Here is a 55,969-nt window from a genome sequence, read left to right as displayed (position 1 = left end):
AAATTAACCCATTAAAACTTAAAATACAGGAGAACATAGACAAAAAGAACGATTGCATACCTGCGGGTGAAGCAAGGCAGAAACAGGCTTACTGTTAATCGTCATCTAAATGACGTCACCGGAGGGTGTGTACTTACGTCTAATATGTGAAAAAGTCTAATAAGACTTTTTCATGGCTTTAAATAACGTTCAGTTATTTCTGGTCTAAAATGACCTAGTTCTTGACTTATAATAGTTTTAGCCATTTCGTATGAATCAGCTTTAATGTTGTTATCCATTCTTTCTTGAGCATATGTAAATCTTGAACCATGAGCTCCCATTGACCAACCTAAAGCTTTCATGCTTGCTTTTGAAAATGATCTAGAGAACTTATGGCCTCCAGATATGTCATAAAACTGCAGAACTTTTTTTGCATATCGGTCCTCAACAACTCTTGGTTCATCAAGTCGTCGTTGTTCTAATGTATTAGACAGTTCCGTGGATAAAATAACTGTCCTACTCAATCCTCCTTTGCCTGTAACAATATAAGCAACTCCCTCATCTCGCCCTTTAAATAGATCACTGCGCCAATTTCTATGAGGCGAAGGAGATGCTTCATTTGAACGCTGAATTGTTAACAGTTCAAAAGCCCTTAGTCCAGCATTAAACGCAATCTGCGTGGAAAGCTGAGTATAAGGAGATTGTCTAGCAAGTATTAATAATGTCTGTTGCTTTGTATACGCTCGATTGGAGAGCGCCTTTGGTTTTGAAATTCTCTTAGACTCAATCACGGGATTTAATTTCGTGATGGGTGTGAATATTGAAATAATGCGTTCAAGCATTTTCTTTTCAAAAGCTAAGCTTTTTTGACATATGCCATTAATTCTTCTATTTTCAAGATATTCTTGCGCCAATTCTGGGGTAATATGCTTTAATCGTTTAACACCCATATTTTCTGCGGCAAAGGCTGCTTGTTCTACATGCTTGTAAAATGAAGTATGACTTCTAAGTTTATCAGGTTCGTCCGATTTGTTTTTTCCAATGCCATTGTAATGAGCATTGAAAAAACGAAAAGATTGACTTTTTAAATTCTTACGTAACTTATCATCGTTCATCCTCTAGGCTCCATTTCTTAATTCGTGCGCTGATAGCTTCCGGTGTAATTGTAATCTTCTGCCGAGTCAGTAGCCAATATGAAATGCCTTGGTAAGGAATGTTTGCAGCGCGCAATGTAAGAATTTGCTGTCGATATGGGTCAAGTCTTGACTTGTATCGACGGGATTTCTTACGAATTGATAATTCATGTTTAAGGGAATCAATATCGTTCTGATGCAGAATGAATTTATTACCTGTTAAACTGAGATTATTATGAGCCAAAAAATTCACCAAAAATGTAAGTTACGAAGCGTAAGGCATTATATCGCGACGAAACACCTGCCGCAACAGCTCTCCCTCTGGGTTCGCTTTGGTGGACCCAGAGGGAGAGCTGTTGTTTCTGCATCAAAATTGAGCGCCCCTATCTTTTCAAAATGAATAAACATGGCGCAAATTGGCTATTGCTTTTAATAATGGTGATGTTGTGCATCAAAATGATGAAGAAAATGGCTGCAATGTGTTCTAGCTTATAGCGGTTGTCGGTATAATACGTCGTGAATGCATTTATTAATAAAGGGGATGAATGAGGACTGGACTTAAAAAGAACCATGCAGTGATAAAAGCAATGCCCTGGAGCAAAAACGAAGATGGCAGTGAATATGTGTTGATTAAAGAAGGCGTTCTGACGTTAAGGACGATTACAGCAAAGCAGTTAGAGTCAATGGCCACTTTTGTTATGCGTTTTGATTATACACAGACTCGAAAGCGTTTTAGTGGAGCTGATATTATGCAAATTAAAAAAGAAGCGCTGGAATGGGCAATGCAATATATTAATGAAAATAACATACCAGGTGCGATATGACCGTTAAGCTAACATATTATCAAATGGTTTCCTCGGTGGTGACCAATGCATTGATCCATCTTTATTTAACGGTAGCTGATACTCCAGGGCATGTCACCATTGCCAAGAGAAATGAAATATTGGTCAAGTTCATCAAACCAATTCACAAGGATCATAGGTTTAAGTTTATTAGAAATGAAACACGGAGAATACTCAACATTGGGCGTCAAAAGGGCGTTAGCCTTGAGCTTAAACTAATAGAAATAGGCGGTTTAATAACAAAGAATACTGAAGATGTTACTGATGCACAGAAGTTATTTGATTTACTGGAACTTGTGCGAGTAAAACATGATATTGAGTCACGGTTTATTCTTGATGGTGAAGCCCGTAAGTCTAAGTTTATTTACTTGCTGCGTTCTCATGTTGAGTATGGTTTTGCAGAGGCCGGTGAACAAATTGCTCCTGTATCAGTTTTTTATGAATCGCCAGAGTTTGATAAATTGGAAGCGATACTAAAGGGTGAAGCGTTATTTAACGTGGAAGTTGCTCAAGTGAATCCTGATTGCCAGCAAATCCACCTAATATTGCACCCTTTATAACGGCGTTGTTATGGGAGAAAAAGAACGGCTGCTTAAGTTCGCGTTGTCGCAAGCGCCAACACTCATTAAGCAGCATCATTTTATTTTGATGTAAGCATTAACGTTTGTTGTTAGCTTCGGATATCAATCTAAGGGTAGTTCTGTTTTTTGCAATAATACTGAGTGACGCTGCAATAAATAAGAAGTCTTTTAATAGAAAGAAATTTGCTATCAATACGCCATCTGAGAATTTCCATGTATTAGGCGTAGTGATGAGGAACGTTAATGTCGTTGCAAAAATAACAGCAGAGACAATCCCTGAAACATACCCAATTTTTGCATTTTTAAAACCTGCGATTAATCCCACCGCAACGACGATTTCTGTTGCGCCGATAATGTTCGAAACAACTTGTACAGACAGAAATGAATAAAGCCATCCCATCAGAGGGTGGTTTGCAACTAATGGCTCTATTAGTGCGGCTTCTGTTGGGGTGAATTTGTATATCCCAATCCAAGCCAGAATAAGCGCCATTCCTACCACGCTAAGTATGTAGCCAGTATTTTCGAGTTTGCTTTCTAGATTTCGATGTTGCATTTGCATCTCCTTCAATGTGTGCACATATGACCGGAGAGCAGATGTTTTTATTTCAAACCCTTAATGATATCAAAAATATTCTCGAAAATACGTTTTTCAGAATCTTTTTTCAATGGGATTCTAATCAGTACTTTTCAAATTTTTTTCTGTACCGTTTTCCTATGTGCGTCATTTAGGGAGTGGTCATGGGAAATCAAATTGCAAAAAATGTTAGTACAGTTGATTTAACGGCATTTAAAACAGCTTTATTCGGCGAACAATGGCAAAGCCAGCAAACGCATTTTGAGCAAATTCATTGTCAATTTTTGCGGATTGTCTTGGGCGCAATGGGTGAGCTAAAAGAACCTATGTCGTTAAGCAGCGTGTCATTCCGATTAGAAAATGATGAGCGATTGTTTGATAATTTTTGTACCCATTTGGTCGCAACAGTGTCGTTACAGCCTGCACTAGACCAGTCTAAAATTGAACAAATCCACAATTCTCTGGGGGATGCCCCAGTCCATAGAGCTCATTTAAATAAGCGCACTCAGGCGCTCATTTTTTTTTTGGAACATCAATCTTGCACTAACACCATTTTTCTCGTGTTAGTGCACTTCTTAGAACTTGATCCACGTTATCGCCGGCTTCTGTGTATTGATGCCCAGAAGGAGGCGAAACGTTACTTACAACAACGCTGTTAAATACTGAAAGTCATTAATCCATCCATTAAACCAGCAAGGAACATGATTATGTATAGAGGAACAATAACTTTAGAAGGCAATATTGGTCAGGCACCGGCAATTACTTTTCTAGAAGGTAATGAGCGCAGTCGAGGCGAGAAACGACCAATATTAAAATTGAATGTCAAATACGATCGCTTGGTGAATGGCCCTAATAATGAAGGGCTGATTGATAAGGGTGGTTTTTGGATCACTGTTGATTATTGGAAAAAAGATGGACCCGCGTTAGCACAACTGCTGCAAAAAGGTATGCGAATTTTGCTGATTGGTGAGCCTCGTGCTGAGCCGTGGGAAAATGACCAAGGTGTGATGGAACCTGGCTTTTGTATTACGGCTGAATCCATTTCGATATTACCGCGACGTATTGCATCGATAACGTTGGAGGAGAAAGCCCCTTACCAACCTCATGCCGCGCAAGTGCCTTATCAAGATGACAGTTCATATGAGCCGAGGTATTAACAATGGAGAAGCTGAGTACCAAGCCAAGACGAAGTTTAACGAACGCGATCGCAGCGCTCAGAACCCGCGCCTGGGCGATGCATCAAAAAGATGCTTCTTTATTAATTCAGGCAAGGCGTGATGTTGATTTACAACAACCTTATGTTGCCCAAGTGCAACAAGCATTAATGGGCAACACAGAGGGGAAAACGATCGCTAATGTGACTCCCACATGGGTTAATCAACGTTTAAAGGCGCTAGGTGCTGTTGTGAGCGCCGTTGAGCAAACGTCGTCTTCCGTATTAACTAATATATGCCCGTGCATCAATATATAGGCGGTTATTATGAGACTTTTTTTATGCGAAAAACCGTCACAGGCAAAAGATATTGCGAGTGTCCTTGGTTGTAAGCGTGGAGATGGTATTTTTACTGGTGACGGTATTGCGGTGACGTTTTGTGTTGGTCATGTTTTACAACAAGCAGAACCTGAAAACTATAACCCTGATTTTGAGACGTGGAATATCGTTGATTTACCCATTATCCCAACGGTTTGGAAAATGTTAGTCAGTCCAAAGACGAAAGCGCAATTTGCGATTGTAAAAAAGCAATTGGCCAAGGCCACTGAGGTTATTATTGCAACGGATGCAGACCGCGAAGGTGAAGTTATCGCCCGTGAGGTGCTTGAATACGTTAACTATAAAGGGCCCATTCAACGGTTGTGGCTAAGTGCGTTGGATGACGCCAGCATTAAGAAAGCGTTGGCGTCTTTGCGACCGAACCATGAAACGGCCAAGCTTTACGATGCAGGGTTAGGCCGAAGTCGGGGAGACTGGCTTATTGGAATGAATATGACGCGATTATGCACCTTACTGAGCCGTGAATACGGTTATCAAGGTGCATTCTCAATCGGAAGAGTGCAAACGCCAACATTACGGCTTGTTGTCGATAGAGATAGGCAAGTTGAGCAGTTTGTACCGCAGTCGTATTATGATATCACTGGCTTATTTGATGCAACGATCCTGTTTAAAGCCAAATGGCAAGTGCCTGATAATCTTGGGGATGAACAAGGCCGCTGTTTACAAGTGGCTGTTGTTGATCATGTCTTGTCTCAATGTCGTGGCCAACCTGGTACAGTCACGCATTTCGATACCAAGCGGCAAAAATCTAAACACCCACCGTTATTTTTCTTAGGTTCTTTGCAAAAGGCCATGTCTGCTAAGTTTGGCTATGGCGCTAAAGAAGTACTCGATATTGCGCAATCTTTATATGAGAAATATAAGGTCACAACTTACCCCCGAACAGATTGTCCTTATTTACCCTTATCTCAGAAGAAGGAGGTTGGCTCAATACTCGATAAACTCAAGGTTGTACCTACATTTGCTGCATGGTGTAGCGCTGCAGATGTAAATGAAACAAGTGCCTGTTGGAATGATAAGAAAATTACGGCTCACCACGGGATTATTCCATTACCAGTGACACCGAAATTGCATGAAATGAACGAAAAGGAGCTGAATCTTTATCATGCTATTGTGCAGCGATATCTCGCTCAGTTTTACCCAGTAGCGGAAGACGATGCCACAACAATTGAACTGATGGTTGGAAGCCAAAGTTTTAAAGCGACGGGCAAGGTTGAGCGAGTGAAAGGCTGGCGCTTGGTGACAGGTAAAGACAGTGAGGATGAAACTGCCGATGACAGTGCTAATTTGCCGCTGTTGAGCATCGGACAAACCTTAACTGCACAGTTTCAGCGAGAAGATAAGCGAACAAAGCCACCTGGACGTTTTACGGAAGGAACGCTGATTGATGCAATGTCAAATATCGCTAAATTTGAAAGTGATCCCAAACTCAAATCCATTTTAAAAGAAACCTCAGGCATTGGTACTGAAGCAACCCGAGCAAACATTATCGATACGCTCAAAGCGCGGGGATTTGTCACTGTTACTGGGAAGCAGTTGATAAGCTCTGAAGCCGGAAGATCACTCATCGATGCGTTGCCAGATGTGCTCACCAGACCCGCTATGACAGCATTGTGGGAACAAGCACTCGATGAGATTGCATTGGGTAATGGTTCACTGGATGATTTCATGGCAAGGCAAAGTACATTTATCACGCAATTAGTCTCTATGTTCAAACAAGGGCAATACACATTAAAGCTGCCAAAGGTTTTGGCTGTGACACTCCCGTGCCCAGTATGTCAAAAATCGATGAAACAATTGTCGGGGAAAAGCGGTAAGTTCTGGGTATGCGAGGACAAAGAACAATGTGGTCTATTGCTTAATGATGAGCGCGGGAAATTGCCTAAAACAACACCTTGTACATGTAAGAAAGGGGTGCTTGTTAGAAAAAAAGCCAAAACGAAAGGTAAGTTCTGGTGGGGATGCTCGGCATATCAATCAGGTTGCCAGCGACGATTGGTTGATAATGAGGGTAAGCCTGGTAAGGAGATGGAGAGCAATAACCAAACATAGATTTGTTGATGTAAAAATTATAGAGAAGAGGCTTTATTTCGTAAAATCTCTCTGTTACTCTGAAAGAGTTTTATAGTTGCTCACTGACTTACAGTGTGAAGCACACGGCAATACGCCTTAAATGGCTCCATGAGATGTGTCGCGTTCAGCTTAGGCTGATTGGGGTATCCTAAACTTAGCTTCTCTTTGATAGAAGCACCAGTGTGTATTCACTGGCCTTAACGTTTGTTGTTATCTACCTAATGGGATAAATCATCTCCCATTAGGGTCGTGATTTTTCTCGCCTATTATTTGGAGAATTATCATGACTCAGACTACACAAAATACACATTTTGACTTACATATCACTGGCTTCGGTTTCTTTAACCGTATCCGTAAAGTCGAGTTACGCAAAGGTCAGCCTTATTGGGCCGTCACTATTGCTGCTTGTCGTGGTGATGAAGGTCAAAGAACTTACTTCGATTGTTCTGTTGTTGGCACTGAAGCCAAAGCGTTGTTTGATACCCATCTTTCTTCTGTGAATAAAGATGATACGGTAACAGCAAGCTTTAAACTTGGTGATCTGTACCCAGAGACATTCGTTCACGGCAGTGGAGAAAAACAAGGCCAAACTGGCGTTTGTTTGAAAGCACGATTGTTGAAAATCACTTACCTTAAGGTAAATGGTAACATCGTCTTCCAATCTTCACCGCAAGCAGCAGATGTACCGGCACAGCCGGTACAAACCGCTGCGTAATAAACTGAGCCCTTTTACTTTCGAGTGATAGGGCTTTTTACTAAGGACCTTTGTGGCACTTTGTTTTTGTTTTATAAGTGATTTATATCTAGCTTATAAAATCAAGGTGAGTGTTAACGCAAGGACAATTAAAATGTTAAATGAAACAAAGAAATACGGTGTAAACATAGTAGAGCGTCCACATGTGAAAGCCAATAAAAAGCTTGATTTGACTGGTGGTTGCGGTAAGCAAATTGTGCATAGCGAAACAAAACTTGTTTTACGAACGCATAAAAATACTTTTCGCAAACTGGCTGATATGTAATGAATTTCATTCAGTTTCCTGCTGAACGAGTCGTTGAAATCAATCAGGCCATTATGTTGAATGTGGCGATCAATGTAACCATTTAACATTTTTAACTAACCCACCGGGGACACGTCCCCGAGTGGCGTTCCTCTTTGTGGTTTTGAGAGGAATGAGTATGAAAACGTCAACCGAGATGTTAATTGCATTAAGTGAAATAGAACTCACACTTGCCGTTGCAAAAGCAAAGTTTGCCTTGATAGATTGTGAGGATGACGAAGATATTGCAAATACGGCATGGAGTGATTCGTTTTATGCAGGTATGAAATTCGACAATGTGTTGAGTGATTTTGCGTGTTACTTTGAATTTAATCACAAAAAGTTGCTCACTATTATCGATGACATAACCCATCAGCTATCGGCAATGCCGAAATATTTACGAACTGCGTTTAATTATGGTCAATGTGATGTACGCATTTTTGAATTAGGGCTTGATTAACAGTTAACTTTTCAATGGCAGGAGCTATCCTGCCATTTGGTTTGGGTTCCTGCTTTTATTTGATACAATGAAAGTAAGGAATGACGAGGTGAATATGACTATGATCCCATTAGATACCCATAAAGCAATTAAAGATCTCATTGATTCAGGTTTAAACGAGAAACAAGCCGAAACCTTTATCGGTGTGATCAATGATATTTATGCGAATGAGGCTGTGTCTAAAGCTGAATTAAAGCTAGTTCACAATGATTTGAAGCTAGATATCAATGCGGTCAAATCAGAGGTTAGTTCAATTAGAAGTGATTTGAATTGGATTAAAACGCTATTACTTGGTATCGGAGCTGCTGTGTTTGTCGCTTCGTTAAAGTATATCTTCTCGTAACTTAACCAATACTCAAACAACGAAAGCCTTTGCCATTGCGGTGAAGGCTTTTTTTATGCTTTTTTACCCTCGGGGATATTAATCCCTTAAGGGGTTAAGTCCTTAATTTAACATGAGGACTTAACGATGAATACTCTCCCAAATCAACCTTTGTTTTCGCTTGGCCAAGTGGTGGTTACGCAAGGTATTAGTGCTTTGTTGGCCATACCAGGCAATACAACAGATCTAAGGCTGTTAATCGCTCAACATATTAAGGGCCAGTGGGGCGGTGTATCTGATGGCGATAAACAATCGAATGAGCAAGCGCTAATGCAAGGTGGGCGTTTAATGTCTGCATATCAGTTAGCAGATGAACGCATTTGGGTCATTACAGAAGCAGATAGAAGTGCAACAACTGTGTTACTTCCTTCTGAATATTAACGTTAACTCCCGCAGGGCAAATGGTTGCCTTTGCGGGAGCCATTTGCCTTTGGGTTAACAAAGGTCAAGTGGGTGGCAAAATGCAAAAAAATAACGTGACTGAAAAAGACGCTAAAAAACTCATTTCCGTAGTGAACACTCAGCTGGCAGATTATCACGCCAGGGTGGCCATTTATGGAATGCCGATAACTATTCTTAAGTTCTTTGAGGCGAACGCAGAGCAAGTGAACGGCGATGTTGTCATTGTCAGAGATACAAATGATGAAGGATGGGCGGCTATGAAAAGAAATGAGTGCCCAAAGGTTCTCTTTGTTTTCAGTGAGGATTATTGCGTCCCCAGTTATTTTTCAAGTGTGTGTAAAAAAATCGTCTTGCCTAAAGCGCTGATCAAACGGGTTAACGCAAACGATAGGGAGTAAAGCGTTTAATGAAGCCGCGAATGCGGCCTTCATTATTTCTTTAAAACCCTTAATTATATCAAATTAAAATATAAAAATACGGTTTTCAGAATTTTTTTCCAGTGGGATTCTAATCAGTACTTTTCAAAATCTTTTCTGTACCGTTTCCTCACATTTTAAAACTGAGGAAATCGTCTATGCGAACCCCCATTGTGGCCACGGTCGCGGCACTTGTGATTACGGGTTGTGTTAACGCGCCGCCAGCGCCACCCCGTGTGGAGCTGGCACCGCTAAATATCAGAGTTGCACCGGATGTGACCGAAATAGGTGCGACTATTTATAGCTCGCGCTACGTCACTGAATCGTCCGTGCCGGCAAGGCAAGTGCGGGATGTGTTATCCAATGAAATGAACGTGAATATTCCGCAACTGCCCAATGCGACTGTCGGGCAAGGGTTGGACTTTCTTCTGGGTCAAACCGGTTACCGTGTTCGCCCGCCTCTGGGTTATGCCGAAGAGCAGCTCTATCAGCAGCCGCTGCCCATCGTACATATGAACATGGGTTACATGTCTGTTCGTCAAGCGCTGCAGGTGATGGGCGGGGAGCCTTGGGCCCTAGAAGAAGACGTGGTTAAGCGCGAGGTGGGCTTTAAATTACGTGAGGGTTATGTCTGGAGTAATCCTTCTTCACAAAACAGCAATGCATTGACCGCGAGCGTCAACACTCTGCCCGTTGAAATATTCACCATGAATGAAGATGTTAGCTCACATGTAGCTGACCCTACGAGAAATGCTGAATTTGAATCAATGTTTAGCTCAGCCCCGAGTAGCGTGAATGTTGGAGCAGAAAGTCTCCCTCTACAGGAGGTTGCTGCCTCTGTCTTTCAACAGCCAGATTTGGCTCAACGTTATTATGTCGTTGCACCTGGTAGCAATTATTTGTCCTCATTACGCCAATGGATGCAGGATGACAATCTTGCCAAGGTTGCCTGGCATCTTCCTCCCAAAACACAACAAGCACTCAGTCAAGTCGTCGTCAATGGTCAAACATTGACGGGCACCTCTTTGGATGACGTGGTTGCAAAGCTCAGTAAAGAAATCAATGAACCCCTTTATTTATCGCATTACCGCGATATGTCTGCCGTCCATTCTTACCCTGGCATTGTTGACATTGTTTGGGTGTCAGGTGACTCCCTCAAGCAAGCAGTGGCGAGTGTGATTACGACGTTTGGTTGGCAATGGCAAGACGCTAATTGGTTAGCGGTTGATGATTATCAGTTTTTATCTAGCTATCCGATTGTTGCCCCAAGGGGGGATATCGCCCATGCACTTGAGCAAGTGCTGACGGAATACCCTGTTCAAGCTCAGTTGCTCTACGGCACACAGCAAGCGTTTATTTCGGAGAAACAATAATGTCCCTATTTCGCAAAGCTTCTCCATTTATTGTGCCGTTCTTGTTACTTGGTATGGCAGGGTGTGTATCTCAATCCTATACAGACTCAAAAAAAGAGGCTGAATCAATGCAATCACGCATTGAGCAACTCACGCCTTCGAATGCCCTAAACAATGTCAGTGTTATCACTCGGCCGCCAGTAATCGTCACGCCTTTGGTCAAAACTCAAAATATTCCTTGGTTATCAGAAACCATTAAAGTCCATGTGACACGCTTACCGTTGTCACAAGTGCTCAGTGATGTGATGCGCGGCGTGCCGACTAACATTTGGTTTGATAATGATGTGAATGCGTCGACAACGGTGACGTTAAGTGCCAATACAACACGCCAAAATATTCTTAATTTGCTCGCCAGCCAAACTAGCTATGGTTTTGTGCTCACTCAAGACAAAGTTGAGGTTCGTCGGTATTTATCAGAAACCTTCACCCTTAGCATACCCATTGGCACCGTTTCCGCACAACAAGGCTCAACAGGTTCAACTGGAGGAGGTGAAAACCCTCAAGTCGAAGGGCAATTTATCAGTACCACGTTGAGCAATGTGGACATGATTCAAGAGGTGACGACTGCGATCAAGGCAGTGCTCAAATCTAACGAAGAAAGCAATGAGCTTATTGGGGGCGTTGAAGCCGTTCCGTCATTATCGTCTTTCATCGTGCGCACTACGCCTGATCGTATGCGCCAGGTTCAGCAGGTCGTAGAACGATACAAGCAAGAACTTGAAAAGCAGGTGATATTGAATATTCAAGTCCTTGAATTTCGTTCTAATCTTGGAAAAGACCAAGGTGTTGATTGGAATATTCTGAAAGACATTGGGGATGGTTCGTTGCAATTTGTTATTCCAGGGACAACGACGGCAGCATCCAATAATGGCTTTGGTATGGCATTTCAAGGCACAGGTAAATGGGATGGGACGACGGCTTTTATTAAAGCTCTGGAACAGCAAGGCAGTGTGTCGACAGAAACCCCGATTAATATCCAGACCTTAAGCAATCAACCCGCGCGGTTGTCGCAAACGTTAGAAACGCCGTTTTTGGCTGATATCAAAGTTAACACCTCAGAAAACTCTTCTGATACAGAGACGCGCCGTGAAAGTGTGTCTGAAGGGGTAGATATGTTTGTGACAGCCAATGTTCAGCAAGACCATGTGTCGTTACGCATTGCAGGCTCATTAACAAAAATAGCCAGTGATGAAACTGAAACAGTCAAAGACACTAAATTGCGATTTATCGCTATGCGTAAAGTCGATTTGGGTTTTGCCAACAATCTTCGTTATGGGCAATCGGTCGTCATTGGTTCTATTAAGCAACAAACCACAGGTGCAAACAAAAGTGCCAGCTTTGGCATCGATGGCTTAGGTTCACAAGCGACAAATAGTGAAACCGTCGAAACGTTAATTTTATTAACGCCGAGGCGAGTGCGATGAGCTCATCAATCCCTGCCTATCGTTTGGGGGCATTGAAAACCATCTCAAAACGCGAGATGGCCAAACGATTTCCCGCAATGTTTAGCTTTACAGTTGAGCGTAACGGCTGGATTGGCCGCTACACCAGTGACGTTCCTGCATTTGCCTCTGCAGAAGCATGGGTTGATCGCATTTCAAAGCAAAATGAACCACCGCAATCTTGGTGCGTGCTAGAGCCGCATGCCGACAATGAGATTTACATGGTCGCGGTTTATCAGCAAGTCGTACAAAAAGCGGTCATTTGTTCGCTGGCGACACTGCTTGCAGATGTGACGCTACAGCGTTGTGAGCAGGTGTTTGTCACCGATGAAGTGTTGATTGGTCATTTAACCGATGATCGCACATACCAGGTCGTTCGAGCGCTAAGCACTGCGGAGTTAGCTCCGTTTGCCTTAAAGAAGCACGTTTCAATATTGCCTTGGATTATCGCCGGCGTTACCACCATTACCGTCGCAACCGGTATAGGGTTTTGGCAAACGCCTAAGCCGCTTCCTGCTCCTGAGCCTGAGATGGAAGTCGTTGTTGATCCGTATTTAGTGTATCGAACATCGCTCAGTCAAAGCGCTGATGCGGGCAAGGTATTAAATCAAGCCGTGGGGTTAGGTGCCTATGGCGCGTTGCTCCCAGACCAATGGCCATTGCAATCGATTGAGTTTGTCAGTGGCCAGTTACGGCTTAGCGCAACTCGGCAGCCATTGGGACAGCACAGTGTGATGCAGACATGGCTCAACGGCCATTCTGTATTAGAAACTGCTGGTTGTCACAGTGTACTAGATGTTCCGTCTTTCACTTTGTTATGCCCAACGCCTATCACATTAGCGCGTTGGCAAGGCAGCATAGCATCCACTTCGGCAATCACATTGCCACTTCGCGATGCTCTCATTGGTTTGGAGTGGATGATCGATACGAGTGATAACTCTTATCCCCAACCCTATGTCACTCCGCTGTCATTCAGTAAAGCGAATGCGTCTTTATCTGAGCTCAAGTATGTGTCTCAGCTACTCGCTGAAACGCCTGTCGGTATTCACACCTTTACGATGAAACCAACTGCGCATGGTCATTACACCATTAGGCTCGTACTTAACGTGTTCGGCCAGCAATAAAGAGGAGTTAATCATGATTAAACAAAATGCCAAATGGATTGGTCTAGCGATAGTAGCCATTCCGGTACTGATATTTTCTGTCGGTCCAATGTTGTCGGGTAGCGATATTCCCACGCCATACATTTCAGAAGCTGACTCAGCAGAAATGGCACCCACCTCAACAGGGGCTCTTGCTGTAGCCGTTGAAGCCCCGCCACAACAGGTGGTTGTGACTCCCCCTATTGATATGAGCATTACGCTTGATAGAAATGCCTTGGACGTCATTAGTAAAACCACTGAGCTTAGTCTTAAAAACTTAGATGTGGCGCTGGAAGAGGCAAAGGCGAAAGAGCGTGAAGCCAAATCTAAACATCTTAATGCTCTTGACGTTGACATGCTTGGGCTTGGGAACTCAATGCCTGCCGGTGCGGCAAATGCCAATATGCCTCTTCACTCTGTCGATATCTTGTCTCAGGTGATGCTCAATTCATTGATCACCAGTGGCGGGGAAACGAGTGCCTATCTCTCAATTGATGGCATTGCGCCGGTGCGCGTCAGTAAAGGCAGTGACGTGGGGGGCGTGAAGGTGGTTTCGGTGACAGATAAAGGTGTCACCGTGTCGTTCGATAAAAAGACCCGCTTTTTAGCCGGGGGCAGTTATGAATAATTCGTCGACGAACCCCGCTATTTTACTGGATGCTGAACTTATCCGGTTATGCCTTGATGACGGAACAACGTATGTGACGCGTGAAGGTGAAATCATGAGCGCTGCACCTAAAACCGCTCCGAAACTTGATGAAATTGTGCAGTACGTCAAAGCGTTACCCTTGATGACAGGCAAAGACATCAAAGTCATTCAGGTGACACAGGAGCAGGTTGAAGTTGTGATTGAAATCATGTCACAAACCACCTCAAAAAATTATGAACAGAATCAAGATTCCGAATTAGCCAAGTTTTTCACCTCGCTGTGTCAGGCTGCGGTCAATGCTTCGGCAAGTGACATTCATATCGAGGTCAATAAAGAGTCTACACGCTTCTTAATGAGGGTGGATGGGAAACGTGAAGTATTAAAACGTCTCAGTAATGGACAAAGTGCTTTACACCAAACCCGCAAGATAGGCGTTGCCTTAGCCAGCTATATCTTCTCAACACTAGGCAAGCAGGATATTAAGCTGCGTGACCCTGCCAACGATCGATTTGAAATTTTATTAGAAACGCGCGATGGCCATGAAAAGCCTTTCGAATGGCGGGTAGGGCTTATTCCGCTTAATCACGGGGTGAAAATGACGTTGCGCTGCGTCACCTCTGGAACTGCTGCGCTGTCATTAGCGGATATGGACTTACCCGCACCTTATATCGATGTGTTAAACAGCATGATCCACAAACGAGGTGGAGCCATTGTGGTGAGTGGCCCTATGGGCAGCGGCAAATCAACATTAATCACCGCATTAATTGAATTAATCGATCGCATTGCTCGCTGTGTTCACGCCTTAGAAGACCCAGTGGAATTTGAGCAAGAGGGTGTCTGTAAAACCACGGTAGAGCCCAAAAAAGAAATAAAAATAGGTGAGGGGCGTTATCGTGATTACGCCTATTACGCAGTTGAAACGCTTCGACATGATGTGGATGTCTCTGCGTTGGGAGAGGTTCGTGAGCATGCAGCCGCCAAAGAATTCTGCCGTAAAGCTGAAACCGGAGGGCTGGCGATCACTACATTACATACCAATTCGGCTATCGGTATACCGCAAACATTTATCCAACAACTTAACATCCCTGCGGCGATTGTAGGGGCCCCAGGGCTAATGTTGATGTTTGTACATCAAAAGCTCGTGCGCAAGCTGTGCCAATGCGCACTTCCTCTGGATGAAGCTCACGCTATTTATGAAGATATGGGGCTATCAAGTGTGTTCGATAGCAAGCGTAATCAATTGAACACCTTACTAAAAGAGAAAACCTCCCTCGCCAGAGTGATCAACCCTAATGGATGTGAATGTTGTCAGGGTAGAGGTGAAAAAGGTCGATTGGTCGTGATGGAAATCATTGTGCTCAACGATTTAGACCGCGGATTTATCGCCAGAGAGGATGATCATGGTTGGAAATTGCATCTGCAACAGCAAGGTTGGCCAGATATTCAGGCGCATACCTTATCTCGTATAGGTCGAGGTCAAGTTGATATTGCGTCTGCAGCGGAGCAAGTCGATGGGTTGATGCCGGTTAACGTGAATGAAACCTACAGAGCAATGCAGGAGGCACTATGAACATTTTAGGCAAAAGTCTGACGCAATGGGCATTTACGACTAAAGACCAAATTGCATTACTTGAACAATGGCAAAGCAGTGATGAATACGGATTAACGACTCGTCAGTTTTGTGAATCGTTAATCGAAAACGGCACCAGTGCAACCAAGCACATTGGGACTGCAGGGCTTGATGCGCCAGCGAGAGGAGAGCAGTTCACCGATGTATTACAGGGCTGGCTTCCACCGCTGGTGATTTCAGCCATTACAGTATCAACGCTTGCCGGTGATCGCCAGAAAGGACTTAAAGCGGCCATTCGTCAGCTTGAGGGCGGCCAGAATATCGTGGGGAAAATCGCTGCACTATTAGCCATTCCTTTTTTAATCACTATTGGCGTGGGTGGATTAGGGGTTTACGTATCCAATCAAGTGCTCGCCGCCGCGCCAAAGCTTAACCCTTTTGGATTAGGCCAACTGGTTAATGATATAGCGGTGTTATGGGGCCCAGTCGTCGCAGTGTTTTGTGTGGTGTTCTTAATGATCCTAGCGTTTGCGCTCCCCCGCGTCACAGGTCAGTTGCGAGAAGGTTTGGACAACTTACCGATTTTCTCACTGTTCAAAACCGCGACGACGGCATCATTAATGGAAAGTGTCGCCAACTTACTTTCCTGCGGCATGAAGCTTGATGACGCCTTAGCCTCAATTGGAACTCATGGCCAACCCTTTATAACCTCGCATGTCAGTCAAATGCGCCAGCGCAGTATCGGCCAAGAAAACCTCGGGGAAATCATGGATACCGGATTATTGCTTCCCTTTGAGCGTTCTGCGCTCAAAGTGCTCGGAGGCTATGCAGATAACAGTGTGTTGCTGTTTAAAAGTGCGAAAGCGCATCAAAAAGTGGTTGAACGTCGCATCGCGTTAATGTCAGCCATATTACCCAAAGTCGGATTATTAGTGGCGATTGCTGTACTGGCTACCCTCATTGGTACGTCGGTGATGCAACTCTTAGAAGCTACTGCGTAATTTTTACCCCCTTAACTTTAATGAAAATAATAGGAATATAGATATGAAAAACAACGAGTTTCACTCACAAGATGTGATTAATCAGAACCAAGCGGCAGACGAAACTACACCCACAAAAATCACGCCAACGGTTAAAGGGCAGGGGCGGCAAAATGGTTTCACACTGCAAGATTTTATCTTTTGGATGATTGTGGCTTCTATCGCATTTTTGGCGATTTTAAGTTTGTACAACGTCGCAAATGGCATGATCAAAGTGTCAACAACGTCGTCAGATGTTGTGCAAATGAAAGCAGCGGTGGTTGATTGGCAAGGTGCTAAAACCGACGTTGCCGGTGTGAGTATCAGTGAGCTCTGCAAAGACGGAAACGGCAACAAAGGGGCGACCTGGTGCGGTCAAAATAAAGACGGAAAAAAAGCGAACCCTTATGGCGGTGATTACAGTATTGCAGTGGCCACTAATGCTTCTCGAGTCGATATCTCGATGACTAACGTTGACGCCAACAATTTAAATCGTCAAGCAACAAAGCTTGCACCAGTGAGTGCTGACCGTTGTCCATCGATGCCTTGTACATCTGTGACGGCGAGCGGCACAACCATTAAGGTCACGATGTAATGAAGGCGCGGGGATTTTCATTGTTAGGGTTTATTTTGGCTCTGGTTGTTACTGCGTCAGCACTCGCAATGACCGTCCCCGCTCTCATGCGCTGGGGAGAATATGTAGAACAACAAAAACGGCTTATCCATGTCGTAGATGAAACGATGTTGGCCATGACAGATTTAATGGCTCCGCATCACTCTGAACCTAATTGCAAAGGGATCATAATCACCCCAACGTTAGCGAGCTTGGGGGTGCAAGCATTAGTGGACAGCAGTGGTTGGCACATCGTCCCCAGTTACCGAAATAAGCAGCAATACGTTCTAGGTATTACGGCTGCGACACCAGAACTACGTCATTTTTTGATTAAGACGTTTGCGCAAACCGACTATTTAACGGAGGAAAGCGGCAATGTCATTAATGTTGTCCTTAATTTGCCCTTGATAACCAGTGAATACCAACAGGTTAATTTTAATCCTCAAGACGAATGTTTTGAATAAAGCCCAAGCACGGTTAAGGGGGTTCCCTTAGCCGCTTATTTGAGTGGAAAAGATCATGAAAACAAGCAATATCAGGCAAAAAGGTTTCGGCCTAGTCGAGACATTACTCTCGCTAATAGTATTAAGTATTGTCGCGCTGTTTATCATGCAAGGCGCATTACTGCTTGCTGAAAAGAGCAAAGCTCAAGCATTTGCAAAACACGTTGAAAAAGTGATTACCAGCGTTCAGGGGTATCACTACTTTCGAGACAGCAACCGTATCACCACTGACCCAGTACAAATGTGGCCAGCATCGTTAGACGCGCTAGTAACAGATTACAACAGTCGTTACTGGATAGCCTGCTCTATCGCAGAGGCGCAAGCAGGTAAGTGTAAGCGCCCTGAATACACTCCTTTTATAAGTAAAATCAGTTATGCCGTGATTGATGCAAACACCGCACGATTATTTATACCCACGATTCGGCTTGGTGAGCAGCAAAAACGCTGGAATTCGTATCTGTTGCAAATCCCCTTCGCGAAGCAAAACGCCAGTGGAGATATTGAAATCAGTATTTACCCGCCAATGAACAGTTCCGCTTATAACGAGTTTCTACGTAAAGACGGCTCGACGAAATTAACGGGTACCTGGGATGTGGGTAATCAAGCAATCACCAACATAGCAGGTTTATCGATGAATAATACCGACAGTTCTCAATCCGTAGTCAGTCAGGTGATGTCAGTCGAAACCGTCCAACATGGGGCAACTATCGGTAAACCCGAGTGCCCGAAACTATTAAAACCCGCAATTCAAGCCACACCACAAGGCATGTACAAGGTCGATGATGTGTATTCATTAATAGGTAATAGCAGAGTGTCTATTAGTGAAAAAATGACGTATTGGAATGTTTATCTTCAGTATGCTGCGAAGAAGAAAACTGCCGATGAATTTGAAATAAAAACTGATGGCGATATCAGCGTTGTCACTTATTGCCTGCCCATAAAATAAAGGAAGTCAAAATGAGAACATTATTCAAAAACGCACTAATGGCATCAGTCGCAATTTTATTGGCGTCTCCAGTTATTGCAGAAGAAAAGCGATGGACACTTGAAGAAGCCGTTAAATCTCATCAACAAAATGTGGGCGAACGAGCATCAAGAGGCGTCGACCACAATAAAGGCTTGGCAGATTGGAATAGCATAAATCGAGTTCCAGAGCCTTTAAGATCTGGAGGAAATAATAAAGTTGAGCGCCAATACACGTTACTTTGGCAAGCACCAACAACCGCAGGACTTACTGCTGGCAATATCACCTTAACCAAATCATTTCGTGAATTTGATGAGATTGTCAGTATCGGCAGCATGGATGATGGCCGCTATGTCCAACATTATCGCTTTACCCCCGCCGAATATGACGCAGCTGTTGTACTGCGGAATGGTTATGCGACTCTATTCGAGCGCGATTCCGTCTCATGGTGGGGGCGGTTCACTACCGATACATATTTCACAACAATGGGCGAAAATAGTCGTTTATATGAAATCTACGGAGTGAAATTTGGCTCAGGTGATACACAGAAAGTATGTACACCTGGACAAACCCAGTCGAAATATACCTACTGCACTGGTGCGAACCAGCAAACCTGTGAGCAAGGCGAGGAACGGCAAACTTGTTCAACATTAGGTTTTTGGGGCGCTGGGCAAACAATTACGCTACCAAGTTGCATCACTGGCACGCAGCAATGCCGCTAAGGCATTGTAATTTTTTGGAGAAATCGCATGTTTGTTGAAAAGAATGTTGTGAGCACAAAAAATGATTTAATGAAAACAACCTCTTGTAAAGATGCTAAAAATGACTCACAATATCATCATTATTGATTCTTGGAGGTTTTCATGAGAACAACGGTAACGATTGATGATGTGCTGTATGCACAGGCACTGGAAATGGCTGATCCGGAGATGGACAAAGCTGACCTCTTTCGGGAAGCCATAAAAACATTTGTCAGAGTACAAGCAGCAAAACGACTCGCGTTGCTTGGCGGCAGTTCTGAGGAAATGCAATCTGCACCTCGTCGCCGTGAGGAGCCATTGACCTAATGGTTATTTTGGTTGATACATCAGTCTGGGTTGATCATTTCAGAAATAGGAATAGCACCTTGATTCAACTGCTCCATTGTGACTTGGTGCTTATGCATCCCATGGTTCTTGCTGAAATTGCTTGTGGGACACCCCCTGCACCAAGGCAGCAAACACTCAAGGATTTAGGGTTGTTACCACAAAGTCATCAAGCAAGCATGACAGAGGTGCTCGCCTTTCTTGAAAATGAAAGATTGTATGGGCTTGGCTGTGGTCTAGTTGATATCACCTTACTGGCGTCAACACTTATTACACCAAGTGCGAAAATCTGGACCTTAGATAAACGACTTGCTTACATGGCGCAGCGCCTTGGTGTGGATTATCGCCCGATACATTAATTAATTTCAAAAGAGGTAAAGAATAATGAAAAGAACCTTACTCAGCATGATGTTAATGGCAATGTCAGCGCCAACATTTGCCATCCAAAATGGTATCCCTGAATCAGCTGCTGAATTTCCATCACTAGTTGAAATGAACTGTACTGGCACGATCATTGCCGGCAACTGGGTAATGACGGCAGGGCACTGCCTTAAGCAAGATGTGCAATTAGTTGGAGCAACAGCAGAAAGCGGTGGCAATATTGCAGTTGATGAGATTATTCAGCACTCAGATGATACTGATTTTGCATTGTGGAGGCTCAAAGATAAACCTTTGTTAAATAAAAGCCTGTTCTTATCGACGCAATTTGTCGAAAATGACTATGACAAAGTTTACACCGGCTATGGCTTTGGGCAAACGGGGCTTTCTTTGAATAGTGCGACCTTCAAGGTTCGTGGTGCGTTCACTGGTACTAAAGAATTATCAATGGAGGCATTAACAGAAGCGAAGATTGTTTCTGGCGATTCAGGCTCACCGGTGGTTGGTGAGAAGGAGAGGATAATAGGTATTCATATTAGCTCGGCATCGGGGAATTCTACGGCAACAAGAATATCCTATGCTGCTCCTTTCATTCTTTCTACCATTAACGCCTGGCATCATCAAACGATTGGCAGCGTTGCCGCAGGGCAATCAACCACCATTGAAGTGCAGTCGCTACATGCTAATCCGGTAACAGACACCGCATTTCGTACGGGTGATATTGAAATCGATGTAGCCAATAGCTCTTGTATGGCTGGGCAAGTTCAACCTTTTGATATTTGTACTTACACGGTATCAAGCAAAAACGGCTATGAGGGTGTGCTAACGCTAGAAGATGGCCACACAGTAACCTTCAACAAAGGCAAGAGTGAGGTTATCACGCCTCCAACGCCTGAGCCGGCGCCAGACTCAAGCGGTGGCGGTGCATTAGGTTTCTTGGGATTACTTGGTCTAGGCTTAGTCACGCTGCGTCGCCAGTTCGCTAGATAGTAAAGCAGTTGCCTGAAAGACCCTTTGCGGAGTTAATAGCTCCGCTTTTTTATGCCTTTAACTTAGCCATAGAAAGATGAAAAACCTTCAATAGTATCAAATTAAAATCTATAAATACGTTTTTCAGAATTTATTTTCAATGGGATTCTAATCAGTACTTTTTAAATTTTTTTCTATACCGTCTTTCGTAATTTGCTTTTAAAAATAACGAGCGGTGAAGATGTTAGCAAAACTCAAAAAATGCGTGGTGTTATTCCTTAAAGTTCTAGGTATTGGCGTTATCTCGGCAGCTATTTGCATCGGAAGCCTATACACGCAGCTTCCTCATATTCACGATAAAATTAATACCCTGACTGTAGAGCAAAGCAAAATGAGCGCCTTTACAGAGCAACTGACCGGCTTTGAGGCGCAACTAAAGTCAGTTTCCAATGCGGTAGTCGCCTTACAGCTATTGAATGATGAAGTTGAAAACAATAAACAGTCCACCGATGAGAAGCTGGCAGGTATCAATCAGTCTACTTCGCAATGGCAAAGCCACTATCAAGACCGCTTAACAGCACTCACCAATCAGCTCGAACAATTATCGACACAACTCAACCTAGTTAAGCGGTCGGCTGACAGCAAACCCAGTGTTCCACCCAAAAACACCGCACAACCTCAGCAAATTCCACCCAAAAAACTTCTGCAATCAGTTAGCGCACCATTCACGCTTCACGATATCCAACGTCGAGGGACGCTGTTGCTCGCTGTCGTATCACCGCTTAATGCGAGCTCTCTCTCAGATGTTGCGTTGATTAAGCGCAACGACACCTATTCAGGTTGGCGCGTTACGTCCATCGAACCTGATTTCATTGATATTCAACAATTACATTCCGCACAAACACTCACTCTAAGGAGTAGCAAATGAACGTGAACGCTATCATCGGCTCCATTTTATTGTTACTGACACTGAGTTGTCCGCTCTATGCGGCCACGGTGAGTCAGGCACAAACCGAAACGCAAATTGTCAGTGACGAACGACATTCAGTTCAAAACAAAGAACAACAGGCCACCCGCTTTGGATTATCCCTTACGGAATGGAATGAATATGAACGCGTCATGGCAAGCAGTCAGGGTTGGGAAATGAAAGATAGCCACCCACTTGCTGTACTGGGCCGCAGCGCGACAACAGAAGCCGAACGAGAAAAATACGCGAGATTGTTAGTCAAGCATGAATATCAACTGGCCGAAGGGTTGCTTGCATTTGATAGAGCAAGAACTGCAGCTTGGAAAGCTGCGTACCCAAATCTTCCTCTTGTCAGAAATAACACCCCTGAACGAGTCGCACTCTATGTCAACGCTCAGTGTGACACCTGCTCTCAATTACTACAGCAATGGCGGAGCAAAGGTAGCAAAGTCGATATTTATTTTGTCGGCAAAGGTGATGACACCGCATTGCGTGAATGGGCTATGCGTGCGGGTATCCGTAAGCTCGATGTAGATGAAAAGCAAATAACGCTCAACCATGATGATGGTTCATGGCTAACTGTCGCAAAAGCAAAGCCTATTCCGGTTTCTCTCGCCAAAAATAAGGAGGGAGCATGGTCTTTCGTCACCCCTTAATCCTTTGCATGTTATGGGTTAGCTTCCCTCTCGCATCATATGCCGCGCCGGCTATCCCCGCGCTTTATATCCAAGTGGCGCATGAACACGGTATTCCTGCAAAAGTGCTGTACGGCGTAGCCTTAACCGAAAGTAGAAAAAAACTCACGAATGGGAATGTCAGACCTTGGCCATGGACATTGAACGTCCAAGGAAAAGCCTATTTTTATAACTCGAATGAACAGGCTTGCAGGGCATTAACGCGATTTTTGACAACAACCTCCATTGTCGATATTGGCCTCACGCAGCAGAACTGGCGATACCAAGGGGAGCATTTTGTATCCCCCTGCAGTGTACTTGAGCCACGGACCAATCTTAATCACGCAGCGAAACTCTTAAAGCAAGGATACCAGGTACATGGTTCATGGCTTGATGCTGCCGGTTGGTTTCATCGTCCTGCAGGAGGGGCACTTGCAGAGAAATACAAATCCAGCTTTTTTACAAACTACCGGAGTGTTTCCTATGAATAAGCCTATTTTCAAAATGCTGCTTATCACCTCTATTTTCTTTTGTGAGCAAGCCATTGCAGCGAACCCATACGCTCAAATGCTCCCCGTTGAAACACCACAGTTAACACCTGGGAAAATTAACGTCACCACCACGACCCAGACAACATCAGCCACCCTCCCTCAGCCTCTGTTTATAGTCGGAGATGATCCTCTTTCTCATAAGTGGCTTACACATCACGAACAACGACTTAAATCGCTCAATGCCATTGGCATCATTGTAAATGTCAAAACGGAGCAAGGGCTTAATCGCTTTAAACAATACGACCTGACTATCTACCCCGTTCAAGGACACGATTTTGCGAAATTGTTTTTAATCAACCATTACCCCGCATTGATTAGCGACGGGAAAATATCTCAGTAGCGTTTAAACAATAAATGTCCATGAACGCTGGAATTTTTATAGCGTAAAGGGGCATTTGAGCAACCAACGAACGTTGGGCGGTAGTAAAAAGGAGAAACCATGTACTCACCAGAATGGCGCTCATTCAATGACAACTTCAAATCCCCGCGCCCAAAAAAAGAAACCATAAAAACCACCACTGAAAGCCAGCGGCGTTTGCGTATTCGCCGAGAAATCGAGTGGCGTCAAGAATGCAAAGTAATGGAGTTAGATATCCATGACCCGAAAAAATAAGTTACCAAGTAAGTCTATCAATGACTTACACAATTATCTGCTATCACTTGATGTGACACGACAAGCGTTAGCGACCAGTACAGCTACTGAGACTGTGCTGACAATCTGCGGAATGTGGCGCATAAGCAAATGCCATAATGACAAAAAACTGACTTTTGAGCGCCTGAAAGTTAATTTCATCGACTCAACACTGACTTCGGAATGGGTTAGAACAGATAAGCTTTTTTCACTGCCACTGCTGTGTTTTAAAGACCATTACTATATTTTTGAAAATGTTAATTGCTGGTGCCTAACAAATATAATGCGTGACTTACATGTCACCAATCCGACTCGCCACATTAAAACGATAACCGATAAGCTTTACGCCTCGGTGCCACACTATCACAAATTCAATGCGTTGAAATTAGTGGTAAAAAAGTCATGGGAGTTTGTTGAATGTAGGCCAATGTACGGCATTTTTCGGCATATTTACCTTTACCAGAATAGAGAGTCATCAAACAGCATATGTTTAAAGGACATTGGTTTAAAAGAGGTGAATAATTTTACAGAGTTAAAATTGAACCCTGAGCATGCGCTCAATAATAAATCACTTTTACCCTTACTAAACTTCATCGATGATTCGCATTTTGCTCATCCCGAATTGTTTTCAAACAGCGTTTTCTTACCTTTGGTAAATCAAAACTGCAAATTTGAACTAACGAAAGCGGATGTCCGCATATTAAGAGCGCAGCCAATCACATTCACGGCCGCGTTCTGCGCAACCCTTAACAGCGTGATAAGTCATATCAATGACCCCTACTACAATGACCCAATCTACTACGATGAGCAAAATGACACACATAGAATAGACCCAGTGGTGAGTGAACAACAGATACACAACCTACTGTATAGTTCCAAATGGCTGATTAGAAATAAACAGATCATGCAATATCCTATCTGGGTTCGCAGCCGTTTATTGAGGATATTACTCAACTTGCCTCTGCGACTGCATGAACAACCGGCTCAAGTCCTTTCGTTGTTTGCACAATGGGCTATCTATCACAAGCAGATGATAGGCAAAGTGAAGCCTATTAAGCACAAAGACCAATGGGATCGCGTGCTTAATCAACTAGAGCATGTCATTGATTGGTTTTTATTTGATCAACCGTTGCTACATAAAAATCAAACCTGGGTGTCATTTAGTAACCTTGCCGATGGCTGGACGAAACAACAACAAGAGTTACAAAACCAAGAGATTGCACAGATAAAATGGGACAAACAATTAGTAGAAGATAGGGTGTACAGCACCAATTTCGGTGACATTCGCATTTCAGAAATAAGCAACGCCCAGGATTTACATCAAGAGGGGTGCGATCTCGACCATTGTGTTTTCAGTTATCGATTTGATTGTTTTAACAATCAATATCGCGTTTTTTCACTACGTCACATTCTCAATAATAAAGAGCTCGAACGAGCCACCCTCGGCGTTCACGTCCATCCCCGCACTGGTGACTTAGTGTTTGATCAATTACGCACACTTACTAATGGTGTGGCGAGCAAAACACTACAGAAATATGCCAATTCGACTATCAAATTACTTAATCTGGGGGATATCCAACATGCCGCATAAGAAAACAGGATTATTGAACCTTATTCAACATAAAAACTAAATCCATACCGCCCCAACGTTAATTTTAGACCCTCATGGAGAAACTACTATGCTCAAACTTATATCTGCCGATAATGCGAGTTCAGCCTTTAATCAGTTTGCTTGTCGATTTGTAAACATTATTGCTCAGGCACAAAATGCGCTCAATACCCATCAAGATATTCACTCGACTCTTAAGCATGTCGACGCCATCGACAAACTGTATATCGATTACTGTGAAGAAACACTTCTTGACCACGACAAAAATGCCATGGTCAAGGTGCGTGATCTTACATTTAATATCAACCCTGAAACCATTCCCAAGCATTTGCGAGGGCGGTCTAACGTAGTGATCGCCCTTGAGGAATACTTCAATGATCATCCCTGTACCGATGATATATTGCTGGGCCTTCGCAGTGCCGTCCAATATGACAGATCACATTTAGACAAGATTGTGGCTTCCTTACTACCACTAGTAAAAATAATGGGTAACGGAAAGACTCCAGAAATCATCAGCCCTGATTACGTTCCAGTTGCTTCTAGTGTTGACGAGTGACGCCAATGAAACACATGGAAGGGCTACTTCGCCCCGCAGAAGAACTGGCCAGCGCCACCATGTTTATACTGTGCGCGTTACTACTGTACTTGAGACCAGATATTTTCCTAATACCTCAAACCCTGCGACTTTACGTGATACTCGCTTTATTGGTGCCCGCATTTATTCGTCTTTGGCAAGGGCTTGAAGTTTTAGCATATCGTCGTAACTTGATGCGGCTCCCGCCATGGGTAGCCGCGAGTAAAGACATTCCTGTTTATGCTGACAAACTCTTTCTTGGTAAGGGGTTCTTGTTCTTACCGCGCCATGCGCAGCGACTGTATGATTCAAGGCAACAATGGGCAGAACAATACGTTAGCCTGTCTTCATTTTATAAAATGATCAGATTAATTGAGGCATATAATGAGAAAAATGCCCTTGGTCGCTGGTTAGCCGGCAAGATGCCGTTTAAACCTGATGATCCGATGGCGGTATTCAATACGGTGATGAAGCGGCTTAATCCTGCCCCACCTATGCCTCCCGTCGGAGGCGATCCTAAAATGCACGGTGTGGGTGTCAGTGAAGAAACAGATTGCCTATTACCTATGTCAGCTCGCGCTGGGCATACGCTTGTACTGGGGACCACTGGTGTTGGTAAAACAAGGCTTGCTGAGATTTTAGTTACTCAAGATATTCGCCGCGGGGATGTCGTGTTTATGTTTGATCCCAAAGGCGATGCTGACATGCTCAAACGGATGTACGCCGAATGCGAACGCAGCGGACGATTAGACCAATTCTATGTTATTCACCTCGGTTATCCTGATAAGAGTGCGCGTTATAGCCCAGTGGCGCGATTTGGGCGGATCACAGAAGTGGCGACCCGAGTCTCTGGCCAGCTTGAAGGTGGCGGCAATAGTGCTGCGTTTAAACAGTTCGCATGGCGATTTGTCAATATCATTGCACGAGCTCAAAACGCGCTCAATACCCGTCCTGACATGCGCTCTATTCAGAAATATGTCACCGCCATTGACAGTCTATACATCGATTACTGTCAAAAAACGCTACCTGAACATGATAAGAATGCGATGGCCAAGGTGGTTGAAATTGAAAATAACATCAATCCTAAAAATATTCCCAGACACCTGCAGGGGCGACCTAACCGAGTGGTCGCGCTCGAGGAATACTTCAATGATCACCCCAGTACCGATGATGTATTGCTGGGCCTTCGCAGTGCAATCCAATATGACAAAACTTATTTCGACAAGATTGTGGCCTCCTTACTACCACTCCTAGAAAAGCTGGGCACCGGAAAAACCGCTGAAATCATCAGTCCTGATTACGTTCCGGCGGATGACAGGCCCGTGATTGATTGGCGTGAAGTGATCCAAAGTGGTGGCGTTGTGTATGTGGGACTTGATGCGCTTTCAGATACTACAGTTGCTGCGGCATTTGGTAATAGTATGTTTGCAGATCTCTGTAGTCTCGCCGGCGAAATCTATAAGTTTGGCAACTCACCGGGTATGGTTCTTCCTAATGCTAAACCTCGCAATATCATGATCCACGCTGACGAGTTTAACGAACTGATCGGGGATGAATTTATTCCTATCTTGAACAAAGCGAGGGGAGCAAAATTTGTGGTTACGGCTTACACGCAAACAGAAGCAGATATTGAAGCCAGACTGGGCTCTGCGGCAAAGGCGAATCAAACAAAAGGTAACTTTAATAGTTTAATTTGTATGCGCGTAAGAGATCTCGCCACGGCAAAAATCATGACGGACCGAATGGCCAAGGTCAATGTGTTTGATGTTACCCCTGATTCCGGTGCAACTGACTCTCCAGGCTCTGAAAGTGGTTACAGCTCAACGAATAAAGACACTAAAACCGCCAAAGAGATTTTACTGGTCAACGATAATGACATTACCAATTTACCGATAGGACAAGCATTTGCAGAGCTTGAGGGTTCGCGGGTTTGGAAGCTCCGCTTTCCTTTACCAAGCAGCGTTGGCGACGAAATGATCCCCGATGATGTACAAGACATTATCGATTATATGGATAACACCACTAAAACGGTGATTGATCACGATAAATGGTTGCAGGAAAGCTCGGCATTTAATGAATGTATCAGTCATTCATTTGAAGATGAGGCTGAATATAATGCCGCCTAAACAAGAGCGAAAAAACACAAAGCAACAAAATGAAGATACCGTAACCCCTTGGTATTTATTACCATTTCAATGCATTGAATACCTTTTCTATGCTTGGCTGTTACTCGTATTATTAGAGAGTCTAGGGGATTTATGGGGATGGACCGTCGGTGAACATGCAAAGACCGTTTTTTTTGCGCAATTGACGTTATTACAAGGTGACTTCCCCGAACTAACACAGCAAATCATAAACCAGGTACTTGCTATTTTTGATTACGCCCAAATTCTGACATCTATTGAGTTTATTGGCATTTTTACTTCATTTAAGCCTTACTGGAATGGTGTGGTGTTTGCGACAATCGCTCTGCTAGTGAGAGTGATCATGTTAGGCAGTTTTTACCCTATATTTTTACTGGCTTTGTTTGTGGGGTTATTCGATGGACTGGTTGTAAGGCAGCGGCGTATAGCTCATTTAGACCGTGAGCATGTCACAATTCATTATCACAGCAAGCGGTTGTTACAAAAATTCATGCTGTACACAGGGTTAGCTTGGCTAGTATTACCAGGCTTATGGCCCATCCATCCTATTTGGCTTTTGTTACCCTGCGCCGTCATTGTTGGGATGATCACCCGTTTGATGGTATCGAGTTACAAGAAGTACCTATAAGATTTCTTTGGAGTTTCGATGAAAGTTTTTAAGTTTGTTAATAATCAGTCGCTTAAAGAATTTAAATGTTTACCTGAAAAAGTTCAGTTGCGTTTTGCTAACGATTTAAACGCTATATGTCAAAATAAAGAGCCTTTTAGCAAATACAAACATTTAAAAGACACTGTTGGTCTCGGCGCAATAGAGCTAATAGAGAATGGACGTCCAGCATTTAGAACTATCTATGTCGCAAAATTTAATGATGTTGTGTACATCTTGCATTCGTTTACCAAAACGACCAACGGTGTTGATAGGCAGGCCATGAAAACCGCGTCTGAACGATATAAATTAATGATAGATAATTTAAATAAATAATATATATCACCACTTGTATATATACATGTGGTGATATATATTGGTTTCAGATTGAACAATTCAGAGGTGAGTATGCAATTAGAATATCCAAACATTTTTGATGTCGTCGTTGAGGACAAGGCAGTCGCATCTGATCTTCAAACCCGATCAGACTTAATGATTGCTATCAGGGACATTATAGCGACAAAGCAGTGGTCACAAACAGAGGCAGCAAAGCATATGGGGCTTACTCAGCCGAGAGTGAGTGACTTAGTCAATGGCCGTATTGATAAATTCAGTATAGATAAATTAATGAATTGCCTTTACTTAATTGGTTTTCGATTTAAACCTATTTTTGAAAACAATCAATTAACGATGATAGTTGAACCAGTCCAAATTAACGTTTGATTTGAAGGGGTATCATGCAGGATAGATATAAAAGCGCAATCAAGTACACGACTGATGATGGTCTTTTGACTATCGAGGATTTTCAACATGTTGACAATAGCTTTAGGCTTTTTGCATGTGGGGAGCGCATTGTTATTGCATTTGACGCTAGTCAGGTAACTGTCATCGATGACTCGAAGAATGGCACCGATATCATTGAATTGAAAATTAGGCAGAATTCGCCAATTTTTTTAAAAAACTCACAAGAAGCATCGGCCATAGCCGAATTTATTGGCGTTGAAGTATTTTGTTTTGATGAATGCGGTAACGACTTAGTGCCAGTTTAATTGACAATATGATCAGAGGGCACATGAGTAAAGTCACTTCGCAACGAGCAATAGACATCCAAAAAATCTCTGATCTGAAAGAATGTATCGAAAGTACAACAGAGCGAACTGTTTGGATGATTGATGGTGAAGAATTTGTTTACTACAAAGGTGACGAATTTTTGAAAAGCCGTGCTGGTCTGTCTGCAGATTGGCAAATTTGGCCACTTGAAGCCGTTGGTAAAAGAGCGGCTAAAGCAAAGGTTTTTAAAATCATCAAATAAACGTGATTCAGTCAAAAGATAGGGTCAGCACCCTCTTTCCATCAACACGCATTAAATGTAGGAGAGTAATAAAGTCTCATACAATGACAGCGATCGCAGTCGATACTGCTGCCATTTCTAAATCGGAAATGCCCCAAAGTAAGTTATGACCGACAGAAGGTACATTAATAGAGACCTGGTTTTGGAATACTTTACCTAATGAAGGAAAGCGTAAAACCAGATCCTATTGTTTTTAGATACCCTCTTCAATATAGCCAACTGATCCGTATGAACATCGCGGACACTCAGCACTGCTGTTTTGCCATGGGCTGCTTTTACAAAGCATCTTTCGCCAATAGCTGCATGTTGAGTGAGCTTGTTTTCAAGCCTGCTCTTTCAAACCGGTAGCGCATATAGGCAGAGATATCGTCCTCATGGGAGGATACAATCAACTGACAATGCTTGAGTTCGCAACGGAGTAGATCGGTCAAGGAAGCAACGTTGATTTCATCCAGAGATTGCGACGGATCATCAATCAAGATGAGAGGTACCTTAGCATAGACCTTGTTGAGTGAGAGAAAGAAGGCAAGGCTAAGAGCGGACACCTGACCAGAACTCATGGACATGACTGCGTCGTGTTCAGACTTCTCGGCAGTCAGAAATCTCAGCTGTGTACCGTCTCGGCTCTCGATAAATAGACCCAGACCACGCTGGTAGTTTTGGATCAGTCGGCCACTGTAGATATGGAATATGAGTTCAATAGCCGAAATTGTCTGGTCGGTATACCTTTGCTCTGTCTCCTTCAGTGTGTCGCGGAGTGTTTTGATTTTAATTTGTGCTTTTTGGGCCGCTAGGGTTTCTTTTTCGATAAGTTTAAGATCGGAAATACAGGTTTGGAGACGAGCATTTTGAGCCTCGTTGGCTTTAATCGATATGTACAGCTCTTTGTCCTTTAGGTCTTCGGCCGTGATTATGTAGAAGTCCTGCAAGTCTTTAAAGGCGCTATTTGTTGTTTCTCGCCAGTCCTCTGGCAGCGCTAATGCATCAGCTTCAACCTGTTTTTTATTCCTTAGAATCGCTTTGAGCTTTTCAAGTCGCTCATTTACTACCTCATTAATTTCAGTAAATGAGTCAGTAAATTGAATCTTGTCGCTTTGCAGCTTTTCCATTAGCTGGGTTATTGCCGGGAGCCGAAGCTTAAGTTTGGTCAGCTCTGCATGAAGATTGGGTTCAAATGTTGGCTTGAGAAGTTTCAAACTGTCTTGGATATGGATGTCGATGAGCTTCAGCTCAGCGCCCATAGTAGCGATAAGGTTAACTAAGTCCTTACCGTCTTTGCTTAGTGATTCAGAGATCTGCTTGGTTCTTGCGTCAATGGCATCCACCATTGATTTGTGATCTTCCCAGTCTGCGCCACAGAGAGGGCACAACTGATCATCGGGATAGGACTTCTTATGTTCATCAATCAGCTGTCTTTTCAGACGTTCCAATTCGGCTACGACGTTCGCATTGGTGCTGCTTTTTTCGTGGAGGCTATTTCGGGATTCAATTTGTAACTCAAACCACTCAAGGCGTCCATCCGCCCAGTTTGGTAATGATCGGGCTTCTTCGAGTTTGATTGCCGTAGCCCCGCGCTTGATGATTTTTGCTGAACTCTCTAACTCATCAATCATCTTCTTGATAGCATCAAGCACATCAAGCTTGTTTAAGTCTTTACCAAACTGAGCCAAGCTTCTCAGGGATTCCTCATTGAGATCAATTTCGGCATCGATTGTCTCGTTGTGAACCCTGGTTTTTATCGTGGCTTTGAGCGGTAGAAGAGCAATAATTTTGCGAACTGATTCCTGATAGGCAGCATGATCTGCCGCTGAATACGTTGAGAATAGGATCTCCCTGTCCCATATTGGTTGGACATCAGTCGTGGAGAGTTTTTTGTACTCAAGGTTACTTGTCTCTGCCTGCAATGTGCCTTTTAAGCTGGCTATCTCTTCTTTAAGTGATAAAGCTTTTCCCGTGCGTTCAGGATTGTTGATGTACCTTGTGAATTTATTGTATATGGTGTTGCAGTTTTCAATCTCGGTTTCGATATCGCTGGTGTTAAAGAGGTTTCCAAGTTTATCCTTGCGTTCGTCTACCCGAGTGTGTAACAGTCGGTTTTGTCCTTGCTCCAGATAGTTAAGGAAGGAGAAGTTTTCCCTGAAGTTTTTACCGAAAACTTCGTCAAGGAAGTTGTTGTCTCGCAGATTGATCTTCGTAAAGTCAGATGATTCAAATTCCGGCAGCTCGTAAAGCTTAAAGTTTTCATACTTGTCTGCACGATTGTTCGCTAGTTTTTTGAATATAGCAACTGGGCAATGTCTTGCTAAAACAAGTTTGCGCTCACCATTAATAAATTCAATTTTAATGTAGAGATCGTTCTCGCCGGAGCGATTGTTCCAGAAGAGATTATCTGCGTAGTCTCTCTTGTTTCTGGTTAATAATGTATTGAATAGGTTTTGTATTCGACTGATTTGGCCGGTGAGTAGCAGTTCCATTGCATCAAAGATGCTTGTTTTACCATAACCGTTAGGACCGTCCAAAGTTAGCAAGGACGACTCGCCAAGGTCCAAATAGATATGCTTGAATGCTTTGAAACTAGAGACTTCAATCTTGTATATTTGCCAGTTCATTTTTAATCATTTCCTTGATAATTTCGTCGGCATTTTTGTCTGTTACTGTTTGGATAGTCGAATATGTATCGTTCATGCCAGCTTCTGCAACGGACTCAACTGCTTGTAACCTCAAGGACACAAGGTTTCCTTGGTGACTAGGTAGCTCTAAAAAAGGAAGCTTGATAAAGGTCTTCGCCGCGAAGCTGTATTGTGTGGCGACAAGAGGATTTTCTTTGTAGTTAAGAAATTCCTTTTTGTCTGCAATCACAGATACCAGTTTGTCGTACGTAAAATCAGTTAGAACACTTTCCTCTGCAATACTGTAATAGAGGACGTATTTTTTATAAAAATGTGGGTCTTCCTCGATAGCGAATATTTCTTCTTCGTGATCCTTGAACTCGGACAGAACATCAAGGCGATGAATGCAAATCAAGTCGCAGTTTTTCTTAAAGCTTGGATTTCTGAGAAATTTCTCAGGTGCAAGGTGATTAATTCTATTATTCAGCTCGCCCGGGTCTGGTAGGTCGTCAAGATTATGTATGACTGCGAACCTGATGGCAGTTCCAGACTCGCGAATGTAAAAGCTTGTGGTATCCAGTTCGCGTTTACACACAAAATTATGGGCAACAAGTGCTTCATCAATGAGTTGCTTTATCATTCAGTCGGTCCTCCGCTTCGTCCTTTGTTATCACGCTAATGCATAGCGACTTGGTTATGTTGCTTGCAAGCATTTCAGTGGTCTGCTTGTTGTCGTAGTCATCCGAGTTTGTGAATTTTGTATTAAAGGTGAATGAGGTCTCCGCTTTGCTGGCGATTAGATGGTTGTACTCAAAAAGTAGTCTCAGCAGAGCTCCGTTGTTTTTCATTTCATTGATCATGTCAGACTCACACTCTTCGCTTTCATCCACGTCAAGAGCTGTAGGCACGTAGAACCGATTTTTGCTGTCGAGGTAGTGCGGGAGATGGTTGAATATGGGCTCCACCGAAATAGCCTGTATGAGCTTGGTGTATCGCCTGATATCGTTCGTCTGAACGTCTTGAAACCGCTCGGATGGCTTCATCATCTGGCATAGCGTTTTTAATTCGTTGATGGGCGTTTCGCGTATGTGATCACACAAACGCCTAGCTCTCTCATAAGTGGCGTCACTCATTGTTGGTAGCGCTTGATCCAGCCTTTCTTCTAGATGGGTTAGGAGCCTAGCCTTTAATTCAACTGCATAGTAGTCCCTATTCTGATAGGGATTTTCGTTAAGCAGATCAGCTAAAAGGCTACTGGCTTTGATGCGATTCTCGTATGCGGCTCTGGCTTCACGGACTCCGTCAACTTGATTTAGTTTATGGCAATGTATTGCGATGGTGCTTATTTTTTCTGACAGTAAGCAGTAGTTAAAGTTTATAAGGTTATCACTGACAGTGATGGACTGTTTCTCACATATTTTTTTTATAAGTCCTTTGGTCAACCCTTCAATTTCACCCAGTCCACAATAATATTTATCTCCGTAGCGATAAAATTTTACTGTTTCTCCGCTAGCGCCTTTGTGATCATCTGTATTATCTAGTTGGACGGATACATGAAAGTAACGGGTCGTCCCTTCTATTTTGTCAAATTCGATTAAAGTGGACTGTTCTAGTGCCTTGGTGTAGCCACTACGATATTTGCTAATCTTCGCTTTTACTTGGTGGGCGGTATGTAGCTTTCCATTTTTATAAATAGCAAAGTCGTCGCTACTGTCTAGCTGAAGCTCGAAGTCTAAATCGTCATCGTAAATAAGTTTAAGCGAGTGATATAGCGCAACTTTCCCTTGATAAACGAAACCGCTCCACGAGGATATGGCGCTGGCTGGGTATTTCTCGTCTTCTTGACTCACATGAACTCCTTGCTGCCTGCGTGATTGAGTCATGCTAATGTATTTATGAGGTTTTATGTAATTATTTCGTTTGGTTGGTAAACATATTCTGCATTTTTCGGCCTTGATCAAGAATATTGTCTGAATAGCTACATACTCAGTAGACACTTTCGAAACTTTATTTGATCGAACTCAGCTTATGCGAAGTTTGCAGTTTAGAGCACTAACCCTAACTGATTTTTGTCCAAAAATGAGTTGCGTAGGTACTTACGTGTGTGATGGTCGAGACAGTGCGATGATCAAAACAACCAGTATGATACTTTAATACTCGATTGTAGCTCGATTCGAGGCTGTTCATATTTCTGGTTGCGGATCATTTAGAACAGAACGAACAGGGTTACTTTCGTTAAGTGCGAGACTTATTCCTCTCCTACATTAAAACCTTTTATTATACCAAGTTAAAATCTAAAAATACGTTTTTCAGAATCTTTTTTCAATGGGATTCTAATCAGTACTTTTCAAAATCTTTTCTGTACCGTTTCCTCACCTATTTTACGTGAGGAAACATCATGCGTTGCCACCCTCTCATTGTTGCCAGTTTTCTGGGCGCCTTATTCATGCCCCAGGTTCATGCTGCATCCGTTATGGATGAGAAAAAAGAACTGGCCGCCATTAGTGATCAGCTCTCCAAACTCGAATTTTTAATTCAACGCGCAGAGGAACATGCGGACTACCGTTCACCGCGGCAACTTAATTACCGAGCCCTTCGCAGTGATCTACGCGATATTCAATCGGGTATCGATGCGTACCTTTACCCTTCCCGCCCCATTCCATTACCTATTACGCCCTTATCAGGGGATTACACGGTGAAAATGGATGAATGAGGTCTTATCCGCATTTGAACATGGCGCTGGCTTTAGTGCTGATTATTTAGCGCTGCTGATTGCTGTCGTCGGCATGATCATCATTACCGCATGGGCCATCTGGGTAGGCTGGAGTGTGTATCGCGGCTTTAAGTCTGGCAAAACTGATAGAAAGAAATTTATTCATGCCATGCAGCGCACCATGCTGATTTGGTTAGTGCTCAATTTTATTTTATTCACTGGAGTTATTTAATATGACATTCCCATTTTTGACTCGATGCAAAACTCATCTTGTGGCATTGGTATCAGCTTGCGTATTTACCGTAACCCCCGCACTCGCCAAGATACCAGGCAACCAGGAACCAACGAAAGGAGGCGATGATGAGAATATTCTCAAAACATTTTTCGCATACTCCTATGACGTTGTTCTCTATGGTGGTGGGATAGCATTAGCTGCATCCGTAGGTTATTACTTCATTCACTTATGGGGCGTATTTCAAGAAGTACGAAATCAGAAAAAAGAAAAAAGCGATCTCATTACTGATGGTGTTATTGGGGCAGTGCTAATTTTGCTGAGCATCTGGGGCGTGAACTTCTGTTTGCAATTACTGGAGAAAGCGTAATGAAGAGTGCTCATTTCCTCAACGAGCACCCGTCATTCCTTAAGGGCTTAAGTATTCCTGAAGTGTTATTGCTGACGGTTATTTCGACCATTATCAGTACTGCCCTGAGTGCCGCTGCATCCCTACTAATACAAAGCTTTACCCCCTTACTTTTGGGGAGTCTAGCAGGGTTATCTATCATTCTGTGGCTTCCCAAGCAAATCACTGACCGCATTATCAAATGGCGCACTGGCAAACCCGTTGGCTGGTTATATCAGCGGTTTGATTATGCGCTTTACCCAAAAAAGTACATCGTTTCATCGGGGTGCTACCACAATAAAAAGGACAAATCCCATGACTAATCATATGGTCGCCAATGTTGCAGGACAGCCTGCTGCAAGCGTATTTGAAATATTCCCCACAAACGGGGATGACATCATCAAATTAGTCGGCTGGCTGCGTGCTTATGCAGACTTTCCCATGACTGAACAGGTTCGCAGCCAACACAAAACTGATTTCCGTCAACGGGACACTGCATTCACCGATATTTTACAAGAAATCTATGAAGCGCAAGGCTCTGGCGAGTGGGTAGTAGTTGAAACCTTTCGCGATAGAAATGCAGCCAAATTCCCTAGTCACACCTGTAGAGTCCTTGTCACCAAAAATAAACAAGATATTGCTCGTTTTTTTAGAGTATCAACACATACACGAAAATTACTTGCCGCGATTGATGTGGAATACATTACTCAAATCGGTCGAGAGGTGAAGTAATGAAATTATATCTTTTGACTCAATCCTTTCAGCATCTCAGTGATATTCGCTTCACCGGTGAACTCATCGGTGAGTGTGACGTGACATTTAATGACCTGCCCTATCACGCATCACTCTATCGTACTAATGAGACACCAGAGCGTTATGTGGGCGTAATGGAAGTTTTGGCATTACAACAACGTGAAGTGGTTGTTTTCAGTGAGATTGCTACGGATGAAATGGAGCTATTTTTTGGGCCAGATGCAACGTTTATGTTGTTTCAGGCCGCGCAGTTTGAGGGCTATCTGTATTTAGGCATTGTAGATAACACTCTCGAGGTTTTGCCATGAAAAGTCCATTTCGCAATGCGTTAAAAAACCGCGATGCACACATTAGTTCTTTGCGCTTTGCTGTTGGGGTGCTGGGTACGGTTTGCGTATTTATCGCTATCGGTTGGTACAACTCAGCACAAGAAATCACGGTTCATACACCACCAGACTTACGTGCCGGCTCAACACGCGTGTGGTGGGAAGTGCCTGCTCCCAATGTATACGCCTTTGGTGTCCGTATGTTCAGCCAAATTAATCGTTGGCCGACCAATGGCGCAGATGATTATCAAAATAACTTACACACTTACAAATGGTATATCACCCCGCAATGTCGTGGAATTTTAGCGAGAGATTATGAGACCAAAAGCCGCAAAGGCGAGCTAACAGGTCGCGAACGTGCCTTATTTGAAGTACCTGGAAGGGGTTTTACTGATGATCGCGTTATCACTCACAGCCAAGATAGCTGGACAGTCAATGCCGATTTGCAGCTTAAAGAATACGTTAAAGGCACCGAAGTGAAGTCCTCTTTAGCCCGTTGGCCACTGCGCGTTGTCAGGTATGACGTCGATGTAAACAATAACCCTTGGGGGCTGGCTATCGACTGTTTTGATGGTGTAGCGCGTGAAATTAACGTCACCCAACAATCTGGAGCAGAAAAACAATGAAACGGATGATATTGCTCACGCTTTCAATGATGCTGGCGACACCGTTATTAGCCAATCCCGCAACAGAGGCCGCGCATACTCGGGCTGTGGTGTGGGACGGCGTACCAATTTCCATCTCATTACCCGTCGGCAAAGAAATGTTGTTGTCCTTTGATGGAGATGTGCGTGTTGGTGTGCCCTCTGCACTCTATCAATCTGCCAATATTGATTCTCTGCGAGGCACCATTTACATCACCGCCAATAAGTCATTTGAATCACAACGCTTACAAGTTGAACGCTTACGAGACGGGTTGCGCATGCTCATCGATGTACGAGCTCAAGAAGGCATCACTACAGCCAATCAAGTTGATATTGTCACAACGAATGAAGAAGCGGCGGCTAATGAAAAACAGGCAACACAGGACGCGTTAACGCAACATGTTAATCGCGTAACCATGCCTATTCCAACGCTATTAGTTAGGTACGCCTACCAAAATATATATAGCCCTTCTCATGCAATAGAACCCTTGCCTGGTGTCAGTCGCGCCACGATGCAAATTGCACCCGATATTCAAGCACAAGCATTTCCTTTGTGGCCTGTTAACGCTAAACCCGTGGCGGCATGGTCGTTGGGGGGATATACCGTCACAGCAGTGACATTAACCCATAGAAATAACGATACGTTGACACTTGATCCAAGGCAGGTGACTGCAGCGCTTTACGGAACCACTTTTGCCTTTCCTGATCTAGGCCCCGCAGGAACTGATAGTGCAATTAGTACCGCATTTTTAGTGTCAAAAGGTACGCTCGCTGACTCGTTACCGCCAGCTCCCATGCCAAAAGGAGCCACCCATGACCAATAAAAATAAGTTGATTTTAGTGTTACTGGCTGCGTTATTTTTCGTGGTCATAATCAGCATTCTCAAGCCAAATGAAAATGAGAAATCGAACACAGAAGCTGAGGCAAATACCAATACAGCCCCCGTAACATTAAGTGATGCCGATGCGAAAACCTTGAAGGAAACCCTAGGATTAACGGCTGATACGCCCGACAACACTCTGCGTACGCTCGCGATTACGCTCAAAGCGCAAAAAGATGAAAATGCCGCGCTCAAAGCGCGATTAGATGCGCAGCAACAACAAAGCAAATCCGCCGCGGAATCATTACAGGAACGACTCAACACGGGGTTAGCTGATCTACAAATTAAGTTTGATAAAGAAGTCGGAGACTTAAAAAAGCGTACCGATGTGATTGGGATCAATAAGCCAGTCGATTTAGCACAAGACAATCTCTATGACGAACTGGGGCTTGGTAATGGTGCAATAAGCCATTTACCGTCTGCTCCTGTGAGCAGTGATGGATTAGTGTGGCTCAATCCCATAGATGCAAAAATCGATGACAAAGGAGTCTTAACTACGCCTGGGATGAACGAGGCATATCAACGTAATTTAGCGAGACAAGCTCGATTAGATGCACAGAAAAATGCTGCCGTATTTGAAGAAAAGCCAACACCGGTATACACCTTAGTGCGTGGCTCTGTCCTAAGTGATTCCGTATCATTAACCGCCTTAATCGGTCGTATCCCCGTCAACGGCAAAGTCACCTCCCCTTACCCATTTTCATTGATTATCGGTAAAGAGAACTTAATGGCCAACGGCTTCATGTTACCCGAGGTTAAAGGTGCTATCGCTACGGGTACTGTCACCGGCGACTGGAATCTCTCCTGTGTGCGCGGTTCAGTAGAATCATTCGATTTCATCATGGAAGACGGCAGTGTCATCTCTATACCGGAAGCAGTTGATGGTTTAAGTAGTGATTTTGACGGCAACGCAGTAACAACGTCGATGCAACTCGGTTTCCTCGCAGATCCTAATGGCAATCCTTGTCTTAACGGCATCAAAATAACCAATGCCCCCAGTTACCTCACGATGATGGGTGTACTTGATGGCGTCAGCGCAGCAGCCAGTGCAGCTGCCGCCGCCCAAACGACAACCTCAATATCAGACAACGGTGGTGGTAGTTCTTCTGTTACCGGTGATGCCAGCAAGTATGCACTGGCCAATGCTGCAGCCGGTAGCGTGGAAAATGTGAACACTTGGATAAAAGAGCGTATGGCCAGCACATTTGATGCCATTTATACCCCGCCTGGTACGCCCATATCCGTCCATCTCGGTCGTACATTACACATTGACAAACCCGTCACCCCTCGAAAAGTTCGTTACCCAACAGAAGTAACTGGAGGCACTTATGTATTGGATTAATTTAGTATTACTGACACTTGTAGTCAGTTTTTTATCCGCTTGTTCTACGAGCCAACAATCAACCCTTCCCCAACCTGACACCAATGTCAAAACCGTATGGGAGCAAAAAATGGGGGCGGGGGCAAATGATGAAGTATTGCAACAGCGCGCCTCTCTACGCCGCGAATTGTCACCTGATACTCTGGCAAAACGCCAAGCTGACTATACCCGCAATAGTTACCGTGAGGTCTTTAATCAATTTCCGCGCTTACCTAATCCAGATGTGGTGTTTTATGTCTACCCGCACCGCACCGGAGCGATGCCAGTCCCTGGATACAGCACGGTATTTCCCCTTTATGAGCGCGTACATTACGCCACGCCTAGCGATCAAAAAGCCAGAATGCCAGTAGGAGAACAATAATGCTGTCTCAACTAAGCCAGAAGGTGACACGTTTTTTCAATCCGAATCAAGGGCTCACTGCGCCTGAAATAGACTATAGCGTACCGCCTTCCTTTGCAGCGAAGCTACCTTGGTGCGAAGTAGACAAAAATGGCGTCTCAGAGTTAGAAGATGGGCAGTCCGTAGGCGCATTTTTTGCTATCACACCGGTATCGACCGAGGATAAACACCAACTTGGGCTTAATACCATTTTAAGCAATCTAACCAATGCCTTTGTGACCGTGGGGAAGAAAGCTGATGAAGATAACCCGTGGATCATCCAATTATTTGCCAGAGACATTGATGATTTATCCAATCTGATGCCAAGGTTGCAAGAAAAAGTGCGTATCGATGATGCGTTTAGCCAAGCGGTACTCAATGAAGATGCAAAGCATTTTGCATTGATTGGCCGTGAGCAAGGCATTTTCAGCTCCAAAAACCGTGCTTGGCGTGGTCGCTCTCGACAAGTGTTTATGGCGGTTTATCGCTGGTTACCCACGAACACGGGTAAATCAGAAGTAATAAAAAATCGTAAGCAGTTAGCCTCACTGCAGCGCTACCTGCTTAACCCTTCTTCAATGTCAGATCATGGTGTTGGTATTAGCCGAGCCAGTGGCAAAGAAGTGTTTAACTGGCTTGCGCCTTTTTTAAATCCTGCCTGTCACCGTGAAGAACTGAGTCATCGAGAACGTTTCTCCATAATTGATCGTGATTACTCAGAGCGATTATTGCAAAGCCATGTCACTGCAGATGTCGAAAACGGCCTGTGGTGGTTCAAAAACACTCAGAATGAGCGCGTGGCAACGCGGGTTGTGGAGCTGGACAGTTGGAGCAGTGAATCGTTTTTAACAGGACGAATATTTGGTGAGGTCGGAGATGACCGTCAGCAAGATGCTGACAAGCAAGTGCTCTTTGATGATTTGCCGCCTGGCAGCATGTTTACAATGACCCTTGTCCCTCAGTCAACTCAAGCTGGTAGAGAGCGTATCGCTGAAATAAAAAAATCTGCGGTGGGCGGAGAAGCTGAAACTGTGGCTTGCCGCGAGCAATGCGATGAAATGGATAAACAACTGAATAAAAATGCGCTATGGCGTGGTCAAATAGCCATTTATTTGCAAGGAAAAAGTGTTGAAGAAATCGAGAGCCATACTGAAGTATTGCGATCAATATTTGACACCAAAGGCCTCGGCGCAAAATTTGTTGATAACAGCACTCAAATCGCACCACTAGATGCTTTTTTTCGGTGGTTACCGATGAACTATCAACCGCAATTTGATAGCAAATACTGGTATTGTGGCTTTGTGTGGCTTGAAGATATGCTACGTCTGTCACCACTTTTCGGTCGTAGCGTCGGAACCGGCGCAGACACGCTCACGTTTTTTAATCGAGGAGGTGAGCCTCTCAGCTTTGACCCGCTGACTGATTTTAGATCTAACGCGCATTTAAACCTATTTGGTCCTTCTGGCTCAGGAAAATCGGCGACGTTAGTGGGTATCTGTTTGCGTTTACTTGCCATTCATCGGCCAAGATTGTTCATCATTGAAGCCGGTGATTCATTTGGATTATTGGCTGACTACTGTCGTAAACACGGATTAACCGTGAATAAAGTGTCGTTAAAGCCTGGTTGCAATACATCACTCGCCCCTTTTTCCGATGCAAAACACCTTGCTGGAGTGGACGTTCCTCACGTCACCAGTGATGCAGCATTACTGCCAGAACGCTTAAACGATAATGATGATGACAATGAAGAGCGCGATATTCTCGGTGAATTAGAGATCATGGCCAGAATGATGATCACCGGTGGTGAGCAACGCGAAATAGACGATTACAGACGTGCTGATAGCTCAATGGTACGTCAAGCATTAGTCAATGCCGCCAATACATGCCAAGCCAATAATGTCATGGTGCGCCCTACTCATGTAAGAGAAGCGTTATTAGCCTTTTCAACCGAGGATACTTATCCGCCAGAACGTCAACAACGCGCACGTATGATGAGCGATTCGATGGCCTTCTTCTGTGAAGGGATGGAAGGAAAAATTTTTAATGGTGAAGGAGAAGCATGGCCAGAGGCCGATGTGACCATTATTGATTTAGGTATTTATGCTAAGAACGGGTATGAAGCCCAGATGGCCACGGCTTATATCTCGTTAATCAACCGCATCAACGGTATTGCAGAGCGCGATCAATATAAAGGCGTCCCCATCGTCTGCTTAACCGATGAAGCCCATCTCATATCAACCAACCTTTTACTCGCTCCTTATGCAACGAAGATCGTCAAAATGTGGCGAAAACTCTCAGCATGGTTTTGGTTGGCAACACAAGATCTCGCAGACTTCCCCAGTGTTTCACGAAAAATGCTTAACAATGCCGAATGGTGGGTTTTGCTTAACATGAGTGAAGATGAACTCAACACGCTACAAGACTTCAAGAAACTGAGTGATAACAAATTAGATCTCATACGCTCAATGACATCTGAAAAGCATAAGTTCAAAGAAGGCGTGGTAATGGGTATGGACGATAGTCTTTTAGCCCGATTTACCATTATCCCCCCTGCCCTTTATCTTGCTCTGGGTGAGACTGACGGCGAGGCAAAAAAGAAGCGTAAAGACTTCATGGATGAACACGGCTGTACAGCGCTCGAAGCGGCATTATTAAAAGCACAATCCATAGAGGATTCGAGGGTTCACTACCAAGGAGAAGGCTGGTGACAACTACTCAACGTCGGTTACGCGTTTCATTGTTCATGATGGGTTTCATCTCAATCAACTACAGTTATGCTGGCAATATCAATACTGCTGAAATATTGCAGAGCAGCCTTTGTCCCGATTGTATTGATTACCAAGTTATAGGCGGCTGTTTATGGATGACATGCACTCCTGTTGGCTGCAAAACAAACCAATCAATCAAAGTTAAACACCGATTACCAGACATGATAGCAATGAGTTATCAAGAAACAGGGAAAGCACCTTGGGACATAACCGCTTGGATGTCACCAGCTAATTCTTCAGCACGAGGCGGAGGCAATAGTCACGCTAAAAGCCCCGCATTATTGGACAGCACAACTGTCACGTTTCAGAACACCGATATTATCGGTCACCCTGCCGAGGGAACATTTTTTGAAATGTTATCTAGTTTTGGGTATTCACTGAAGGGCCCCGCCACTCCGTTTATGCCTTACTACTTATCCAGTCTCGATACACTAGGATGGCGATTCAATATTCCTGACGTGTTAAATATGTCCAGTTGGAACCCGCTTTCAAATCGACTAGGTAACTGGGGCAACATCTATCCTCGTGGTGGATTCTCAGTCCAAAAACACCCCTATAAATCCGCAGCCTTAGCCGCATTTAAAGCCGCTCACATTGTGACAAGACCGATGCAAAGCCGCGTCTATCAGTCATTGATCGCTAGTAAGAAACTAGGCTATTGGCCGCCAGAAGCTGTTGAACCGAATAACAGCGAGACAGCATGGCAACCTCTCTATCCCAAGCTCCAAATGAAAGCCGGTGTTTGGCCTGATATTGATGATAGTACGTCAATAACCGATCCATTCACCGACCGAATGAGTGACAGCGGAGAATATGTTTGGGCAGTGTGGCGCACTTACCGTGGTTGTGAGCGCAAAGGGACGATGCTAATCGCCCACTTTGGCAATTAAAAAGGAAAATTCAATGAAAGAGCGATTTTTAGTCTGCGTTATAGCCTTTACGTTGGTACCAATGAGTGTACCTAGTCACGCACAAACGGATTTAATTTATTACACCATAGGTGGAGGTAACGTCATTTCAGCGCCAGCAAGAGAGCAGCGTGTTAAACAAAAAACCATTGGTGTTAATTGGGACATGAACTTGCAATGTGGCAATTTAGATCCCGAATTGACGGTAAAAAATCAGTTAAATGGTATTACAGATGGTTTTCAAGACATGATGGGTAGCGTCTTACAAAATGCAACGTCTGCAGTGATGTATCTCCCTGGTTATTTTATTCAGAAACAAGATCCTGGCTTATACGATTTACTCACAAATGGTGTTTTGCAAAGTAAATTTGATTTCGACAATGCTAAAAGTTCCTGTGAAGACATGACGAAATGGATGGGTGACGGCTTAGGCTCAAGCGAGTGGGCACAACTCAGCCAAGCCAATGCCTGGACTACTGCAGCAAAGAAAGGTGATGCCGTCCAAGCTAAGAAAGACGCTGAGCAGGACAAAGGTAATTCAGGGGTGGTTTGGCGAAGTGGCGTTCCGGCAGGAGGACGTAATCAGCAGCCTATTCGGATCACAACAGATACTGCAATTGCAGGATTCGAAATATTGACAGAAGGTCAGTCAAAACCCAAAAAAGAAGGCTTATATCGTTATTGGGAAACCAAAGAAGAACTCACTGAATGGGTTACTGGTGTGATTGGTGATGTCGTTACCCAGACTGGCACCGACAAAAGCAAAGAAGGTGCTATTGCCGGTATTGGGTTAAGTGCGGAAGTGGCCAAACAAACGATCGCAATTGAGCAAGAACTGCAAAAAGCCATGGTGAGTAAAAATGGCACGCCTTCGTTCCCGCCATCATTTATTCAAGCACTGAAAGTCGATCCTGCCCGGGAGATTATTGAGCAACGAGTGATATCTGAAGTGGCATTAGTGCAAACTATCGATAAAGCACTCTTAGCGCGTAGAGCGTTAATTGCGGGCAAGAAAGAGACCTACATTGCTCAAAACAAAGTGGCACTCGCTGACATTGATAAATCAATCGCACTGCTCGAGCAAGACATTGAATTATTGAGGTTTGAAGCAACTGTCAGGCAACAATTTTCCAGCAATATCATTGATGAAGTGATTTCGCGTAAGCAGTACGCAGACCGTCAGATGAGCCCAGATGCACCCAAGGTCAACTCATCGTTTGAAGGTGGTAAGTTTGGAGCTAGCCAATGAACAAACAAACGAATAAGGCAATCTGGCGTCAATTTATTAAAAAGAGTGGCCTCGTTTTACTGTCAACGTTCCTTTTTATCACGGCGATGATGTTGCTAAGCCTTGGAGCAGCAGCAATCCCTGAAAATAACCTCACGCCGCTGCCGTATGCATGGTACATGATTGGTCTGCGTCTGTTGGGTTATATCGCATTTTACTATTACTTCCGACAACATCGTTATATCCCGCTCATCGTGGCTATTTTCGCGACGTGTTATGAAGGTCATTTATCAACGTTACATCAGGCTGCAGCAGAGGGGTTACTATGGTAGTAAATGACTATTTGACGTTATTTTTAACGTTGCAAGCTTGGGTTATCTCCAACAAAATCTTTTACTTATTGTCGAGTGCTAACCTGTTGGTTTTGCCTCTGGCTGTCATTGTCTTTAACACCATGACAGAAGCAATGCGCGAAGGGGAAGATGAGGGTAATAAAGGATTGTTGTCTCTCAATCGTAGTGCTGTAGGGCTGGTATTGGCTATCGCGGCTTATATTTTTGCAATGGTGCCCAGTCAATCGTTGAGACTGGAGACACTTACCTACAATAACGTTCGCAGTGAACAATGTGGTGTCGCATCAACTAAACCTGGGAGTGACACAGGGACCAGTTGGGACAATGCCTTTGAATCATTGGGCGGAGAAACTGCCAAAGTGCCCTCTTGGTGGAAACTGATCCACGGCCTATCAATCGGCATTACCAATGCATCAGTTGCGTCAATCCCTTGCTCTTATGACGTCACTCGTTCACAGTTAAAGTTGAGTGAAGTCAGCATTAATTCCCCAGCTTTACAGCAAGAAACCCAACAGTTTTATGAGCAATGTTTTGCGAATGCAAAATCGTCAATGGTAAGAGAGTCCTATCAAACCCAAAGTGTGGCAGATAAAGACTTTGACCACGCTCTATGGTTGGGGGATAAGTATTTTATGTCAAATAATCCCGCAGCAGTACACACCACGTATAGAGGGATCTCATCATTAGAACCCGTCCCAACATTTCCATATAACGCTGTGCGTGATGCAGCTTACAACGAAAATTGGGCAGTACGTTTAGGCAAAGCCGAGGCATCAACCCATGCCTATCCAAGCTGTTATGAATGGTGGCAGGACAGTCAATATGGCCTCCGTAATCGCCTAGCCAAAGAAATCCAGCAAAATTCTCCCGAAATCTACGCTGACGTGATGCAACCACAAGGCTGGTTCGATGAGCTATTTAAAGGTGAAATCACTGCTGAAGGCCGTAAGGACATGCTGATTCGCAGAGCATTGAGCACTGAGAATATCAACGCAACAGGGCGAACAACGCGAGGCTATGGTGCGGTGATCGATAAGAGTGGCGAAAAATTCATATCAGAAATGTGGGGCAGTACTGCAGGGGGGGCAGGCTTAATTGCGGGGCGCGTATTTATGGAGCCGGTGTTCTTTATTGTTAAGGAAGCGCTTCCCATTTTTCAAGCGTTACTGACGAGCGTGATCATCATTTCAATCCCATTAATTTTACCCTTAGCATTATACCAATGGCGAGTATTGATCACGGTAACCGTTGCCTATTTTGGGGTTCAGTTCTTTACGTTTTGGTGGGAGTGGTGTCGTTCTCTCGAGTCTAAATTGTTATCGGCAATGTATAGCGGTCACGACTTCAACATAACCGATCCTATCTCATATGGCGCGAGCGCCATGAATGCATTGGACTCTGAAATCATCAAAGTCGTGTTGTTAATACTGTACGTAGTTGTGCCAGCACTATGGCTGAGCGTTATCGGTTTTGCAGGCTATCAAATGACAAGCTTGGGGAGCGGATTTAATGATGGGTTAAATACTATCAAGAGCACCACATCAAAAGGAATTGAACAACTCAAAAAATAAAATTAATAAAACCAAGGACCATTAGGATCGGGGTTACCAGCATCGTCACGCCATTCTCCCCCACCACCTTTAAAATAGGACAGCGGGTTCTTAGACGCAGGCTCTTGGTTTAAATCATGAAATGTATTCACATACGCTTCTATCGACATCGTTGGTAGAAGCGTACTTTGTCTGATTTCTCGGTCCTTTTTGAACTCAGCGTGCCAGCGTTTTAGGAATGCTTTCATCAAAATCACCTAAACTAATCCAATAAATAAAGAAGGTGTAAACTCATATTTTTAAAGCCAATTTACTTGTATTTCACTCGCAATTTAATGCCTTAAATTCCATTGATTTTCAGTTTATGCCCTATTTAGCCACTTGTAAACAGACATAATCAAAAAAACATCAATGATTCACAATTTCGGAATTGACTCAAAAAAATGAATCAGTTAGCATTATTCAAAATAATTAGGAGAACTACCATGGATTACAATGCCCTTATTGCAATGGGATCTCGCGCTACAAGCTCTCGTCAATTTCGTTCAGATGTTCAAAAAGATGTAAAAAATGAAGTTTCAAAACAAACATATTCACAACGTGAATTGCATCGATTATTAAAATTTACGAACAAACCGATCGCAATGAACACATTGAAAGAGATCATGCTGCAACAAGAAACCGAGGGTGTGATATTCCCTCGAACAGCTTCAGGTCAGTATCAATTATCCATTGAGGATTGCTGGAAGGTTGGAGATTATCTGGGTGTCACTCGTTACAGAGATAAAGGACTAAATGCCTTTGTCGCAATTCTGCAAAACCTTAAAGGCGGTGTTGGAAAATCACTAGGCACAAACATGCTCGCGGAAGCATTGATTTTACTTGATAAATACCTTATGCAACAGGTTCGAGTATTGATCATTGATTTAGACCCACAAGGCACAAGCACTCAACAAGTTCTGCCTGGCTATGAAATTTCTGATAGTGATCTAACGTCAGTTCTGGCCATGGCTTCGAAGGGATTGTCTCGTGATGAACTGTTGTTATCTGGGGTAAAGAAAACATCAATTACAAATCTGGATATTTTACCCTGTGGCACTTTGGATGGATTCTTAGCTGATGAGCTGGACGATCTCGACATAACAGAAGGTCAGCCATACTTCACACTATTGCATCATCGCGTCATAAAAAATCTGGCTAAAGATTATGATTTTATCTTTTTGGACGCAGGTCCACATATGGATAAAGTGATGAAAAATTGCATTGCTGCGGCAGATGGCATTTTCATTCCCGTTCCACCTACTTTTTATAATTGGGACTCAACGGTTCGCTTTGTAGAACGTTTACCCATTGTCATCGAACAGATGATTTCTGATGGTTATCAGTGTGAGAAGTTGAAGTTTATCAGCGCCTACATATCAAAGGATGTGTCGAATAAGCGTCAGCACGATCAAGATATTTATCAAGGAGCAGTCTCAGAGTTATACAATATTTTTGGACATCAATTTGTACTCAAACACCCCTTACCTGCCGAAGACGCTTTTGAGCGCTGCACTGACAGTTCGACAACCATTTTTTCAATGATAAGAAAAAATTATACAGGCAGCACTGATGCGTTTAATCGTTCATACATAAAAGCATCTGAATGGGCAAAAGAACTGATAGATATGATGGTGATATACCATAAAGGGGAACAGTAATTATGTCAGGTAAAACAGCACTACAAGACCGATTACGCAAACGTAGTGAAGCATTAGCGACAGGGACTTCTCAGCCCTTAGAAGAAAATAACCACTTAATCGCACCTCAACAACGCACATTAACACTATCAAGTGGGCGGGTAATTACACTCAAGTTACATATTTTTAATGGTAAAGAGGATATACAGAAGTTCACACGTATTGATAGCTCAAATATTAGAGAGCAATCCTGGCTGAATGAAAAATCTCTGTCCGATATTTTACCTACAATTGCTGCAATGCAGTTATATCCAGCAATTGGGTATTCCGATACTGATAATCATATTTTGATTGTTGATGGTTCACGGCGTAGGGCTGCTGCGATTTTGAAGGATTGTAGTTATTCCGTTGAGGTGTCAGACCAACAATTAACAAAACGTGAAGCAAAAGAGATAGTTGATTTATCGGATAAAAAGAAAAAATTTACAGATTTTGAATGGGGTAAATTTTACTCGTTAAAAATGGCTGAAACAGATCTGACTCAAAAACAATTTGCAGAGGGAGAAGGAATTTCAGAGGCTACCCTGTCTCGTTATGTCAATGCATATAACGTCGATGACAGGTTATACACTCTCTTTCTTAACAAAGACGAGATAAACTCTGCTGCTGACAGTCAACGTTTAATCAAAATTAATAGGTCAATTAAAGCGTTAAATGAAGATGGCATTGAAGATTTTGTTCTAGAAACTTATGAACTCATTGAAAGTAAAATCTCTGAATGTCAAAACATAGAAGAACATAAAATCTTAGTGTTCTCTTGCTTAGAATCTGTGCTGAAAAAGAAGCAAGCTAAAGTTGGTCGTCAGAAAAAAAGTGTGGAACCAATAGCCTTGTTCAGCGGTGAGAAAAACAATGAATTCATTCGTTATCATGATGATTCTCCACACAAATCAACAATAACGCTATCTCGAATAAATGCTGAAAAACGCGAAAAAATTAAAATATTGATCCAACAGATAATGCAAGAAGAATAGAGTTAATCTTTGACTGTGACGCCGATTTTTAGCGTCATCTTTTGTTCGTTTATAACGGCATATTTTCCATATTAGTAAAAAATAAAGGCCACTCACAGTGGCCTTTACTGACCTTTAATTTGCTGTACTAAGGCAGAACGCACTCAATCCGCTTCTTATCAATCACATTTAGCAATCGTAAGGCCTGCGACTATTAGAAAGCCATATTGTTCACGAAGTGGAGAAAACGCACCCACGACAGCAAGTAGACAACACCAAGTTTTTTGTCTATTGTTTGGAGTGTAGCTAGCTGACGGTTCTTCTCCCGCCTTTGTCGCGGTGCCAGTTCCTTAGCATAAAGCGAAAGACCTATGGCCCGATATTGCTGAATTGCAGTCTCGGGCCTTCTCATTTAGGAGCACTTGAAAACCCTAAAATATTGAGTGTGTTAAGAAAGTACTACGGGATTTTGGAAAAAAATCATCTAACTAAGTTATCAATAAGTGCCACTTTTTTGAAAGAATAAGCACTTATTGAGGTAATTAGTATAAAGATGAAAAAGAACATTAGTGGCGTGCTGCTGCGGCTTTTGAGATTGGGCGATTAATGGCAAATAATTCAAAAGTAAAATCCATTAAATACAATTACTTTATATCTTTTAAAAACAAATAGTTATTAACTGTTTAAGCAAAAGTTCAACGCATTAAATTCCATGAACATACTCCTACTAACCAGTAGAAATTTTTCCTATTTCCTAATTCAATTCAAAATGGTAAGCTATTTTGTGTAATAAAGTTGCTCACTGACTTACAGTGTGAAGCACACGGCAGTACGCCTTAAATGGCTCCATGAAATGTGTCGCGTTCAGCTTAGGCTGATTGGAGTACCCTTCACCTCGGTCTTAATACAGACATTTTACCCTTGCTAGTACTTAGTATCCCTAACCGGAAGATCTTTTCCGGTGGAAAGATCTTCATTATTTTTGGAGTTCTTATGTTACAAGTTCCAGGCACATTAACGATTAAAACTATCTCTGGGCGCTTTGGTCTATTCAATGTTGCTCAACTTGAGCTCGATATCGGTAGATTCACCGTAAAAGATGCGCTGCTTGAAGAATATTCAGAAGGTGTATACCACGGCACATTTGCAATTAAGCGGATTTATTCAGGAAGTTATCAATTAGGGCATCGATTTACCATCGAAACCAGAGCTGAAGTCTCGCAAATTTGGCTTGATAACTTTGATGAACGTCCTGTTGAAATCGATGAGCCGATGAATGTTGATCCACTAACGGAAGAACGTGCTGAACAACATCCATCTCCATTGAGCGAACCATTAGTAGATAACTCGTTAGTTCAAACAGAAGCTGCAATACCTCTTGAACCCCATAGCGCTGAATTAATTTTCGGTGATCTCTGGCCATTAGGTAATGCCGTAAAGCTTGACCCAACCAATCGTGAACAAATGCGACTGCAGATAAATTACTTGAAAGGGCAGTTCCTTGATGGAAAACGAGTATGGGAATTTAAACCCCAGGAGAAAATTTGGATTAAGCAAATTGATGCTTAAACCATAAATTAACATTAATAACCCACGGGGCTTCCTGTGGGGAAGTGCCGTGTTTGGAGGATTGCTTATGGCAATTATGCACCCACGCGTAGCACATAATTATTTAAAAGACGGTTATTACCCAACGGATGAGGAGACCCTCCAGGGGATAGCCTGTTTACTCACCGTACCTGCTGGTTACATCCGCGCGATTGACCCTTGCTGTGGTGACGGTGCTGCATTGCAATTCCTGCGTAAGCGCTTTATTAATCCGATGAGTTGTTATGGCATTGAGCTTAATAAAGAACGCGCAACCATTGCGGCCCAGCAGCTCGAACATGTACTTAATGTCAATACTTTTGACTGTGTAGTTGGCAGTAATAGCATGAGTTTTCTGTTTCTTAATCCCCCATATGGGGATGTTGTTTCAGACAATTTAGCTCAAGCTGACAAAGGCATGAATCGATTAGAAATACAGTTTACACGTCGCTGTTTGGGCTTTTTACGCAAAGAAGGGGTTGTTGCTTTAGTTGTGCCCTTTCCCAGTCTTAGCCCTGGTTTCTGTCATTATTTAGCCAGAAACATCGGTGATATCCGTGTTTATTCAGCCGCAACAGATCGCTTCAATCAAGTGGTTATTATGGGCGTTAAACGCGATATGAATGGGGAAGAACTCAGGCTTATTAGAGATAGGCATCGAGATCTATTAGTTAATATCGGTCAGAGTATTAGCAAAGCGGCAATATTACCGACGTCACCCGTCACTGAACCATACCAAGTACCCGCGATATCGACAACGCCATTTCGATTCGAAGTTGTTAGTCCGGATAAGGCATTACTGGGTGATGTTTTTTTCACTCATAAAGGTTTATGGCAGCGTTTTGGCAGCGTGTTTTCACAAGCTTGTCATCACACGATACCGAGTCCTTTACGTAAACTTTCGCCCTGGCATTTATCCCTAGCATTAGCGGCGGGACAGATATCAGGTCATGTAGTTAGCAATGATGGTAGCAAACATTTGTTGGTTAAGGGGGGCACTCAAAAAGTGCAGCGAACGGTTACCACTATGGATGAAATCAACACTATAACCACTCGAATAGACCAATTTATACCGACAATTCGCGCAATTGATATCACTGAAGGTGATACTTTTGGTGACATTATCGTTATTCAATAATTCACTTCCCATTAGGGGCAATAGGCCCCTATGCACGGGGCTTATTCATATTTAAGGATAAGGCTCTATGCAATATTTACCACAAACAACACCGCTTATCGCACTCAATGGTGGTCTGTATATTGATGCATTTGTGATGGACGAAAATAACGACATCATTTTTCTATCGTTATGGGCCAGAGATGGTGAAATGCAACATTTTTTCGCAGCATTAACCTTACCTGTTAGCCAAGGGGGTTATCGCGATAGGTTTGTGAAGTTACCGAATGGTGATACACAACTACTTAATTTTAATCGTGTCACTGACATGAAAAAATTAAGCACACGATTACCCAAATATACCCCTGTCGGAGAATGGGTGCATACCTGGTTAATGCTACCGACATTAATGAAAACACCGCATGGCAGTCAAGAAGCGTTGGTATTGAGTCAACATACTTTGAATTGGGATGCGCTATGGCCCCTGGTTAAAAATCTGTGCCATCTGCCATTGCTTGATGAATGGAAAGATGTTCTTGCAGAGTTATTAAGCCATTGTGTTAAAGCGCTAACCAGTTGGGGAGTGTTTGGTTATCAAATCAAACTTGAACCAGATGTAATTGAATCCATTATCGCTGAGGCAATAAAAGATCGCTCTCTGACATTACAAGGTCATTCGCTACAACCTTCGTACAGCAATCAATCGGAGGAAGTGCTATGACTGAGGCAATATTAACTCATCTTGTTACCGAAGAGTCTGAAGTTCAAACCTCAAAGAACACTGTTTCTTTAACGGATTTCATACATGATTTTGGTTCTGGACTATTAGCAAACGTGGAGAACGCTTATCCAGCTCGTTACCAACATGCTTGTATCGATAGAGATATGGTTATGCAAAGCCTTAAGCGAGTCCCTTTTGAGGCACAAGCAGAGGTAGTACAAGCGGTATCGAGTTTATTGGTGGATGACAATGCCCCTGCTGCGATTATTAATGCAGAGATGGGCACTGGCAAGACGATGATGGCGATCGCCGTTACGGCAGTGTTACATGCTGAGCGTAAAGCTCACCGTATACTGGTGTTATCCCCACCGCATTTAGTTTACAAGTGGCGCCGTGAAATCTTGGATACAGTCGATAATGCAAAAGTGTGGATATTAAATGGTCCAGATACGTTGTTATCACTATTGAAGATCCGAGCAATAGCCACAGAACATGACGGACCCGAGTATTTCATTCTAGGCCGTGTCAGGATGCGAATGGGATATAACTGGAAGGTTGCGTTTAAGATTAAACGTAAGCGGACATTACTTAGTAGAGACATTGATGATCCACAATACGGCTGGGCTAACCATGTAGTTTGTCCTGACTGTTTTTCAGAGGTGAAAGATGAAGAAGGTTATGCTTTTACATCGGCTAACTTTCCTCAAGATAATCAGCTTTGGTGTCAGCAATGTAAAAGTCCTTTATGGACGCTACATCGTAAACGGATTGATGGTTCATTAGATGGTACGGTAAAACGATCGTTAATGACGTTGCCGACGATAGGAGAAGCCACTGCTGCAAGGCTTATAGACGCCTTTGGGGTTAACAATATGGCTGAAGCACTTACGGATAATATTTACGAACTTGTAAATCTTATCGATGCTGAGGGTGAGTTTGTATTTAATGACAGACAAGCTGAGCGTATTGAGCGTAAGTTGGCTAAAACCCAATTTGCGTTTGGCCAAGGTGATTACCAAGCGAGTGAATTCATTAAGCGATATTTACCAAAAGGCTTTTTTGATCTAATGGTGATTGATGAGGCACATGAGTATAAGAACGGTGGTTCGGCGCAAGGACAGGCGATGCAAGTCTTAGCGTCTTGCACGAAACAAACGTTACTCCTGACTGGCACATTAATGGGCGGTTATGCAGAAGATTTGTTTTATCTACTGTGGCGTTGTATGCCCAATATCATGATGAAAGATGGTTACACTTACCACAATGGACGTTTAGGCAGTGCTGCGATGGCATTTTCACAAGAACACGGCATTATCAAAGAGATAATGAAGGTATCCAGTGAGGATAATCATAAAACAGCTAAGGGTAAAAACATTCGGGTGAGTCAAACACGCGCTCCTGGATTTGGTCCATTAGGTGTTGCTCGATACGTATTGCCATATACGGCTTTTCTTAAACTTAAAGATATTGGAGGCAATATTTTACCGGCTTATGAGGAGTTTTTTGATGGTGTTGATCTCGATGCTGACATGGCAGAAAGATATAGCGCATTGGAAACAACGCTTTTAGAACGGTTACGAAAAGCGTTAAGGGCGGGAGATACCACGTTATTAGGTGTGGTGATGAACGTCCTTTTAGCTTGGCCAGATTGTTGTTTTAGGGCTGAAAACGTATTGCATCCACGAACACGAGAAACGTTGGCCTTTGTGCCTTCACTATTTGATGATGAACGCCCGACGCCAAAAGAGGAACGGCTTATTGAAATGGTGAATAGTAATAAAGCCAAAGGGCGGCGCACACTTGTGTATACCGCATATACCGGTAAACGCGATACTGCCACTCGATTAAAATCATTATTGCAACCAAGTGGTATAAAGGCGGCAGTGATGCGTGCTTCTGTGAAAACGGAAGATCGGGAGGACTGGATATTGGAGCAAGTTGATAGAGGTGTTGATTGTATAATCTGTAATCCTGAACTGGTCAAAACAGGACTAGATTTGTTGGAATTTCCATCAATTATCTTTATGCAAACCGGTTATAACGTTTACACGTTGATGCAAGCTGCTCGGCGCAGTTGGCGAATAGGGCAGAGTGATGATGTTGATGTGACATTTTTAGGTTACAACAATACGGCACAAATGACTTGTTTGGAATTAATGGCCAAGAAGATTGCTGTGACTCAATCGACTTCTGGTGATATGCCAGATAATGGCTTAGATGCTCTTAACTCTGATGGTGACAGTATCGAGGTCGCGTTAGCGAAGAAGTTACTGAATGCTTAATCAATAAACTTAAACCCAATGGGACAATTTCCCATTGGGTTGTTGTCCTTTTTATGGAGAGACAACATGACAATACCGTCTGATATTTTTGCTG

At 43.4% G+C, this 55,969-nt stretch carries 65 protein-coding genes; 59 read left to right on the top strand and 6 right to left on the bottom strand.

The window, feature by feature from the left end; all coding sequences use genetic code 11:
- Positions 1-170 precede the first annotated feature (170 nt).
- Positions 171-1,094 carry an integrase gene (locus AAA952_RS14440; RefSeq protein ID WP_338258020.1) on the bottom strand — a complete coding sequence of 308 codons (924 nt, stop codon included), beginning with the start codon at positions 1,092-1,094 and terminating at the stop codon, positions 171-173.
- Between the two features lie 563 nt (positions 1,095-1,657).
- Here AAA952_RS14440 and AAA952_RS14435 point away from each other — a divergent pair.
- Both AAA952_RS14435 and AAA952_RS14430 read left to right on the top strand, forming a co-directional pair.
- Entirely contained in the window at positions 1,658-1,936 is a 279-nt protein-coding gene (locus AAA952_RS14435) for a hypothetical protein (RefSeq protein WP_338258018.1), read from the top strand.
- The gene (locus AAA952_RS14430) at positions 1,933-2,514 is read left to right on the top strand and encodes a DUF2913 family protein (RefSeq protein WP_338258016.1); all 582 of its coding nucleotides are present in this window, start codon (positions 1,933-1,935) and stop codon (positions 2,512-2,514) included. The genes AAA952_RS14435 and AAA952_RS14430 overlap by 4 nt, the downstream gene beginning before the upstream one ends.
- A gap of 97 nt (positions 2,515-2,611) precedes the next feature.
- Here AAA952_RS14430 and AAA952_RS14425 read toward each other — a convergent pair whose 3' ends face one another.
- Positions 2,612-3,088, bottom strand: coding sequence for a DUF417 family protein (locus AAA952_RS14425; protein ID WP_338258014.1), 477 nt, complete (start codon positions 3,086-3,088; stop codon positions 2,612-2,614).
- Positions 3,089-3,273: 185 nt separating this feature from the next.
- Between AAA952_RS14425 and AAA952_RS14420 the strand changes: the two genes are divergently transcribed.
- From AAA952_RS14420 to AAA952_RS14245, 36 genes are all read left to right on the top strand, one after another.
- Positions 3,274-3,768, top strand: a complete 495-nt coding sequence (locus AAA952_RS14420) for a hypothetical protein (RefSeq protein ID WP_338258012.1) — start codon at positions 3,274-3,276, stop codon at positions 3,766-3,768.
- Positions 3,769-3,816: 48 nt separating this feature from the next.
- Positions 3,817-4,266 (top strand): single-stranded DNA-binding protein, encoded by a 450-nt coding sequence (locus tag AAA952_RS14415; protein ID WP_338258010.1) that lies wholly within the window; start codon positions 3,817-3,819, stop codon positions 4,264-4,266.
- A gap of 2 nt (positions 4,267-4,268) precedes the next feature.
- Positions 4,269-4,580 (top strand): hypothetical protein, encoded by a 312-nt coding sequence (locus AAA952_RS14410; RefSeq protein ID WP_338258008.1) that lies wholly within the window; start codon positions 4,269-4,271, stop codon positions 4,578-4,580.
- 9 nt (positions 4,581-4,589) lie between these two features.
- On the top strand, positions 4,590-6,713 hold the full coding sequence (locus AAA952_RS14405; protein ID WP_338258006.1) for a DNA topoisomerase III: 2,124 nt from the start codon (positions 4,590-4,592) through the stop codon (positions 6,711-6,713).
- A 304-nt stretch (positions 6,714-7,017) separates the two neighbouring features.
- Entirely contained in the window at positions 7,018-7,449 is a 432-nt protein-coding gene (locus AAA952_RS14400; protein ID WP_338258004.1) for a DUF3577 domain-containing protein, read from the top strand.
- A gap of 133 nt (positions 7,450-7,582) precedes the next feature.
- Positions 7,583-7,753: a hypothetical protein gene (locus AAA952_RS14395; protein ID WP_011839987.1), complete on the top strand. Its 171-nt coding sequence runs from the start codon at positions 7,583-7,585 to the stop codon at positions 7,751-7,753.
- A gap of 157 nt (positions 7,754-7,910) precedes the next feature.
- Positions 7,911-8,231: a hypothetical protein gene (locus tag AAA952_RS14390; RefSeq protein WP_014620939.1), complete on the top strand. Its 321-nt coding sequence runs from the start codon at positions 7,911-7,913 to the stop codon at positions 8,229-8,231.
- A 94-nt stretch (positions 8,232-8,325) separates the two neighbouring features.
- On the top strand, positions 8,326-8,613 hold the full coding sequence (locus tag AAA952_RS14385) for a hypothetical protein (RefSeq protein WP_014620940.1): 288 nt from the start codon (positions 8,326-8,328) through the stop codon (positions 8,611-8,613).
- A gap of 126 nt (positions 8,614-8,739) precedes the next feature.
- Positions 8,740-9,033, top strand: a complete 294-nt coding sequence (locus tag AAA952_RS14380; RefSeq protein ID WP_338257997.1) for a hypothetical protein — start codon at positions 8,740-8,742, stop codon at positions 9,031-9,033.
- 20 nt (positions 9,034-9,053) lie between these two features.
- Complete coding sequence (locus AAA952_RS14375) at positions 9,054-9,452, top strand: hypothetical protein (RefSeq protein WP_338257995.1); 399 nt, start codon at positions 9,054-9,056, stop codon at positions 9,450-9,452.
- Positions 9,453-9,628: 176 nt separating this feature from the next.
- The gene (gene pilL2 / locus AAA952_RS14370; RefSeq protein WP_338257993.1) at positions 9,629-10,843 is read left to right on the top strand and encodes a PFGI-1 class ICE element type IV pilus protein PilL2; all 1,215 of its coding nucleotides are present in this window, start codon (positions 9,629-9,631) and stop codon (positions 10,841-10,843) included.
- Complete coding sequence (locus AAA952_RS14365) at positions 10,843-12,306, top strand: type II secretion system protein GspD (RefSeq protein WP_338257991.1); 1,464 nt, start codon at positions 10,843-10,845, stop codon at positions 12,304-12,306. The genes pilL2 and AAA952_RS14365 overlap by 1 nt, the downstream gene beginning before the upstream one ends.
- Positions 12,303-13,448 (top strand): hypothetical protein, encoded by a 1,146-nt coding sequence (locus AAA952_RS14360; RefSeq protein ID WP_338257988.1) that lies wholly within the window; start codon positions 12,303-12,305, stop codon positions 13,446-13,448. The genes AAA952_RS14365 and AAA952_RS14360 overlap by 4 nt, the downstream gene beginning before the upstream one ends.
- Positions 13,449-13,461: 13 nt before the next feature.
- Positions 13,462-14,094 carry a hypothetical protein gene (locus AAA952_RS14355; protein WP_338257987.1) on the top strand — a complete coding sequence of 211 codons (633 nt, stop codon included), beginning with the start codon at positions 13,462-13,464 and terminating at the stop codon, positions 14,092-14,094.
- Positions 14,087-15,685, top strand: coding sequence for a GspE/PulE family protein (locus tag AAA952_RS14350; RefSeq protein ID WP_014620947.1), 1,599 nt, complete (start codon positions 14,087-14,089; stop codon positions 15,683-15,685). The genes AAA952_RS14355 and AAA952_RS14350 overlap by 8 nt, the downstream gene beginning before the upstream one ends.
- A complete protein-coding gene (locus AAA952_RS14345; protein ID WP_338257982.1) occupies positions 15,682-16,686 on the top strand; it encodes a hypothetical protein in 1,005 nt (334 codons plus the stop codon). Before AAA952_RS14350 ends, AAA952_RS14345 begins: the two co-directional genes overlap by 4 nt.
- Positions 16,687-16,729: 43 nt before the next feature.
- Positions 16,730-17,299, top strand: coding sequence for a hypothetical protein (locus tag AAA952_RS14340; RefSeq protein ID WP_338257981.1), 570 nt, complete (start codon positions 16,730-16,732; stop codon positions 17,297-17,299).
- On the top strand, positions 17,299-17,781 hold the full coding sequence (locus AAA952_RS14335) for a hypothetical protein (RefSeq protein ID WP_338257978.1): 483 nt from the start codon (positions 17,299-17,301) through the stop codon (positions 17,779-17,781). The genes AAA952_RS14340 and AAA952_RS14335 overlap by 1 nt, the downstream gene beginning before the upstream one ends.
- Before the next feature lie 55 nt (positions 17,782-17,836).
- Entirely contained in the window at positions 17,837-18,766 is a 930-nt protein-coding gene (locus AAA952_RS14330; RefSeq protein WP_338257976.1) for a type II secretion system protein, read from the top strand.
- An 11-nt stretch (positions 18,767-18,777) separates the two neighbouring features.
- Positions 18,778-19,506, top strand: a complete 729-nt coding sequence (locus AAA952_RS14325) for a hypothetical protein (protein ID WP_338257974.1) — start codon at positions 18,778-18,780, stop codon at positions 19,504-19,506.
- A 141-nt stretch (positions 19,507-19,647) separates the two neighbouring features.
- Positions 19,648-19,851 (top strand): type II toxin-antitoxin system VapB family antitoxin, encoded by a 204-nt coding sequence (locus tag AAA952_RS14320; protein ID WP_257749616.1) that lies wholly within the window; start codon positions 19,648-19,650, stop codon positions 19,849-19,851.
- The gene (locus AAA952_RS14315; RefSeq protein WP_338257970.1) at positions 19,851-20,228 is read left to right on the top strand and encodes a type II toxin-antitoxin system VapC family toxin; all 378 of its coding nucleotides are present in this window, start codon (positions 19,851-19,853) and stop codon (positions 20,226-20,228) included. Before AAA952_RS14320 ends, AAA952_RS14315 begins: the two co-directional genes overlap by 1 nt.
- Before the next feature lie 25 nt (positions 20,229-20,253).
- Positions 20,254-21,237: a trypsin-like serine protease gene (locus tag AAA952_RS14310; protein ID WP_338257968.1), complete on the top strand. Its 984-nt coding sequence runs from the start codon at positions 20,254-20,256 to the stop codon at positions 21,235-21,237.
- A 220-nt stretch (positions 21,238-21,457) separates the two neighbouring features.
- A complete protein-coding gene (locus AAA952_RS14305) occupies positions 21,458-22,144 on the top strand; it encodes a hypothetical protein (protein WP_338257966.1) in 687 nt (228 codons plus the stop codon).
- On the top strand, positions 22,141-22,839 hold the full coding sequence (locus tag AAA952_RS14300; RefSeq protein WP_014620957.1) for a TIGR03759 family integrating conjugative element protein: 699 nt from the start codon (positions 22,141-22,143) through the stop codon (positions 22,837-22,839). Before AAA952_RS14305 ends, AAA952_RS14300 begins: the two co-directional genes overlap by 4 nt.
- On the top strand, positions 22,818-23,348 hold the full coding sequence (locus tag AAA952_RS14295) for a hypothetical protein (protein ID WP_338257963.1): 531 nt from the start codon (positions 22,818-22,820) through the stop codon (positions 23,346-23,348). The genes AAA952_RS14300 and AAA952_RS14295 overlap by 22 nt, the downstream gene beginning before the upstream one ends.
- Entirely contained in the window at positions 23,341-23,748 is a 408-nt protein-coding gene (locus AAA952_RS14290) for an integrating conjugative element protein (RefSeq protein WP_173248964.1), read from the top strand. The genes AAA952_RS14295 and AAA952_RS14290 overlap by 8 nt, the downstream gene beginning before the upstream one ends.
- A gap of 99 nt (positions 23,749-23,847) precedes the next feature.
- On the top strand, positions 23,848-24,021 hold the full coding sequence (locus AAA952_RS14285) for a hypothetical protein (protein ID WP_014620960.1): 174 nt from the start codon (positions 23,848-23,850) through the stop codon (positions 24,019-24,021).
- Positions 24,005-25,630: a PcfJ domain-containing protein gene (locus tag AAA952_RS14280; protein WP_338257959.1), complete on the top strand. Its 1,626-nt coding sequence runs from the start codon at positions 24,005-24,007 to the stop codon at positions 25,628-25,630. The genes AAA952_RS14285 and AAA952_RS14280 overlap by 17 nt, the downstream gene beginning before the upstream one ends.
- Positions 25,631-25,718: 88 nt before the next feature.
- Positions 25,719-26,204 (top strand): hypothetical protein, encoded by a 486-nt coding sequence (locus AAA952_RS14275; RefSeq protein WP_338257957.1) that lies wholly within the window; start codon positions 25,719-25,721, stop codon positions 26,202-26,204.
- A 5-nt stretch (positions 26,205-26,209) separates the two neighbouring features.
- Positions 26,210-28,348, top strand: a complete 2,139-nt coding sequence (traD, locus tag AAA952_RS14270) for a type IV conjugative transfer system coupling protein TraD (protein ID WP_338257955.1) — start codon at positions 26,210-26,212, stop codon at positions 28,346-28,348.
- Entirely contained in the window at positions 28,338-28,994 is a 657-nt protein-coding gene (locus tag AAA952_RS14265; protein ID WP_338257954.1) for a DUF4400 domain-containing protein, read from the top strand. The genes traD and AAA952_RS14265 overlap by 11 nt, the downstream gene beginning before the upstream one ends.
- An 18-nt stretch (positions 28,995-29,012) precedes the next feature.
- Positions 29,013-29,348, top strand: coding sequence for a type II toxin-antitoxin system RelE/ParE family toxin (locus AAA952_RS14260; protein WP_014620964.1), 336 nt, complete (start codon positions 29,013-29,015; stop codon positions 29,346-29,348).
- A gap of 72 nt (positions 29,349-29,420) precedes the next feature.
- On the top strand, positions 29,421-29,735 hold the full coding sequence (locus tag AAA952_RS14255; RefSeq protein ID WP_014620965.1) for a helix-turn-helix domain-containing protein: 315 nt from the start codon (positions 29,421-29,423) through the stop codon (positions 29,733-29,735).
- 14 nt (positions 29,736-29,749) lie between these two features.
- On the top strand, positions 29,750-30,061 hold the full coding sequence (locus AAA952_RS14250) for a hypothetical protein (RefSeq protein WP_131524891.1): 312 nt from the start codon (positions 29,750-29,752) through the stop codon (positions 30,059-30,061).
- Positions 30,062-30,084: 23 nt separating this feature from the next.
- Entirely contained in the window at positions 30,085-30,324 is a 240-nt protein-coding gene (locus AAA952_RS14245) for a hypothetical protein (protein WP_014620967.1), read from the top strand.
- Positions 30,325-30,638: 314 nt separating this feature from the next.
- Here the strand turns inward: AAA952_RS14245 and AAA952_RS14240 are convergent, their stop codons facing one another.
- From AAA952_RS14240 to AAA952_RS14230, 3 genes are read right to left on the bottom strand one after another with little or no spacing between them, the layout of a single operon-like run.
- Positions 30,639-32,972: an AAA family ATPase gene (locus AAA952_RS14240; protein WP_338257947.1), complete on the bottom strand. Its 2,334-nt coding sequence runs from the start codon at positions 32,970-32,972 to the stop codon at positions 30,639-30,641.
- The gene (locus tag AAA952_RS14235; protein ID WP_338257945.1) at positions 32,947-33,612 is read right to left on the bottom strand and encodes an ABC-three component system middle component 1; all 666 of its coding nucleotides are present in this window, start codon (positions 33,610-33,612) and stop codon (positions 32,947-32,949) included. Before AAA952_RS14235 ends, AAA952_RS14240 begins: the two co-directional genes overlap by 26 nt.
- A complete protein-coding gene (locus AAA952_RS14230; RefSeq protein WP_338257943.1) occupies positions 33,593-34,822 on the bottom strand; it encodes an ABC-three component system protein in 1,230 nt (409 codons plus the stop codon). Before AAA952_RS14230 ends, AAA952_RS14235 begins: the two co-directional genes overlap by 20 nt.
- A 596-nt stretch (positions 34,823-35,418) precedes the next feature.
- On the opposite strand from AAA952_RS14230, the gene AAA952_RS14225 reads away from it, so the two are divergent.
- From AAA952_RS14225 to AAA952_RS14155, 15 genes are read left to right on the top strand one after another with little or no spacing between them, the layout of a single operon-like run.
- The gene (locus tag AAA952_RS14225; protein WP_445190382.1) at positions 35,419-35,685 is read left to right on the top strand and encodes an integrative conjugative element protein, RAQPRD family; all 267 of its coding nucleotides are present in this window, start codon (positions 35,419-35,421) and stop codon (positions 35,683-35,685) included.
- The gene (locus tag AAA952_RS14220) at positions 35,678-35,917 is read left to right on the top strand and encodes a TIGR03758 family integrating conjugative element protein (protein WP_014620974.1); all 240 of its coding nucleotides are present in this window, start codon (positions 35,678-35,680) and stop codon (positions 35,915-35,917) included. The genes AAA952_RS14225 and AAA952_RS14220 overlap by 8 nt, the downstream gene beginning before the upstream one ends.
- Position 35,918: 1 nt before the next feature.
- Positions 35,919-36,287 (top strand): DUF2976 domain-containing protein, encoded by a 369-nt coding sequence (locus tag AAA952_RS14215; protein ID WP_173248942.1) that lies wholly within the window; start codon positions 35,919-35,921, stop codon positions 36,285-36,287.
- Positions 36,287-36,628, top strand: a complete 342-nt coding sequence (locus tag AAA952_RS14210; RefSeq protein WP_338257939.1) for a DUF3487 family protein — start codon at positions 36,287-36,289, stop codon at positions 36,626-36,628. The genes AAA952_RS14215 and AAA952_RS14210 overlap by 1 nt, the downstream gene beginning before the upstream one ends.
- Positions 36,621-37,037 (top strand): hypothetical protein, encoded by a 417-nt coding sequence (locus AAA952_RS14205; protein ID WP_131524900.1) that lies wholly within the window; start codon positions 36,621-36,623, stop codon positions 37,035-37,037. The genes AAA952_RS14210 and AAA952_RS14205 overlap by 8 nt, the downstream gene beginning before the upstream one ends.
- On the top strand, positions 37,037-37,366 hold the full coding sequence (locus AAA952_RS14200; protein ID WP_014620978.1) for a hypothetical protein: 330 nt from the start codon (positions 37,037-37,039) through the stop codon (positions 37,364-37,366). The genes AAA952_RS14205 and AAA952_RS14200 overlap by 1 nt, the downstream gene beginning before the upstream one ends.
- Positions 37,363-38,010 (top strand): PFL_4703 family integrating conjugative element protein, encoded by a 648-nt coding sequence (locus tag AAA952_RS14195; RefSeq protein ID WP_014620979.1) that lies wholly within the window; start codon positions 37,363-37,365, stop codon positions 38,008-38,010. The genes AAA952_RS14200 and AAA952_RS14195 overlap by 4 nt, the downstream gene beginning before the upstream one ends.
- A complete protein-coding gene (locus AAA952_RS14190; protein ID WP_338257934.1) occupies positions 38,007-38,852 on the top strand; it encodes a TIGR03749 family integrating conjugative element protein in 846 nt (281 codons plus the stop codon). The genes AAA952_RS14195 and AAA952_RS14190 overlap by 4 nt, the downstream gene beginning before the upstream one ends.
- Positions 38,842-40,251, top strand: coding sequence for a TIGR03752 family integrating conjugative element protein (locus tag AAA952_RS14185; protein ID WP_338257932.1), 1,410 nt, complete (start codon positions 38,842-38,844; stop codon positions 40,249-40,251). The genes AAA952_RS14190 and AAA952_RS14185 overlap by 11 nt, the downstream gene beginning before the upstream one ends.
- Positions 40,238-40,651, top strand: a complete 414-nt coding sequence (locus tag AAA952_RS14180) for a TIGR03751 family conjugal transfer lipoprotein (RefSeq protein ID WP_014620982.1) — start codon at positions 40,238-40,240, stop codon at positions 40,649-40,651. The genes AAA952_RS14185 and AAA952_RS14180 overlap by 14 nt, the downstream gene beginning before the upstream one ends.
- Entirely contained in the window at positions 40,651-43,377 is a 2,727-nt protein-coding gene (locus AAA952_RS14175; protein ID WP_338257930.1) for a conjugative transfer ATPase, read from the top strand. Before AAA952_RS14180 ends, AAA952_RS14175 begins: the two co-directional genes overlap by 1 nt.
- Positions 43,374-44,327, top strand: coding sequence for a TIGR03756 family integrating conjugative element protein (locus AAA952_RS14170; protein WP_338257928.1), 954 nt, complete (start codon positions 43,374-43,376; stop codon positions 44,325-44,327). The genes AAA952_RS14175 and AAA952_RS14170 overlap by 4 nt, the downstream gene beginning before the upstream one ends.
- A gap of 13 nt (positions 44,328-44,340) precedes the next feature.
- On the top strand, positions 44,341-45,594 hold the full coding sequence (locus AAA952_RS14165; protein ID WP_338257925.1) for an integrating conjugative element protein: 1,254 nt from the start codon (positions 44,341-44,343) through the stop codon (positions 45,592-45,594).
- Entirely contained in the window at positions 45,591-45,905 is a 315-nt protein-coding gene (locus tag AAA952_RS14160; RefSeq protein ID WP_338257924.1) for a hypothetical protein, read from the top strand. Before AAA952_RS14165 ends, AAA952_RS14160 begins: the two co-directional genes overlap by 4 nt.
- The gene (locus tag AAA952_RS14155) at positions 45,899-47,497 is read left to right on the top strand and encodes a conjugal transfer protein TraG N-terminal domain-containing protein (RefSeq protein WP_338257922.1); all 1,599 of its coding nucleotides are present in this window, start codon (positions 45,899-45,901) and stop codon (positions 47,495-47,497) included. Before AAA952_RS14160 ends, AAA952_RS14155 begins: the two co-directional genes overlap by 7 nt.
- 2 nt (positions 47,498-47,499) lie before the next feature.
- On the opposite strand, the gene AAA952_RS14150 is transcribed toward AAA952_RS14155, so the two are convergent.
- On the bottom strand, positions 47,500-47,628 hold the full coding sequence (locus tag AAA952_RS14150) for a hypothetical protein (RefSeq protein ID WP_338257920.1): 129 nt from the start codon (positions 47,626-47,628) through the stop codon (positions 47,500-47,502).
- A 333-nt stretch (positions 47,629-47,961) separates the two neighbouring features.
- Here AAA952_RS14150 and AAA952_RS14145 point away from each other — a divergent pair, with 333 nt between their 5' ends.
- From AAA952_RS14145 to AAA952_RS14120, 6 genes are all read left to right on the top strand, one after another.
- The gene (locus AAA952_RS14145) at positions 47,962-49,176 is read left to right on the top strand and encodes a ParA family protein (RefSeq protein ID WP_014620989.1); all 1,215 of its coding nucleotides are present in this window, start codon (positions 47,962-47,964) and stop codon (positions 49,174-49,176) included.
- A gap of 2 nt (positions 49,177-49,178) precedes the next feature.
- Positions 49,179-50,189, top strand: a complete 1,011-nt coding sequence (locus AAA952_RS14140; protein ID WP_338257918.1) for a plasmid partitioning protein B — start codon at positions 49,179-49,181, stop codon at positions 50,187-50,189.
- 972 nt (positions 50,190-51,161) lie between these two features.
- Positions 51,162-51,737 carry a DUF3275 family protein gene (locus AAA952_RS14135; protein WP_173248926.1) on the top strand — a complete coding sequence of 192 codons (576 nt, stop codon included), beginning with the start codon at positions 51,162-51,164 and terminating at the stop codon, positions 51,735-51,737.
- Positions 51,738-51,804: 67 nt separating this feature from the next.
- Positions 51,805-52,893, top strand: coding sequence for a DUF6094 domain-containing protein (locus AAA952_RS14130; RefSeq protein ID WP_014620992.1), 1,089 nt, complete (start codon positions 51,805-51,807; stop codon positions 52,891-52,893).
- A 67-nt stretch (positions 52,894-52,960) separates the two neighbouring features.
- Positions 52,961-53,593, top strand: coding sequence for a hypothetical protein (locus AAA952_RS14125; RefSeq protein ID WP_014620993.1), 633 nt, complete (start codon positions 52,961-52,963; stop codon positions 53,591-53,593).
- Complete coding sequence (locus AAA952_RS14120) at positions 53,590-55,875, top strand: SNF2-related protein (protein WP_338257912.1); 2,286 nt, start codon at positions 53,590-53,592, stop codon at positions 55,873-55,875. The genes AAA952_RS14125 and AAA952_RS14120 overlap by 4 nt, the downstream gene beginning before the upstream one ends.
- Positions 55,876-55,969: the final 94 nt, after the last annotated feature.

The sequence above is a fragment of the Shewanella sp. M-Br genome (assembly GCF_036245925.1).
Classification (GTDB): domain Bacteria; phylum Pseudomonadota; class Gammaproteobacteria; order Enterobacterales; family Shewanellaceae; genus Shewanella; species Shewanella oncorhynchi.
The sequence above is the reverse complement of the archived record's forward strand: the minus strand, read 5'-3'. Positions and strand labels throughout refer to the sequence as shown.

What these genes read in the sequence shown, in the direction of transcription:
- AAA952_RS14375 (WP_338257995.1), top strand. Translation starts at nt 9,054, where the DNA reads ATGGTTGCCTTTGCGGGAGCCATTTGCCTTTGGGTTAACAAAGGTCAA.
- AAA952_RS14435 (WP_338258018.1), top strand. Translation starts at nt 1,658, where the DNA reads ATGAGGACTGGACTTAAAAAGAACCATGCAGTGATAAAAGCAATGCCC.
- AAA952_RS14280 (WP_338257959.1), top strand. Translation starts at nt 24,005, where the DNA reads ATGACCCGAAAAAATAAGTTACCAAGTAAGTCTATCAATGACTTACAC.
- AAA952_RS14185 (WP_338257932.1), top strand. Translation starts at nt 38,842, where the DNA reads ATGACCAATAAAAATAAGTTGATTTTAGTGTTACTGGCTGCGTTATTT.
- pilL2 (WP_338257993.1), top strand. Translation starts at nt 9,629, where the DNA reads ATGCGAACCCCCATTGTGGCCACGGTCGCGGCACTTGTGATTACGGGT.
- AAA952_RS14305 (WP_338257966.1), top strand. Translation starts at nt 21,458, where the DNA reads ATGTTAGCAAAACTCAAAAAATGCGTGGTGTTATTCCTTAAAGTTCTA.
- AAA952_RS14440 (WP_338258020.1), bottom strand. Translation starts at nt 1,094, where the DNA reads ATGAACGATGATAAGTTACGTAAGAATTTAAAAAGTCAATCTTTTCGT.
- AAA952_RS14180 (WP_014620982.1), top strand. Translation starts at nt 40,238, where the DNA reads ATGTATTGGATTAATTTAGTATTACTGACACTTGTAGTCAGTTTTTTA.
- AAA952_RS14300 (WP_014620957.1), top strand. Translation starts at nt 22,141, where the DNA reads ATGAACGTGAACGCTATCATCGGCTCCATTTTATTGTTACTGACACTG.
- AAA952_RS14410 (WP_338258008.1), top strand. Translation starts at nt 4,269, where the DNA reads ATGGAGAAGCTGAGTACCAAGCCAAGACGAAGTTTAACGAACGCGATC.
- AAA952_RS14315 (WP_338257970.1), top strand. Translation starts at nt 19,851, where the DNA reads ATGGTTATTTTGGTTGATACATCAGTCTGGGTTGATCATTTCAGAAAT.
- AAA952_RS14380 (WP_338257997.1), top strand. Translation starts at nt 8,740, where the DNA reads ATGAATACTCTCCCAAATCAACCTTTGTTTTCGCTTGGCCAAGTGGTG.
- AAA952_RS14365 (WP_338257991.1), top strand. Translation starts at nt 10,843, where the DNA reads ATGTCCCTATTTCGCAAAGCTTCTCCATTTATTGTGCCGTTCTTGTTA.
- AAA952_RS14385 (WP_014620940.1), top strand. Translation starts at nt 8,326, where the DNA reads ATGACTATGATCCCATTAGATACCCATAAAGCAATTAAAGATCTCATT.
- AAA952_RS14260 (WP_014620964.1), top strand. Translation starts at nt 29,013, where the DNA reads ATGAAAGTTTTTAAGTTTGTTAATAATCAGTCGCTTAAAGAATTTAAA.
- AAA952_RS14290 (WP_173248964.1), top strand. Translation starts at nt 23,341, where the DNA reads ATGAATAAGCCTATTTTCAAAATGCTGCTTATCACCTCTATTTTCTTT.
- AAA952_RS14285 (WP_014620960.1), top strand. Translation starts at nt 23,848, where the DNA reads ATGTACTCACCAGAATGGCGCTCATTCAATGACAACTTCAAATCCCCG.
- AAA952_RS14190 (WP_338257934.1), top strand. Translation starts at nt 38,007, where the DNA reads ATGAAACGGATGATATTGCTCACGCTTTCAATGATGCTGGCGACACCG.
- AAA952_RS14325 (WP_338257974.1), top strand. Translation starts at nt 18,778, where the DNA reads ATGAGAACATTATTCAAAAACGCACTAATGGCATCAGTCGCAATTTTA.
- AAA952_RS14145 (WP_014620989.1), top strand. Translation starts at nt 47,962, where the DNA reads ATGGATTACAATGCCCTTATTGCAATGGGATCTCGCGCTACAAGCTCT.
- AAA952_RS14265 (WP_338257954.1), top strand. Translation starts at nt 28,338, where the DNA reads ATGCCGCCTAAACAAGAGCGAAAAAACACAAAGCAACAAAATGAAGAT.
- AAA952_RS14255 (WP_014620965.1), top strand. Translation starts at nt 29,421, where the DNA reads ATGCAATTAGAATATCCAAACATTTTTGATGTCGTCGTTGAGGACAAG.
- AAA952_RS14215 (WP_173248942.1), top strand. Translation starts at nt 35,919, where the DNA reads ATGACATTCCCATTTTTGACTCGATGCAAAACTCATCTTGTGGCATTG.
- AAA952_RS14360 (WP_338257988.1), top strand. Translation starts at nt 12,303, where the DNA reads ATGAGCTCATCAATCCCTGCCTATCGTTTGGGGGCATTGAAAACCATC.
- AAA952_RS14205 (WP_131524900.1), top strand. Translation starts at nt 36,621, where the DNA reads ATGACTAATCATATGGTCGCCAATGTTGCAGGACAGCCTGCTGCAAGC.
- AAA952_RS14425 (WP_338258014.1), bottom strand. Translation starts at nt 3,088, where the DNA reads ATGCAACATCGAAATCTAGAAAGCAAACTCGAAAATACTGGCTACATA.
- AAA952_RS14275 (WP_338257957.1), top strand. Translation starts at nt 25,719, where the DNA reads ATGCTCAAACTTATATCTGCCGATAATGCGAGTTCAGCCTTTAATCAG.
- AAA952_RS14415 (WP_338258010.1), top strand. Translation starts at nt 3,817, where the DNA reads ATGTATAGAGGAACAATAACTTTAGAAGGCAATATTGGTCAGGCACCG.
- AAA952_RS14225 (WP_445190382.1), top strand. Translation starts at nt 35,419, where the DNA reads ATGCCCCAGGTTCATGCTGCATCCGTTATGGATGAGAAAAAAGAACTG.
- AAA952_RS14165 (WP_338257925.1), top strand. Translation starts at nt 44,341, where the DNA reads ATGAAAGAGCGATTTTTAGTCTGCGTTATAGCCTTTACGTTGGTACCA.
- AAA952_RS14220 (WP_014620974.1), top strand. Translation starts at nt 35,678, where the DNA reads ATGAATGAGGTCTTATCCGCATTTGAACATGGCGCTGGCTTTAGTGCT.
- AAA952_RS14250 (WP_131524891.1), top strand. Translation starts at nt 29,750, where the DNA reads ATGCAGGATAGATATAAAAGCGCAATCAAGTACACGACTGATGATGGT.
- AAA952_RS14195 (WP_014620979.1), top strand. Translation starts at nt 37,363, where the DNA reads ATGAAAAGTCCATTTCGCAATGCGTTAAAAAACCGCGATGCACACATT.
- AAA952_RS14330 (WP_338257976.1), top strand. Translation starts at nt 17,837, where the DNA reads ATGAAAACAAGCAATATCAGGCAAAAAGGTTTCGGCCTAGTCGAGACA.
- AAA952_RS14155 (WP_338257922.1), top strand. Translation starts at nt 45,899, where the DNA reads ATGGTAGTAAATGACTATTTGACGTTATTTTTAACGTTGCAAGCTTGG.
- AAA952_RS14240 (WP_338257947.1), bottom strand. Translation starts at nt 32,972, where the DNA reads ATGAACTGGCAAATATACAAGATTGAAGTCTCTAGTTTCAAAGCATTC.
- AAA952_RS14390 (WP_014620939.1), top strand. Translation starts at nt 7,911, where the DNA reads ATGAAAACGTCAACCGAGATGTTAATTGCATTAAGTGAAATAGAACTC.
- traD (WP_338257955.1), top strand. Translation starts at nt 26,210, where the DNA reads ATGAAACACATGGAAGGGCTACTTCGCCCCGCAGAAGAACTGGCCAGC.
- AAA952_RS14350 (WP_014620947.1), top strand. Translation starts at nt 14,087, where the DNA reads ATGAATAATTCGTCGACGAACCCCGCTATTTTACTGGATGCTGAACTT.
- AAA952_RS14200 (WP_014620978.1), top strand. Translation starts at nt 37,037, where the DNA reads ATGAAATTATATCTTTTGACTCAATCCTTTCAGCATCTCAGTGATATT.
- AAA952_RS14395 (WP_011839987.1), top strand. Translation starts at nt 7,583, where the DNA reads ATGTTAAATGAAACAAAGAAATACGGTGTAAACATAGTAGAGCGTCCA.
- AAA952_RS14405 (WP_338258006.1), top strand. Translation starts at nt 4,590, where the DNA reads ATGAGACTTTTTTTATGCGAAAAACCGTCACAGGCAAAAGATATTGCG.
- AAA952_RS14135 (WP_173248926.1), top strand. Translation starts at nt 51,162, where the DNA reads ATGTTACAAGTTCCAGGCACATTAACGATTAAAACTATCTCTGGGCGC.
- AAA952_RS14295 (WP_338257963.1), top strand. Translation starts at nt 22,818, where the DNA reads ATGGTCTTTCGTCACCCCTTAATCCTTTGCATGTTATGGGTTAGCTTC.
- AAA952_RS14420 (WP_338258012.1), top strand. Translation starts at nt 3,274, where the DNA reads ATGGGAAATCAAATTGCAAAAAATGTTAGTACAGTTGATTTAACGGCA.
- AAA952_RS14430 (WP_338258016.1), top strand. Translation starts at nt 1,933, where the DNA reads ATGACCGTTAAGCTAACATATTATCAAATGGTTTCCTCGGTGGTGACC.
- AAA952_RS14120 (WP_338257912.1), top strand. Translation starts at nt 53,590, where the DNA reads ATGACTGAGGCAATATTAACTCATCTTGTTACCGAAGAGTCTGAAGTT.
- AAA952_RS14175 (WP_338257930.1), top strand. Translation starts at nt 40,651, where the DNA reads ATGCTGTCTCAACTAAGCCAGAAGGTGACACGTTTTTTCAATCCGAAT.
- AAA952_RS14140 (WP_338257918.1), top strand. Translation starts at nt 49,179, where the DNA reads ATGTCAGGTAAAACAGCACTACAAGACCGATTACGCAAACGTAGTGAA.
- AAA952_RS14235 (WP_338257945.1), bottom strand. Translation starts at nt 33,612, where the DNA reads ATGATAAAGCAACTCATTGATGAAGCACTTGTTGCCCATAATTTTGTG.
- AAA952_RS14125 (WP_014620993.1), top strand. Translation starts at nt 52,961, where the DNA reads ATGCAATATTTACCACAAACAACACCGCTTATCGCACTCAATGGTGGT.
- AAA952_RS14320 (WP_257749616.1), top strand. Translation starts at nt 19,648, where the DNA reads ATGAGAACAACGGTAACGATTGATGATGTGCTGTATGCACAGGCACTG.
- AAA952_RS14340 (WP_338257981.1), top strand. Translation starts at nt 16,730, where the DNA reads ATGAAAAACAACGAGTTTCACTCACAAGATGTGATTAATCAGAACCAA.
- AAA952_RS14400 (WP_338258004.1), top strand. Translation starts at nt 7,018, where the DNA reads ATGACTCAGACTACACAAAATACACATTTTGACTTACATATCACTGGC.
- AAA952_RS14310 (WP_338257968.1), top strand. Translation starts at nt 20,254, where the DNA reads ATGAAAAGAACCTTACTCAGCATGATGTTAATGGCAATGTCAGCGCCA.
- AAA952_RS14335 (WP_338257978.1), top strand. Translation starts at nt 17,299, where the DNA reads ATGAAGGCGCGGGGATTTTCATTGTTAGGGTTTATTTTGGCTCTGGTT.
- AAA952_RS14355 (WP_338257987.1), top strand. Translation starts at nt 13,462, where the DNA reads ATGATTAAACAAAATGCCAAATGGATTGGTCTAGCGATAGTAGCCATT.
- AAA952_RS14160 (WP_338257924.1), top strand. Translation starts at nt 45,591, where the DNA reads ATGAACAAACAAACGAATAAGGCAATCTGGCGTCAATTTATTAAAAAG.
- AAA952_RS14245 (WP_014620967.1), top strand. Translation starts at nt 30,085, where the DNA reads ATGAGTAAAGTCACTTCGCAACGAGCAATAGACATCCAAAAAATCTCT.
- AAA952_RS14130 (WP_014620992.1), top strand. Translation starts at nt 51,805, where the DNA reads ATGGCAATTATGCACCCACGCGTAGCACATAATTATTTAAAAGACGGT.
- AAA952_RS14345 (WP_338257982.1), top strand. Translation starts at nt 15,682, where the DNA reads ATGAACATTTTAGGCAAAAGTCTGACGCAATGGGCATTTACGACTAAA.
- AAA952_RS14210 (WP_338257939.1), top strand. Translation starts at nt 36,287, where the DNA reads ATGAAGAGTGCTCATTTCCTCAACGAGCACCCGTCATTCCTTAAGGGC.